Genomic DNA, 57,671 nt, shown 5'->3' with positions numbered 1-57,671 from the left:
CAGCACCCTTAGCCCCGATAAAACAACAGGTTATAATAAATCAGCGTCCTCCAGGGTAATAACAGAAAGCGCATATCTACCCTCTGCTTCGTCATCATCTACTAAAACTCAGCAAGTAAAATTACCGACTGTTCTATCAGTCAGTGGTGCAGAAAGCTTTGTAGCAGCCGCACGTCTTGGATTGGGTATTATTCAAGTGCCTCGTTACCATATCGAATCTGACTTAATCGCTGGCACCTTGGTTGAGATACTACCAAAATACGCACCACCCCCGATGCCAGTCTCGTTCCTGTATCCTCACAACCGCCAGCTTTCCCCTCGAGTACGTATTTTCAGTGACTGGTTGAGCCAGTTATTTCTTGCCACCGAGATAAAGTGATAATACGCCGGTACGCCTATCCTGAATCAATGTTGCCACGATAGGCAGCCGCACCAACCGGCACAGCCGCCACTCATTATTGTGCTTTTTCAACCGATTGACAGATATCGATATCAAAATAACCATCAGTTATGCCGTCATTGAGGTAAACCTCATAACACGCACCTTCTACCGAACGATAACCACTTTGTGGCAGATGCTGGTTATACAACTCGCTCCAGGCTTTGGCATAATCATCATCCGTTACCCTGGTGTGATACACCGCATACAACCCCCCGGGAATCACTTGTAGTTGTAGTTGATCACTGAGTTCTGCGGGCAACACATAATCGTCAGCCACAGACAAGGATATGTCAGCCCGTAGCTCAGCAGGAGGATTAGTCTCAGGATTGTCCCAGTAAAGAGCCAACCACTCTTTCCCAGGGATTTGGTACTGAGTATAGAGTGAAGAAAGTTGGTTAAAGCCTTGCGGGATAGTCTCGTGATAAGGGCCGACCAGCCGAATACTGACTATTTGCTGCGGTTGCTTTTCTACTATCTTAAATGTCATATCGCTACCTCGACTTAATGGTTTCAAGAAAGATGAAGTGACCAAAAATGCGACTTTATGCCACAACTGTACATTCATACAGTATAGCGAGATTTTATGACACTCGGTTAATTTTCAACCTTGACTTGTGAAGAGCTTCGCAAAAAATCATCCGCCTGTTTAAGCTGATGATGGCTGAAAACGGTTATTCCGTGGCGGCGCAATAACGCCGTGGTGACTCCCTGTCCTGTGCGCTGGGTGCCGCTAAAATGACCATCATAGATGCGGCTGCTCCCACAAGATGGACTCCCTTCGGTCAAAATTGCTACTGTGCAGCAGTGCTTTTGCGCCAACTCCAGAGCCTGATAAGCCCCTTGCAAAAACTCCCGGCTAACATCATTGCCCCACTGCTCGGTCACCCGCGCCAGCCCTTGCAACACCGCCTCGCCGTTACCTTGCTGAATTTCGGCAGGCGGACGCGGTACCGGCATACCTGCGGATAATTCAGGGCAAATAAGGACCAGTCGCCCCTCATCCTGCCAGCGTTGAATAATTTCATCGCTAACAGACAGGGCACTGCCGTTATAACGTACCGGTTTTCCCATTAAACAGGCACTGATCAGAATGCGCGCAGGTTTTGGTTCCACGTAATTATCAACCTTAATATTATGCAGCGAATAAAAAATGATGATTATGCTGATAATAACCAATTAATGGCTGTTGGTCATGAGCGTGCGTTGATAATTGTTGCAGAACAGATAATTTTCATGTCAATAAATGGAATTGTTGCTTATTTTGCATAATTCAATGCCGCTAACACCTGCGGCAACAGTCGCGCCAAACGGCTCGCCCAGAGCGCCTGACCTGCTTGATGCGTAATAAGATCCTGACGAATCTCAATACCCACATAAGGTAACTGCCGCTGTTCTGCGTGGAAGGGTAACGTGAAATCTGTTGCATCCGTCATGGCATAAGGTTCGTTAATCCCGACGTGCAGGTCACCTTCTTGCTGTAACAATGAAACCAGTTGCAAAGCAAACTCAGGATTACGATGAAACAAGGTACCAATCTGCCAGGGGCGCGCGATGTTTTTAAACGACGGTGTAAAACTGTGCATGGAGAGGATCACGCTCATCTGGCCGCTATCACGACGTTGATTCAGCGTTTGTGTAATCAAATCATGATAAGGCTGGAATACCTCAACCCGGCGCGCTTCAGCCTCTGCTACGGTGACACCAATATTGCGCGGGATCCGTGTGTGCTCGGAAATTTCAGGGATCGAACTGGCGATTCCCGGCGTGCGATTGCAATCAATCACCAATCGCGAATACTGCTGATGAATCAAGGTTGCATCCAGATACTGGCTAAGTAACCGCGCCATTGCCAATGAACCTATATCCCAACCGATGTGGCGGTCAATTTCTCCTGAGGGTAACCCCAAATCACCAAGTTGAACCGGTATCCGTTGACCGGCATGGTCGGCCAGTAAGATAAATGGTGATTGGCTGTGCGGGCGCTCGATAACAGCTGACTGAGGATCGCCATCACGTAATAAAGGAGACAAAATGATATTTGACATGGAGTTAGTACCTGGCATGAAGTGGCAATCGTAAGTATCAGTCGTCACAACAGTTAATACTCACAAACAAGGGCTTTCGTAATCAATAAGCTATCATCCTAGCCGCTAATGTTGGGTTCGCCCACCCCGAATTTATACCTAAATTTTCTTGGTTATGCGATTATCGCCACAGTAGGTATCTTTTGATGCCATATTTCAGGCAATCATTATCGGCAAAACTGTCTACAACCAACAGCAGCAGCAGCATAGCGGAGACTTATGGAAACGTTTTTTATTGATCGGATGGCAACTCCACAAGGTGAACTGTTACTGATCGCAGACCAAGAAAACCGGCTACGTGCCATCGATTGGACTGACCACTACGAGCGTCTGATGAAGTTGCTAGGCAACCATTACGGCCAGGGCGCGTTTACATTGGTTGAAGAACGCAATCCCGGTGGGCTAAGTGACAGTATGCAACGCTATTTTGCTGGTGACCTGAGCATTATTGATAATTTACCAGTTAAAACCGCTGGGACTGATTTTCAGCGTCAAGTCTGGCAAGAGCTGCGAAAAATCCCCTGTGGCGAAACGATTACTTATGGCGAGTTAGCAAAACGAATCAACCGCCCTACCGCTTCGCGGGCTGTCGGGATGGCGAATGGATTGAACCCTATTTCAATTGTTGTCCCTTGTCATCGGGTCATTGGGCAACAAGGTGCATTGACAGGATATGCCGGTGGAGTGGAGAGAAAACGCTGGTTATTAATGCATGAGGGTTATCTTTTAGCACGCTAACTATTGTTGCTCTTATCAGACGCAAGAAAAGATGTTAAAATTGACGCATATCAATATTAATGGGAATACCCTATGATCCCGGAAAAACGCGTAATCCGACGTATCCAGTCTGGTGGTTGTGCAATTCACTGTCAGGATTGCAGTATTAGCCAGCTCTGTATTCCGTTTACCTTAAATGAAAACGAGCTGGATCAGCTCGACAATATCATTGAAAGGAAGAAACCTATTCAGAAAGGACAGGCGCTGTTTAAAGCGGGTGATGAACTCAAATCCCTGTATGCCATCCGTTCCGGGACCATTAAAAGCTACACCATTACCGAAGAAGGTGATGAGCAAATCACCGGTTTCCATCTGGCGGGTGATTTAGTCGGTTTTGACGCTATCAGCAATTTGCAGCATCCGAGCTTCGCACAAGCTCTGGAAACATCCATGGTTTGTGAAATCCCGTTTGATACGTTGGACGATTTATCCGGCAAAATGCCAAATCTGCGCCAGCAGATGATGCGCCTGATGAGTGGTGAGATCAAAGGTGACCAAGATATGATTTTGCTACTTTCCAAAAAGAATGCAGAAGAGCGTCTGGCGGCCTTTATCTATAATCTGTCTCGCCGTTTTGCTCAACGTGGTTTCTCTCCACGTGAGTTCCGCCTGACGATGACCCGTGGTGATATTGGTAACTATTTAGGTCTGACGGTAGAAACCATCAGCCGTTTACTGGGCCGTTTCCAGAAAAGCGATATTCTGAGTGTGAAAGGTAAGTACATTACTATCGAGAATACCGAAGCTCTGGCCAAACTGGCGGGTAATCCAAGACCAAGTCTGTAACCTGATCAAAACCAGAATAATAAATACCCGATAGATTTCAAGTTGCAGGAAGGCGGTAAGTAACGGCCTCGTAGAGAGCAGGTCTGAGGATCGACCGAGTAACACAAGCCGTCAGCAAATCTGCAACTTGAAAATTTATTGGTCTGCTTCTCCCAGCCACCTATCCTGTTTCCCTTTCATGGTTTACTCTTTAACTAACATACTGTTAATTCACGTTTGTAAGGAGACTCTATGGCAAAGTATCAGAATATTCTGGTTGCTATTGACCCCAATCAGGATGATCAACCTGCACTAAGACGTGCAGTTTACCTTGTGCAGCGCAATGGCGGCACAATCAAAGCATTTTTGGCTATTTATGATCTGTCATATGATATGACCACCCTGCTGTCGCCTGATGAGCGTACCGCAATGCGTAAAGGGGTTATCAGCCAACGTTCCGCATGGATAAGCGAGCAATGCCGCTTTTATCTTGATGCCGGTATTCCAATTGAAATCAAAGTGGTATGGCATAATCGGCCCTATGAGGCCATTATTCAGGAAATCCTGAACGCCAAGCACGATTTGTTGTTAAAAATGGCGCATCAACACGACCGCCTGGAGTCGATTATCTTTACCCCAACCGACTGGCATTTATTGCGTAAGTGCCCATGCCCAGTCTGGATGGTGAAAGACCAACCTTGGCCGGAAGGCGCCACAGCGCTGGTGGCCGTTAACCTCTCAAGTGAAGATCCACTCCATGACCCACTAAATCTCCGTTTGGTCAAAGAGACCAGAGAGTTAGCCGAACATGTCAATCAAACGCCAGTGCATCTGATCAGCGCCTACCCGGTAACCCCGATTAATATCGCCATTGAATTGCCTGATTTTGACCCGAGCGTCTATAACGATGCCATTCGTGGTCAGCATTTGGTTGCGATGAAAGCATTACGCCAGCAATTTGGCATTGATGAAAAATTCACCCATGTTGAAAAAGGTCTCCCTGAAGAGGTTATCCCTGATTTGGCTGAACACTTGCGGGCTGGGGTGGTTGTTCTGGGTACCTTGGGGCGTACTGGGCTATCTGCCGCCTTTATTGGGAATACTACCGAACATGTGATCGACCATCTTAAGTGTGACTTACTGGCAATTAAACCCGAAGGATTTACCTGTCCGATAGAAGGCCATGAAGATCTGGAAGAGATTGAATAACCCTTGTCTGACATCACCCATTGATTAAATCAAAAAGAAGGGCCACCGAATAGGTGGCCCTTGATCTGCGATTCGTAATAACGAATTACAATGCGCGTAAAATTGCTTCTACGCTGTCTTTAGCATCGCCAAACAACATTTGGGTATTTTCTTTAAAGAACAATGGGTTTTGCACGCCAGCATAACCGGTATTCATTGAACGTTTAAAGGCAATAACACTTTGCGCTTTCCATACTTCCAACACCGGCATGCCGGCAATCGGACTACGCGGGTCTTCCAGTGCTGCTGGGTTAACCGTATCGTTGGCACCAATCACCAACACGACATCAGTACTTGGGAAATCATCATTGATTTCATCCATTTCCAGCACTACGTCATAAGGGACCTTGGCTTCAGCCAATAACACGTTCATATGACCTGGCAAACGCCCAGCTACCGGGTGAATACCAAAGCGGACTTTGATGCCCCGCGCTTGTAGTTTTGCAGTAATCTCAGCGACGGGGTATTGTGCCTGTGCCACTGCCATGCCATAACCCGGAGTGATGATAACTGAGCTAGCATTTTTCAGCAGGTCAGCCACTTCTTCAGCCGTGGTTTCACGGTATTCACCCATTTCTTCAGCATTACCGGTTGAAGAACCATCAGTACCAAAGCCACCGGCGATCACACTGATAAATGAGCGATTCATCGCTTTACACATGATGTAAGACAGAATAGCACCGGAAGAACCGACCAAGGCACCCGTTACAATCAACAGGTCATTGCTCAACATGAAACCTGCCGCAGCCGCAGCCCAACCGGAGTAGGAGTTCAGCATTGAGACCACAACCGGCATGTCAGCACCACCGATAGATGCCACCAAGTGCCAGCCAAAGCCCAAAGCAATCACCGTCATCAATAACAACGCGACCACTTGTAAGCTAACGCTGTCGGTTTTGACGAACAGAATCATCAGCAGGAATGACACAACCAGTGCCACCAGATTCAACTTATGGCGTTGTGGCAACATCAGTGGTTTGGATGAGATAATCCCGCGTAACTTACCAAAGGCAACAATAGAACCGGTGAATGTTACTGCCCCGATAAAAATACCTAAGAAGACTTCAGTCAGATGGATATTAACCATCACCGCGTCCATCACCACCGGGCCGTGATCCAGATAGCTGTTAAAGCCAACCAGAACGGCTGCCAGACCGACGAAACTGTGCAAAATGGCAACCAGTTCTGGCATTTCAGTCATTTCGACTTTCTTCGCCAGATAGATACCAATTGCGCCACCAATCACCATGGCAATGATGATCCAGGCAACATTACCTGAATCCGGCCCAAGGATGGTGGCGATAAGCGCGATGGCCATACCGGTCACACCGAAAGTGTTACCTTGTTTGGATGTTTCGTGGCGCGACAGCCCAGCCAAACTGAAAATAAATAAAATCGCAGCAACTATGTACGCAGCTGTAACGAGACCACTAGACATCAGTTACCCCTATATTTTTGTGTGACATTATTTTTATACCCACCGAGTTTTATACCACTCAGTTTTTACGGAACATTTTCAGCATGCGCTGGGTGACCGTAAAGCCACCAAAAATGTTGATACTGGCAATCAGTACGGCAATAAAGGATAAGAAGCTTACCCAACCGCCATGGCCAATCTGCAATAATGCACCGACGACAATAATGCCTGAAATGGCGTTAGTGACTGACATTAAAGGTGTATGTAGTGCATGGCTGACGTTCCACACCACGTAATAACCCACTACGCACGCCAGTGCAAAGACCGTAAAGTGAGATAAAAACTCTTTCGGAGCAACATTTGCTAACCAGCCAAACAACACAACGACCAGTGCCATAATGATGTATTTCGGCCATGGCGAGCTAGGCTTGGCGTCTTCTTTCACAATAGGTTCAGCTTTAGCCGCCTGAGGCTGTGCTGATACCTGAATAGGCGGCGCTGGCCACGTTATTTCACCGGTTTTGACCACGGTTACACCGCGAATCACGGTATCTTCGAAATCAATATCTATCTCACCATTTTTCTCTTTACAGAGTAGTTTCAGCAAGTTAACCAAGTTGGTTCCGTAAAGTTGCGATGACTGTGTGGGTAAACGGCTGGGTAGATCGGTATAGCCGATAATTTTTACGCCATTGTCTGTCACTGTCACTTTATCGGCGACGGTCAGTTCACAGTTACCACCGGTTTGCGCGGCCAGGTCAACAATCACACTGCCCGACTTCATGGATGCCACCATCTCTTTGGTGATCAACCGAGGAGCAGGTTTACCCGGAATCAGTGCAGTGGTAACAATGATGTCCACTTCAGCAGCTTGAGCGGCAAACAGTGCCATCTCGGCTTTGATAAAAGCGTCAGACATCACTTTGGCGTAACCATCACCACTGCCCGCTTCTTCCTCAAAGTCCAGCTCAAGGAATTCAGCACCCATACTCTGAACTTGTTCTTTTACTTCTGGGCGGGTGTCGAATGCACGCACGATAGCACCCATACTCCCTGCCGCCCCGATGGCTGCCAAACCTGCAACCCCAGCCCCGATAATTACCACTTTCGCCGGTGGAACTTTACCCGCGGCCGTAATTTGCCCAGTGAAGAAGCGACCAAATTCATGGGCAGCTTCAACAATGGCACGATAGCCGGCTATATTGGCCATTGAACTGAGCGCATCCATCGATTGCGCGCGAGATATGCGCGGCACTGAATCCATGGCCAATACGGTTACCTGACGCTCCGCTAACTTTTGCAGTAATTCCGGGTTTTGAGCTGGCCAGATAAAACTGGCTAACGTACTCCCAGCACGCATCAGGCTAATTTCTTCCTCAAGGGGCGCATTCACTTTGAGGATAAGGTCGGATTGCCACACATCGGTGGTATCCGTAATGGTGGCACCCGCTTCCTGGTACGCCGCATCGTCGAAGCTGGCTAAGTGACCAGCTCCACTTTCAATCGCCACGGTGAAGCCTAATTTCAGCAGTTGTTCCACCGTTTTCGGCGTTGCTGCAACACGGGCTTCATTGGCCAACCGCTCTTTTGGTACACCAATACGCATAATGTTCCCTTTTTACCTGTCTTTGATGATGAGTATTGCCATATCCATCTTACTCGGCGTTGCTGGGACGTTAGCGACTTACACTCACCCGAACCACTGACGTGAGATTCGTTTGCTTGCAGCCTACCGGCAACACCCACTAATTTGGGTATGCTTCAGTTCTATTTGGTTACTGATAAACCTGCTTTGCTACAGCTCCCTATAACCTACTGAAAATGTGACTGATGATCCATATCTGTGTGTGCTTCTGGTGCAGTTTTTGCACTAAAACTGGCAGGCGGAAAGAACTCTCTATAATTCACTACAAAAATAATATTTACTAGCGGCTTGTCCTGCAACTTTGCACCAAAATAACAAGCCGGACAATAATGAGGCAGCCCAGTAATGGCGCGGCATCAGGTTAGCAAAATGTAAATAATCAGCACTTATGACGTTAAAGCAATTATTCGTAAAGCTTATCCCTATTATTGCTGTAAAGTACCGGCGGGCTAATCTTCAGAATTGATATACTAAGTCATATAAATTGCTGAGACACCCGCCATTATTACATGTAATAATCATCTGCTATTCTGTTACACATCAATTGTTCCGCACGTATCAACGTTAATGCGCAAGGCGAAAGGATTTTTTATGAAGCTGAAATACACGATCATCGCATCGGCATTGCTATCACTCACCGCGCTTTCTGCTGCACAAGCGGCAAAAGAACTCGCGCCTGAGCAAGCAGCAGCCATTAAGCCATTTGATCGCATTACTATTACTGGCCGATTTAATGCAATAAATGAAGCAGCGGATGCGGTATCCCGCCGTGCTGACAAATTGGGTGCAGACTCCTTCTATATTCAGGATATCAACAGCAACAATAATGGCGGCAACTGGCGTGTAACGGCCGATGTTTATCATAACGATGCCGCGGAAGTGAGCAAAGAAACCCAGTATCGCGTCTTTAATGATGTGAAAGAATTGCCAAAAGCAGAAGCCTACGCGCTTCAGCCTTATGATACCGTTTCTGTTAGTGGCTTCTTCCGCAGCCAGCCTGATATCAACGATGCCATTTCAAAAGCGGCAAAAGAGAAAGGGGCTTACTCCTTCTTTATCGTACGTCAGGTTGATGCAAACCAAGGCGGCAACCAGTTTGTTACGGCATATGTTTATAAAGCAGATGCGGCAAAACGTGTTGTCCAGAGCCCGGATGTTATTCCTGCCGATTCTGATGCTGGTCGTGCGGCACTGGCTGCCGGTGGCGCAGCTGCTGCCAACGTTGAAATCCCAGGTGTTGCCTCTTCAGGTACGCCAAGTGCTGATGTGGGCCGTTTCTTCGAAACGCAATCATCAACCGGTAAACGTTACACTGTCACCCTGAATGATGGTACTCAAATTCAGGAGCTGAATAACACGACAGCCGCACAGATGGTGCCGTTTGATTCTATTACCTTTAGCGGTCACTACAACAGCATGACTGACGTATCTCATGAAGTGGCTAAACGTGCTGCGGCAAAAGGTGCGAAGTATTACCATGTGACTCGCCAGTGGCAGAACCAAAGTGGTGGTAACCTGAGTGTTAGCGCTGACTTGTTCAAATAAGTTTGCTTAAATCGTTACTGTAAGGGCAGCTCCGTGCTGCCTTTTTTTATGTGTCTGCTGTTGTCCTGCTTCTTATTGGTACGGACTGAATAATTTTTTGCCCAAATCGCATAACCAATCATTGCATGATCGCGTTCCACTCCGTAAAATCTCCCCAAAAATTTGGGGCTATTATCTGTCAATTATCGATAATCTTTCCTCATATAATGCTGCTTACAAGTCAGTAACCATTCATTAATACTTTCAAAACCAGGATCCATAATTGGAAAAAAAACTCGGCCTGACTGCGTTAACCGCGCTGGTCCTTAGCTCAATGCTGGGAGCGGGTGTCTTCAGCTTACCGCAAAATATGGCAGAAGTTGCCAGCCCTGCGGCACTGCTTATCGGCTGGAGTATTACCGGCGTGGGGATCATCTTCCTGGCGTTTGCCATGCTGTTACTGACGCGTTTGCGCCCTGATCTCGATGGCGGAATATTCACCTATGCCAAAGAAGGCTTTGGTGATCTTATCGGTTTTTTCTCAGCCTGGGGTTACTGGCTATGCGCCGTTATTGCTAATGTCTCTTACTTAGTAATTGTTTTTGCTGCATTAAGCTTCTTTACTGATAAATCGGGTCACATTATCTTCGGTGAAGGGAATACTTGGCAGGCATTGCTGGGAGCCTCCTTCCTGCTATGGTTGGTGCATGCACTGGTTCTGCGCGGTGTCCAAACCGCCGCCAGTATTAACCTGGCCGCCACCTTGGCAAAACTGCTGCCTATCGGTGGTTTTATTGTGTTGGCGGGACTTGCATTCAGCCTTGATACTTTCAGTTTTGATTTTAGTGGTGTCGCGCTGCATACCCCGGTCTGGCAGCAGGTTAAGGACACCATGCTAATAACGCTCTGGGTCTTTATTGGTGTGGAAGGCGCAGTCGTTGTTTCGGCCCGCGCACGCAATAAAAAAGATGTGGGTCGGGCAACCATGTTAGCCGTACTTTCTGCCCTGTGCGTTTATTTGCTCATTACCCTATTGTCTCTTGGCGTAGTGCCGCGGGCTGAGTTAGCAGGCATGCGTAATCCGTCGATGGCTGGAATTATGGTCGAGATGATTGGCCCTTGGGGGGAAGTCATCATTGCCACTGGGCTCATTATTTCTGTGTGTGGCGCTTATCTTAGCTGGACCATTATGGCTGCTGAAGTGCCGATGGTTGCAGCTAAGCACGGGGCTTTTCCCAAAATGTTCCGCCATCAGAATAAAAACAATGCACCGGCACAATCTTTGTGGTTAACCAACTGCGCAGTACAGGTGGCTCTGATTCTGATTTGGCTGACGGGTAGCAACTACAATACCTTACTAACAATTGCGTCAGAAATGATTCTGGTACCCTATTTCCTCGTGGGAGCCTTCTTATTTAAAGTCGCCTTAAAGCGTCATGACTGGCGTTTGATTGTTGCTGCCAGTGGCGCGTGCTTGTATGGTTTGTGGTTAATTTATGCTGCCGGATTAGTGTACCTGCTGTTGTCCGTTCTGTTATATGCCCCAGGATTATTGGTATTTATTTATGCGCGCAAAGGGCATGAAGGGCTGAAATTACTCAATACCGTGGAGCGAGCGGCTATCTGCCTGGTGTTGATTGCAACTATTCCAGCAACCTGGCTCGCGATGCATTAAGCCCGAATAAAAGCGGCGAAAAATAAGATCTCAAATGGGCTGACCGCGTTACCTCAGTTTGCCCGTTTGAGTATCGTCTGTTAACTAATGATTAGCTGCTCCCGCCAAATCCACCGATAAACACTCCCCCTGCTGGTTTAATTTTATCGATTCCGGCAATTTTTGTTTAATCTCACCGAGTTGATCAGTATCCAAAGGGTAAGGCAACTGGATATCCAACACCGTAATGCCCTGTTGTTCGGCTAGCCGAATCAAGCGAACAATATTGGTTTGGTCATTAAGCTGGGTAGATAATACCTGTAAGGCCAATGCTTTAAGCCGCTCTTGCGGTGTTTTTTCCGATTCAGTCTGCGATTTTACTACCATGCCAAATATCGGCATAACACCATAAATCGCATCGATAAAACTCCACCGTTTTTTGCATGATGCGGCTAAAAATTCCGTGTAATTGAAACAAACCTTTTCACTGTGCGCTGGCGCACCAATGTGTTCGCCACTCATCCCTCAGTCCTCAGCTGATCGATACAGCTATTCATTAATCGTAAGTATTGATATATAAACGATAGGCGCAACAAAATAGAGATGACGATATAATCACTTTTATTAATATAATGAAATGATTTACCTGTTGTCTAGCAATCACTCATCAGCATTAATGATAAGCGGAATAAATAACATGCATAGTATTGCTGTCAACTGCGCGCTATGCTGAATTCTGGCACCTTTATAAACTGAAAAACATGACCAAAATTGTTTTTGTGGAAGACGACCCGGAAGTCGGAAAATTGATTGCTGCCTATCTGGGTAAGCATGACATTGATGTGTTTGTAGAACCCCGTGGCGATACGGCCCAGGCGGTGATTGAACAACAACAACCGGACTTGGTATTGCTTGATATCATGTTGCCAGGAAAAGATGGCATGACGCTGTGTCGTGATTTGCGGCCGGTTTATGAGGGGCCGATTGTGCTACTGACCTCGCTTGACAGTGATATGAACCATATTCTGTCGCTTGAAATGGGCGCAAATGACTATATTCTCAAAACCACACCACCCGCAGTACTGCTAGCACGCCTACGGCTACATCTTCGCCAGCATAATCAGCAACAAAGCAAAGAGATCATTAGTCCGCCATTTACCGGTCATAATGCGATTCATTTCGGCTTACTCTGTATCGATCCGGTAAACCGCCAAGTTAATCTTAATGATGAAGAGATAACATTATCCACGTCTGATTTTGATTTGTTATGGGAGTTAGCTACCCATGCAGGAATAATAATGGACCGTGAAGCGCTACTGAAAAATTTACGCGGCGTCAGCTACGACGGCATGGACCGCAGTATAGACGTTGCCATCTCGCGTTTGCGGCGCAAACTCTATGACAATGCTTTCGAGCCATTTCGCATCAAAACCGTGCGTAATAAAGGCTATTTATTCGCCCCCAATGCCTGGGAGTCCGTGCAACAATGAGGAAGCTATTTATTCAGTTTTTCTTATTGCTGTTCGTCTGTTTTATGGTGATGGCGATGCTGGTTGGCTTGGTTTACAAAGTCACCGCAGAGCGTGCTGGCAGGCAGTCATTAGATGACCTGATGAAAAGTTCACTTTCGTTGATGCGCAGTGAATTGCGGGAAATTCCCCTGAAGGATTGGAATAAAACCATTGCTACACTGGACTTAAATCTTTCCTTTCAGTTGCATATAGAACCTCTCGATAAACGGGATCTCGGCGAGCGTTTGAATAAACGCCTGCGCGCCGGTGAAATTATTGCGTTAGATGATGAATATACTTTCCTGCAACGTATCCCACGCAGTCACTACGTTCTTGCTGTCGGCCCAGTCCCCTATTTATTTTATTTGCATCAAATGCGCCTGCTCGACTTGGCCTTATTAATCCTGATTGGTATGTCCTTAGCGCTGCCAGTATTCTTGTGGATGCGCCCGCACTGGAAAGACCTACTGAAACTGGAGAATGCGGCTCAGCGACTGGGGGCTGGCTATCTTGACGAGCGAACCCATTTTGATCCTACGTCCAGTTTAAACCGCTTAGGCGTAGCGTTTAATCAAATGGCTGACAATATCAATACTCTGATTGTTAGCAAGAAATTACTCATTGATGGTATTGCTCATGAACTCCGCACACCGCTCGTGCGTTTACGCTATCGTTTAGCGATGAGTGACAACCTGACAGAAAGTGAACAATTGGCTTTAAATCATGATATTGGCCAGTTAGAAGCACTGATTGATGAGTTACTGACCTACGCTCGATTGGACCGCCCGCAGGTTTCCCTTAATCTGGAACCCATCGACCTACCCGCTTGGTTAACAGCAAAAGTCGTGGATATGCGCTTAATCCATAGTGATCGGGAAATCGAACTCGATATCCCCCATCGCGGTGACTTTGGTGCTGTTGACCTGCGTCTGATGGAGCGCGTATTAGATAATCTGGTTAATAACGCGCTACGCTATTCCACTCAACGACTGCGTATCGGATTATGGTTTGATGGTGACAACGCCTGCTTGCAAGTTGAAGATGATGGGCCTGGTATCCCTTTGGAAGAGCGCGCACGCGTTTTTGAGCCTTTTGTTCGCCTCGATCCCAGCCGCGACCGGGCAACGGGAGGCTGTGGCTTGGGCTTGGCGATTGTTCACTCCATCGCACTGGCTTATCAAGGCAGTATCTCCGTCGATGCCAGTTCATTAGGCGGTGCCAGTTTCCGTTTCTGTTGGCCGGTAAAAAGCCTTTACTCACTGTCCGTTGCTCAAGATTAAGCACTAACTTTTACTTTGGAGTGTTTTATGACCACTGCTTACCACCACCTGCGTACAACCTTTACCCGGCTTGCACGTTTCGAACACCTGTCGGCTATTGCCGGATGGGATATGCAGACTATGATGCCAGTGAAAGGTAACCTTGCCCGTTCAGAAGCGATGGCGGAGCTGAATGTCTTACAACACCAGATATTAACGGCCAACCAGGTTGGTGAATGGTTAAAACAAGCTGAGCAAGAAACACTTGATGATATTGAGCAGGCAAATTTATGCGAAATGCGTCGCCATTATGACAATGCAGTCCTGCTGCCAGAAGCACTGGTAGAAGCTAAATCACTGGCAGGGGCGCGATGTGAGCATGCATGGCGGCAACAGCGTATCGCTAATGATTGGCATGGTTTTGCAAAGAACTTGCGGGAAGTGGTCAAACTCAGCCGTGAAGAAGCCTCGATACGTTCTCAGGCGGCTGGTATATCGGGTTATGACGCATTACTTAATCTCTATGAACCAGGGACTAACAGTGCCGATTTAGACCGTATATTTGGTGATCTTAAGCAATGGCTACCTGACCTATTACAAAAAGTGACGGCTAAACAAGCCAATGAAAACTGCCTGATACCACAGGGCACTTTTGACGTGGAAAAACAGCGTCAGCTTGGGTTACAAGTGATGAAAGTACTCGGTTTTGACTTTGACGGCGGGCGGGTCGATGTCAGTGTACATCCGTTCTGCGGTGGTGTTCCTCAAGACGTACGCATTACAACTCGTTATAACGAACAAGAATTTCTCAGTTCATTAATGGGTATTGTGCATGAAACAGGCCATGCCCGTTATGAGCAAAATCTACCACGTGAATGGTTAGGGCAACCCATTTCCCATGCACGGTCAACCGCCATCCATGAGTCCCAAAGCTTACTGTTTGAGATGCAATTAGCACGCAGTAATGAATTCTTACAAGTGATCCGCCCACTGGTAGCAAACCAATTTGGGGATCAACCCGCTTTTGCGCAACAGAACTTCATAGCTCTCAATCAACGGGTTAAAACGGGTTTTATTCGAGTTGATGCCGATGAAGTGAGCTATCCTGCCCATGTTATATTGCGGTATGAAATCGAAAAAGCGTTGATCAGTGGTGAAATCGAAGTAGATGATATCCCTATGCTGTGGAATGAGAAAATGCAGCAATACCTCGGTATTAATACTGAGGGTAATTACCGTAACGGATGTATGCAAGATATCCATTGGACCGATGGTGCTTTTGGCTATTTCCCAACGTATACATTGGGTGCAATGTATGCAGCGCAACTGTTCCAAACTGCCCGTGATGCTATGCCGGGGCTGGATAAAAGTATCGCTAGTGGCGATCTCAGCGCCCTATTCACCTGGTTACAACAGAATATCTGGCAGCATGGCAGTCGTTACTCAACCGCAGAATTAATTACCAAGGCTACCGGTGAAACACTTAACCCTCGCTATTTCCGCCAACATTTAGAGCGGCGCTATTTGTAATTTATTGCGTGTTAGTCTGCGCCTAACCTCTCATTAGGGTTGGGTGCCTTCTCCCTGCATAACTCAAATTACATCCCCACTATCAAGCGACGTTGATGTTACATAAGACGATAAGTTTATTAAAAGGCTATATGTATGTTGTAACTAAAATAAGTGATTTAGTCGGTTATTTATCTGGTTTATTGCCGTTGTACAATCGGTTACAAGCCGAAACCAATGACTCACGGAAGCCAGTATATATTTCCTCTACTCTCTTTATAACGACCCAACGGGGCCGATATACAAACAGAACACTGAGGAATAAATTATGAAAACAGTATTAGCTCTGATTGTTGCTGCAACCTTGGGTGTATCATCTATAGCAATAGCCGCCGACACCGTTGCACCACCGGCAGCACCCGTTGTTACAGCACCTGTAGCTCATAGTGCACCGGCTAAAACCATGCACCACAAGAAAGCTAAAAAATCTGATTCGATGAAAAAAATGGATAAAGCAGCCCCGGTGCAAAAAGCACAGGCAGCCAAAAAACACCATAAAAAAGCGACACACAGTAAGTCAGCTCCAACCGCAGTGCCAGTGACCAAATAGCGGCAGCATTTAACTTGTGAAAGCTACAACAGGCTCTCACGATTGACCTGCAACAGCGATTCACTCGACACCCGGTTTACCGGGTGTTTTTTATTAGGAGTGCTGATAATGCTGCGCCATTATTTATTTGAAATCACTTTAGCCATATTAGTTATTTGCGGTCTGATCACATTATTCTTTTATTTATAGTACCAACAGCCGATAGCGCTCTAAAATTATCGAAAAATCAATTACTGACAACATATGACACAACTTATTATGTCTATAGTTAGCGCTAGTAGAGCCGTGATTGGTCGTCTAATCAGCAGGTCTCAGGTGTGTTAATGGATAACCTTTGGTCAGTAAATAAAGGCAAGGCTAATTATTTATGCGTTTATCTTCATTATTACTATTGAGTCTGTTGCCACTTTCCATCTCTATGGCTTTAGCCCTTCCCCCCACTGACAAGCCGAATGATGAAAGCAGCATTGCGGATCAAACCACGTTGTTCTTCGGGAAAGATGACCGTACAGCGATAACAAATAGTACGGAGTGGCCGTGGCAAGCCATTGGGCAAGTTGAAACAACCAGTGGCAACCTTTGCACAGCAACGTTAATCTCCCCTCGTCTGGCGCTCACCGCAGGCCATTGCGTTCTTACCCCACCGGGGAAAATTGATCGCGCTGTTGCCTTACGTTTTATTTCTCATGATGGTCATTGGAAGTACCAGATTACCCGACTGGAAACGCTGGTTGATGCCAAATTAGGTAAAAAACTTAAACCTGATGGCGATGGTTGGATAGTTCCACCCGCCGCCGCCGCTTATGATTTTGCACTTATTCGGTTAACTAACACAAAGCCTATCCCGATTAAGCCGTTACCGCTTTGGGATGGAACCTCAAGTGAGCTGACACAAGCGCTTAAATTGGTTAATCGTAAAATAACTCAAGCGGGTTATCCCCTTGATCATCTTGAAACTTTATACAGCCATGAAGACTGTCTGGTTACCGGGTGGGCACAACAGGGCGTACTTTCACACCAATGCGATACCTTGCCAGGTGACAGTGGTTCCCCACTATTACTAAAAAATGGCGACGCGTGGTCTTTAATTGCGATTCAAAGTTCTGCACCGGCCGCCAAAGACCGCTATCTTGCGGATAACCGCGCCCTAGCGGTAACGGCGATTAGAGAACGGTTAAAAACGCTCGCTAAAAATGCAGCAAAGTGACCACTTTATTCAGTGATACACAGAGTGAGGGATATCCCCTATTTCTTACTGACACAATGGGGCTTTTGGTTGAATTTGAAAACAAAAGTCCCACCTAATGCTGCTGCGTAACGGCTCAACGTGGTGAGGTTGGGAGAAATGATACCTTTCTCCATACGGCTGATATTTTGTTTTTTCAGCCCTGCTCGTTGCGCCACTTCCTCTTGTGTTAAATTACATTGCTGACGGGCAGCTTTCAGCTCAGTCATCATGGCGTCGCGAATCTGCAAGTCTGTGTAAGCTTCTTTGACCTGAGGATGATTTAAAGCATCTGTTTTAACCTCAGCAAAAGAAATAATGTCAAAGTCATCTTGTTTTTTCATGGTTGCAATCTCCGTTTGATTTCCTTCATCCGCTGATAAGCCAACATCAGTGTTCGCCTTGGGGTCTTTTGCGTCTTCTTTTGTAAGATATGAATGATGTAAACCTGCCAACCCAGGTGGTAAAAGAAAAAACCACGCCCGCCCCCCTCTCTAGCACTAACCCGCAATTCCTTTAGCCCGCGCCCAATATCCCGCACCTCTGGCTCCCGCAACTCATGACCATAAGCCTCTAACTCATCCATAGCTTTAATCAGAGCCGCCTGAATGCCTACAGGTAATTTAAACAACTCGCGCTGTGCCAACCTCAACAAACTAATTTGATACATAAGCAATCCCTGCACTGGAAAAACTCTATCAAACTCACCATAGGTAATCAAATATGGTGACCCTAAATCAGACAAACTTTAACCCAATGGTCTGATTTATCAGTACCCATATAGCGGGAGTTCAAGATAGGAGGCAATAATGCCGCGGCCATGCAGCCCAGTTAATTTACAATTCTCGAGAGGCTTCGCATCAACATCAGCAAGTTTCATCTATTACATAGTTGACATGCAGATAAAAATAGACGAATCATAAAGATAGTGAATTTTATAGCGGTATATTAGGAAGGAATTTAGTCAGTAAGAGACTCCGCGTCTAAATCAATGATACTTAGAACGCGGAGTGATATTAATCGCTAATCAGGCAGAAAGCTGTTCGATAGTTTGTAGAATACGCTTGTCAGAAATAGGGTAAGCTGTCCCCAATTGCTGGGCAAATAAGCTCACACGCAGTTCTTCAATCATCCAGCGAACTTCTTTAACATCTTCATCTTGCTGGCGTTTTGGCGGCAATTTATGCAGCCATTGCTGCCACATCTGTTGCACATGTTCTACGCGTAGCATTTGGGCACGATCACGATGAGGGTCCATAGCCAGCTTTTCCAATCGGCGCTCAATTGCTTGCAGATAACGCAGTGTATCCGGCAGACGTTTCCAACCATTATTGGTCACGAAACCACGATAAATAAGCCCCCCTAGCTGGGCTTTGATATCAGAGAGAGCCAATGCCATTGAGATATCTATCCGGCCTTTCAGTCGCTTATTAATACTGAATACCGTCGTCAGAATTTGTTCAACTTGCTTGGCAATCTCAACCACCGTGTCATTCAGCTCAGCACGAACCTTTTCCTGTAGTCGAGCGAACTCCGCCTCTTGCCATGCGGGGCCACCATGCTGCGCAACTAACTTATCCACACCACAAGCAATGCAGTCATCAATCAGGTCCAACACTTTGCCATAAGGATTAAAATAGAGCCCGAGCTTGGATTTGTTCGGCAATTTCTCATGTAAATACTTTATAGGGGATGGGATATTCAATAATAGTAAACGTCTTGTCCCCTGCCACATAGCTTGTTGTTGCTGAGATTCTGTATCAAACAAGCGAATAGCGACACTGTCTTTTTCATCCACCAGTGCCGGGTATGCCTTGACTTCATAGCCACCACGACGCTGCTCATAGCACAGCGGTAGATCACCGAAACTCCAGATATGTAAGTCAGTTTGTTCAATACCATCGTCGGCAACGGCGGACAATGTTTCCTGCACTTTCTCTTGTAACTGTAGCTTCAAGGCAGCAAGGTCTTTACCTTCACGCAAAATACGATTTTTATCATCGAGCACACGGAAGGTTATTTTAAGATGATCTGGAACTTGGTCCCATTGCCAACTATCACGTGACACTGTCACACCAGTCATGCGCCGCAGTTCACGCTCTAATGCATCGAGCAGCCCCACCTCCATCGGGGTAACGCGGGCCAGAAACGCCTCAGCATAATTGGGCGCGGGGACAAAATTGCGCCGCACCGGTTTAGGCAAAGACTTGATCAGTGCAATCACTAATTCACGCCGAATCCCCGGTATCTGCCAATCAAAACCCTGCTCTTGGATCTGATTAAGGATGGGCAACGGAATATGTACGGTTACCCCATCAGCGTCAGTACCGGGTTCAAATTGGTAGGAAAGCCGTAACTTAAGCGACCCCTGATACCAAAAATTGGGATAGTCGAGCGGGTTAACTTTGTTCGCGCCATCTTTGATAAGCATGGTTTTTTCAAAGTTCAATAACTCTGGCTGTGTCTGGCTGGTTTTCTTCCACCAGCTATCAAAATGACGGGCTGAAATAACCTCGCGACCAATTCGCTGGTCATAGAAGTTAAACAGTGTCTCATCATCCACCAGAATATCGCGCCGACGTGATTTGTGTTCCAACTCTTCAACTTCAGCCAATAGTTTGAGATTGGCGCGGAAAAAAGCGTGACGCGTTTGCCAATCCCCCTCCACCAAGCCATGACGAATAAACAACTCACGGCATAGCGGTGGGTCAATCGGGCCATAATTGATTTTGCGCTCAGCAACTATGGGTAAACCGAATAGGGTGACTTTCTCACTGGCCATCACCGCACCCTGTGCTTTCTCCCAATGCGGATCACTATAATGATGTTTCACCAAATGCTGCGCCAAAGGTTCGATCCATTCCGGCTCGATGCGGGCAGCAATGCGGCCCCATAAGCGACTGGTTTCGACCAGCTCAGCCACCATGCTCCATTTCGGCGGTTTTTTAAATAAACCGGAACCGGGGAAGATAGCAAACCTTGCGTTACGAGCACCGGTATACTCTTGCTTTTCAACATCTTTTTGGCCGATATGAGATAACAAACCGGTCAATATCGCGGTATGCACGCTACGGTAGTCGGCTGCAACACTATTCACCGGAATACCCAGTTCTTTCACCACCTGGCGCAGTTGCGTGTAGATATCCTGCCATTCGCGCACCCGCAGATAGTTGAGAAAGTCACTACGGCACAGTTTACGGAACTGCGCTGATGACAACTCTTTTTGCTGCTCTTTCAGGTAATCCCATAAGTTAACAAACGCCAGGAAATCAGAATCCTTATCCGCAAAGCGACGATGTTTTTCATCAGAAGCCTGCTGCTTATCCATTGGCCGTTCACGCGGGTCCTGAATCGACAACGCCGAGGTAATGATCATCAGTTCACGGACACTGCCACTTTTCTGTGCTTCCAGCACCATCCGTGCCAGACGAGGGTCGACGGGCAATTGCGCTAATTGTCGCCCCAGCGGGGTCAGTTGTTGATGACCATTATCAGCGGTTTGTATCGCACCCAGCTCTTCCAGTAACCGAACACCATCTTGGATATTGCGTTTATCGGGGGCTTCCACAAACGGGAATGCCGCAATATCACCCAGACCGAGTGACGTCATTTGCAAAATGACGGAGGCCAGGTTGGTTCGTAGAATTTCCGGGTCGGTAAACTCTGGGCGAGAGAGGAAGTCCTGCTCAGAATAAAGACGGATACAGATACCGTCTGACACACGGCCACAGCGGCCTTTACGCTGATTAGCTGACGCCTGAGACACCGGCTCGATAGGCAACCGCTGCACCTTAGTACGGAAGCTATAACGGCTGATGCGAGCTGTACCGGGGTCAATCACGTACTTAATCCCAGGTACGGTGAGCGAGGTTTCAGCCACGTTGGTCGCCAATACAATTCGCCGCCCATGATGCGACTGGAACACCCGATTCTGCTCACTGTTTGATAAGCGGGCATAGAGTGGTAGTACTTCCGTATGGGGCAGATTTTGCTTCATCAATGCATCAGCGGTATCACGAATCTCACGCTCACCACTCATAAAGATCAGAATATCGCCGGGACTTTCATGGCCTAACTCATCAACCGCATCAAAAATAGCCTGTAGTTGGTCACGTTCAACATCATCGGCATCATCCACAATGGGGCGATAACGTACTTCGACCGGATAGGTGCGGCCAGAAACCTCGATAATAGGGGCATTATTGAAATGCTGGGAGAAACGCTGCGGATCAATGGTCGCCGAAGTGATAATTACTTTTAGATCTGGGCGTTTGGGTAATAATTCACGCAAATAGCCCAAGATGAAATCAATGTTCAGGCTACGTTCATGGGCTTCATCGATAATCAACGTATCATATTGCATCAACAGACGATCTTGCTGAATTTCAGCCAACAAAATCCCGTCGGTCATCAACTTAACCAGCGTGTTTTCACCCACTTGATCGTTAAAACGCACTTTATAACCGACACAACCGCCAAGGGAGGTATCCAGTTCATCCGCAATACGGTTTGCGACGGTGCGCGCAGCCAGACGACGTGGTTGAGTATGGCCGATCACCCCTTGCACGCCCCGCCCCAATTCCAGGCAAATTTTCGGCAACTGGGTGGTTTTACCGGAACCGGTTTCACCGGCGACGATCACCACCTGATGGTCACGAATAGCATGGTAGATATCTTGCTTTTTCTGGCTGACCGGCAAGTTTTCAGGATAAGTTATCGCCGGACAAGCAGCTCGACGACGAATAACCCGCTGCATGGCGGTTGCTATATCAGCCTCAAGCTCGAGGGTAATCGCCTCTACGGCCTGTGGATTATTAATTTTTCGTGCGCCTTGCAGCCGACGCCGCAGGCGTTGTTGGTCACGGAGCATCAACTCACCGAGTTGGGTGGATAATGCTGCGAGCGAAGATTTCACGTTCTGTGTTCCTTGTTACGATGCGGCTGCAACCTACGGTATCAGCCCAATGATTTTATGCTATGAGTTTGATTGGCAGATATTTTTTATTAATCGGTATCAATTTTTAACCTGCCAATACCCCCATTTTCGACGCCAAATAGATGAGTGACCCATAGCTTTTATTAGATAAACCCTTACCTGATATGGTAACACAGCCTCGGATTACGCTGTAACCCGGCGGAGATTTCCTATCTGATTATCATCGTTCAATTAAATCGAACAAAGAACGCAAAATATTGCGCTATCACTAATAGAAAAATATTAATAAAGTGTATCTCATTGAAAGGGCGAACCGCCTAAGTCTCTGTTACCTGTTAAGGAATTACGATGAGCAAAGTACTGGTCCTGAAATCAAGCATTCTGGCAACTTATTCACAGTCCAACCAATTAGCTGACTTTTTTGTCGAACAATGGCAAGCAGCCCATGCTGACGACGAAATCACCGTACGTGACTTGGCCGCTCAACCGGTTCCGGTGTTAGATGGTGAACTGGTGGGTGCTCTGCGCCCTTCAGATGCCGCGCTAACACCGCGCCAACAAGAGGCTTTGGCACTGTCTGATGAGCTGATTGCGGAACTGCAAGCCAATGACGTGATAGTTATGGCAGCACCAATGTACAACTTCAATATCCCGACGCAGTTGAAAAACTATTTTGACCTGATTGCACGTGCTGGCGTGACTTTCCGCTACACAGAAAAAGGTCCAGAAGGTTTGGTAACCGGTAAACGTGCCATTATTCTGACCAGCCGTGGGGGCATTCATAAAGACACCCCAACTGATCTGGTGGTGCCTTACCTGCGTCTGTTCCTGGGCTTTATCGGCATTACCGATGTTGAATTTGTGTTTGCAGAAGGCATTGCTTATGGTCCTGAAGTGGCGACCAAAGCACAAGCTGATGCCAAACAGTTACTGGCTCAGGTTGTCAGTGCTTAATTGATAACTTTCGCGCAGAAGTGGGTGTCTCCGTCAATGCGCGACTGAAAATGACCTTGTATTACCCTCGTGTTACCCAGTAGTGTCATTGGTTAATTGCGCGCCTTTCGGCGCGCTTTTTTCTCTGTGATTATGCCAGTAACGCCATCGCACTCTCTTCATCCGTAACCAAACCATTCACCCAATGCCCCCTGAGCGCCGCTTTAATAGCCTGATGTTTCTCCTTACCACCTGCGATAGCAATCACCGGTTTTTCTGGCTGAATACGTAAGCTGGCACTGGTTAAACGCTGATCCAATTCATAGGCGACGCGCTGACCATCGATATCAATGAAATTACCCAGCATTTCTGCCACAACATTCGCGGCCATGAGCACATCGACATCTTGTGCAGAAATAAAGCCATCTTTATGCAATGGACAATGATACCCCATTGAGCCAATACCGATAAACGTAACATCAGCCTGAGCTGCTTTCTCAGTGACAGTGCGGTAAATCCGGTGATTACACCACAGGTCACGATCCGCCGCGCTGTCAGCAAACAAAGGCGCGGGCAAAATAAAGTAGCGTCCTTGTGTTTTCTCGGCCATCCACAGCGGGACATCATAGCGTGTACAGGAACCATCAGCAGCAATAGCGCCGATAAGTGAGACACAACTGTGCTGAGGACGTTCGAAATCAGGTAACTCATCAATGGCGGCTTTCAAACTGCGACCAGAGCCGACACCAATGACCAGTGGCTGTTCTTGACGCAGAAATTGCGACATCACTTCAGCCCCCACCACAGCAATGGCTCGTTGGATACCCGCGCTGTCCATCCCCAAGCTGGGGACCACCTGACACTGATGCAAGCCATACTGCTTTTGCACCTGTTCGGCCAGCGCCATACAGCGGCCAACCGGGTGAGCAATGCTGACACTGACCAGCCCGTTATCAATAGCACACGCCACCAGCCGCTGGGCCACCTGACGCGAAACCCCCAGGGCATCAGCAATTTCATGTTGCGTCTGCCCGGCAACGTAATACATCCAGGCCGCTCTGGCCGCTTGATCCAGCTTCTTATCACTCTTCTGCATGAGTTATCTGCGCAATATTATTTGAAATAGAGATAGGGGGTGAAACCACAATGGTCATCATCTTACGCCTCTATTTGACAGATTTTTATCTCTACTTACGGTTATGTGAGCCAAAGCCCACCTTTCGGGCAAAAGTTACATTACCCTAACGCCATTAGAGCAAATGCCCTACATTAGAGCTTATGCTCAAATTATAACGCCAACACTTACCGTGATTGTGGAGATAATTTATGAACAGTTTTCTGAATACCACCCATGCAGTGTGGTTGCACATTGGTGCAGGCTCCTTCCACCGTGCTCACCAAGCCTGGTATCTACACCGGTTACGGGCCATAGGCGATAATCGTTGGTCTATTGCTCTGGCTAATATTCGGGATGACGCGACCCCGTTGCTCAATGCATTACAAGCCCAAAACGGCGAATACACCTTGGAAACCGTGACACCAGGGGGGGAGCGTCAATATGAAAAAATCACATCAATCCGCAAAATTATCCCTTGGGATAAAGAACTGAGCCAATTGGTAGCACAAGGTAGTCTGCCAGAAACGCGCGTTATCTCCTTTACCGTGACCGAGGGCGGTTACTACCTGGATAACCAATTTAACCTGCAACAGGATAATGCGGATATCCAGGCTGACCTCAAAGGTGATTGCCGCACAATATACGGTGCTATCAGCCGTATCTTGCTGCAACGCCAACAGATGCAGAGCGGGCCAGTGACCTTGCTGAACTGCGATAATTTGCGTCATAACGGTGAGCGTTTCCGCCATTGCCTGCTTGAGTTCCTCGCACTTCGCGACCAGCAAAGCTTGCTCAGTTGGGTGACAAGTCAAACCCGTAGTCCCAATACCATGGTTGACCGCATTACCCCGCGCCCCGCTGATGACATCGCACCACGGGTGCTGGAACAAACCGGTTTCGCTGATCTGGCACCGGTTATGGGGGAATCATTCATCCAGTGGGTTATTGAGGACGATTTTATTGCCGGACGCCCAGCATTGGAGAATGTGGGTGTAGAGATGGTGGAATCAGTTCTGCCGTATGAAGAGGCAAAAATCCGCATCCTCAATGCCAGTCACAGTTGTATTGCCTGGGCTGGCACCTTGCTTGGGCAAAGTTACATTCATGAAAGTACCCAGACTGACGCTATTCGCCAGATGGCCTATGACTATGTGACTCAGGATGTCATCCCATCACTGTCGCCAAGCCCACTGGATCTTGCCAATTACCGTGATGTGGTGCTGGACCGTTTCAGTAATCCGTATATTCGTGACACCAACCAACGGGTGGCGGCAGATGGCTTTTCCAAAATTCCCGGATTTATTACACCCACATTGATGGAGTGCTACCAACGAGGTGATACCCCAGCAGCAACCGCGATACTACCCGCATTATTCTTCGTATTTATGGAAAGTTGGCATCAGGGCATCCTGCCGTATGAATACCAGGACGGAATACTGGACGCCGCGGCCGTCCATGCCATGTTCCAATCAACTGACCCGGTAGGTCTGTTCGCTCGCGACAGCAAGCTATTTGGGCCACTAGCCAGTGACAACCAGTTTGAACAGCTGCTGCGCCAATCGATTGACCGGGTAAATACCTGGCTCGTTGCTAACCGTTAATCATCGACAAGGAATTGCTATGTATCTTGGACTTGATTTAGGGACGTCAGAAATTAAAGCCGTGGTGATTGATGACCGGGGCCAGATTCTGGCCAGTGAAGGCGAACCCTTGACCGTGCAGCGCCCGCATCCTTTATGGTCGGAGCAAAATCCCACTGACTGGTGGCAGGCGACACAACGGGTTATTGGCCGCCTGCGCCATAAAATACCCCAGCGCTGGGGTGAGATCCTCGCGATTGGTCTTTCGGGTCAAATGCATGGCGCGGTGCTGTTGAGCCGCGAGGATCGTATCTTGCGACCGGCTATTTTGTGGAATGATGCGCGCTGTGCCGAAGAGTGTGATGAGTTGACCCGCAATGCCCCACAGTTGCATCAGATTGCCGGAAATCTGGCGATGCCAGGCTTTACTGCACCGAAACTGCTGTGGGTTGCTCGCCATGAGCCGGAGGTGTTCGCACAACTGGCGACGGTACTGCTACCTAAAGATTATCTGCGCTGGATGATGAGTGGCGATAAGGTCAGTGATATGTCTGATGCCGCCGGAACGTTATGGTTGGATGTCGCCAGGCGCGACTGGTCGGACTCTCTCCTGGCTGCCTGCGGATTATCCCGCGATATGATGCCGCGCTTGATTGAAGGTAATGAACCCAGTGGTTACCTGAAAACAGATATTGCGCGCGAGTGGGGCTTAGCCGATAAAGTGATTATTGCTGGCGGTGGTGGCGATAACGCAGCCAGTGCTGTTGGGATTGGTGCCATCAATCCTGGTGATGGCTTCATCTCTCTGGGCACGTCCGGTGTATTGTTTGCCGTTAATGATTGCTACCGGCCCAATCCACAATCTGCCGTTCATGCCTTTTGCCATGCTTTGCCGCATCGCTGGCATCAGATGAGTGTCATGCTGACCGCAGCCAGCGCCCTGCGCTGGTTGTGCCAATTGCTGGGAACCAATGAAACCACCCTTCTATCCGAGGTTGCGCAACTCAGTCGCTCAAAGCAGCGGCTGGCACCAATTTTCCTGCCTTACCTTTCAGGCGAACGCACCCCCCATAACGATCCGCTGGCAACCGGTGCGTTTCATGGCATGACTCATGCGACAGACCGTGCGGCGCTGGGATATGCCGTGCTGGAGGGGGTGACTTTCGGTATTGCTGATGGCCTGGCGGTGTTACAGCAGGCCGGTACCCAACTGAGCCAATCATCGTTGATTGGTGGTGGTGCACGCAGTGTGTGGTGGGGGCAATTGATGGCTGACACCCTTAACCTGCCAATTGTCACCCACAGCGGTGGGGAGGCTGGTGGGGCTTTAGGTGCCGCACGTTTAGGGTGGCTTGCCAGCGGCGGTGATGAGCAGGAGGTGTGCAGCAAACCACAAATCGACCAACGCTTCATCCCCGATGTTAACCGGCAAGATGCCTTGTTTGCGCGCCTTGAACGCTATCGACTGCTCTATCAACAGCAGCGGCAGTTACGCCAACAACAGCCGCAATAACCATCTAAAAAATAAAGATATAACAAGCCCGGGCGAGCCTATCGCCCTTTTCTCTGTCCCTATAACCGTTGCTCCTACCAGCAACTCAACCAGCCGGCGCTCAAGCGCCAGAGGAACTTACTATGCAAAAAAAACCTACCCACTGGTTTGGTTTGCCAATGAATTTGTTCTGGGGTTACATTGCCATTGCCATTTTTATGAGCGGCGATGGATTTGAAATGGCCTTCTTATCCAAACATATTACTGATATGGGCTTTTCTCCGGCACAATCAGCCTTTGTGTTTACACTCTATGGCTTAGCTGCTGCCATTGCCGCCTGGAGCTCTGGTGTGGTTGCAGAGATCATCACGCCACAACGCGCCATGCGGATTGGTTTTGTGCTGTGGGTGGTCATGCACTGCTTATTTATGGTATTCGGTTTAGGCATTAAAAGTTATCCACTAATGTTGCTGTTCTATGGTATTCGTGGGTTGGCCTATCCGTTATTTATCTATTCATTTGTTATGTTAATTGTTCAAAATGTCCCTAAACAGCAACTCTCTTCTGCCATGGGTTGGTTTTGGGCGATGTATTCCGTCGGTATCGGTGTCATAGGGAGCTATTTGCCCAGTTTCACCATTCCGGTGATTGGTGAAACCGGTACGTTGTGGTTTGCCATTGTCTGGGTCATGGCCGGCGGTATGATGGCGTTGATATTACTGCGCAATGTTGGCACTGCCAGCCCTAAAGCATCACTCTCAAATAAAGAAAAAATCAAAGAGTTGTCACGGGCCGTCACTATTCTGTTTACCAATAAAAACATCTTCTTATCCTGTTTAATCCGCATCATCAACACCCTGTCATTATTTGGTTTTGCCGTTATTATGCCGCTCCTGTTCGTTGGCCGACTTGGTTTTACCATGTCTGAATGGCTGCAAATCTGGGCGGTGTTCTTCTTCGTGACAATTTTCACCAATATTATGTGGGGGATCTTGGGCGAAAAAATTGGTTGGATGCGGCAGGTGCGTTGGTTTGGCTGTATCGGTTGTGCCCTTTCTAGTCTGGCGTTCTACTATATTCCGGTTCATTTCGGGCATAATTTCTGGGCGGCCCTGATCCCGGCAGTAATGTTGGGGATAACCGTAGCCGCTTTCGTTCCGATGACCGCAGTATTCCCGGTATTGGAACCGGAACACAAAGGTGCAGCCATCTCGATTTATAACTTGTCTGCGGGTCTGAGTAACTTTGTTGCCCCGGCGATTGCCTCGCTGGTGTTACCTTTCTTCGATATTGTTGGCGTGGTGTGGGTTTATACTGCGCTGTATCTGATTGCTGCTGTGCTGACCCTGATTGTTAAAGTTGAGCAACCAGGGCATGCAGATACCTATTATCGCAAAGAATCACTCGATAGCCTCGCTGGGCATCCTGCTACGGCCAGTTTACACCCTGAGCGCTAGCGGGTTATTTTTTAAGCTAAGGCCAATACCGTCGAAATCAATATTTCAGCAACCCGAAGTTTAGACATAAAAAACGCCCGTGCTGAGACGGGCGTTTTCCATAGCGTCATTGATACCATCATCGCAACAATTAGCGCTGCATCCACTGGCCATTAATACCGCGCACATATTCACCGGCAGCCGCACGGTTAACTAACTTTTGCCCTGCCAGCTTGGCAACATCTTCAGTTGAAATATGGTTTTTCTGCGCCACTTCCTGATATTTCTCTGTTCTGGCAATATTGATTTGCTCTACCAACGCCAGTGTCTCAGGATCTTTTTTGACCGGAGCCAAATAACCACTCAGGGTTTCGCCAACCCGCCCTTGCTGCTTTGCCTGTTCCACGGTCAGGGCGAAAGCCATGGCGCTGAACAGCAAACTGCCACTCAATATCGTCCACCCCAACATCACTCGAATCAGCCTTAGCCTGCCACCAATCCAGCCTGAATTTTGCTTTTTCATCGTGGCTCCTTAAAATAGATTGGATTGATTTTTAAGCAAGTTTTCCACATCTTTATCAACTTTTATCTGGATTTCATGCTCAATCTTGACGTTCATATTGATAGTGATCGGTTTTTCCGGTGTCGCTACCTCAAGGCGTAAACAGCCACTGAGCATCAAAACACCCAAAGCTATTGCCACATGTTCCCCTGTCAAGATCTTCATTCCTTCGTCCTCGCCGGTATCACTGTTGGTTGTAAAGAAAGCGTCTGTTGTAGCCACTCTTGTAAATTGTCACCAAAACGCAGGCTACGCCAGAGTTGGAACACATTTTCCTGATGCTGATAATTCAATACTATCTCACGCTTTGAGTTTTTTTGCGTATTCACACCATGAATCTTCGAGCGTAATGTCAATTGCCCCAAATTATCCAGATCCACTTTGGCATAAGATTGATAAATCTCCATATAGCGTAACCAATCAATCGCAGCACCGGCGACAAAGTTACTATCACCGATTGAATTGGCCAGATCTTGATCGAGGCGCAATGTCACCCTGCCATCGTTAGCAATCCAACCATTACGCACCAACCACTGTGGGTTATTGAGATAAAGAGGCAATTCCCCGTTGACCTTCCCCGACATCGCAAACTGTTTCGGTTGTAGCACGGTAAATAGCTCACTCAAGTCAATGGCGGTTAATTTCAGCACGGCGGCGTCGTGTTGCGGTAAGCGTAACGCGGACAAACTCAGATGGCCGTTAAGAATGTCCATACCGACGTTACTCAAAGTTAACGGTGCATCATCAGAATAGGGATAAGTACCTTGTAAATCAGCAGTTATATTCTGCATTTCAAACAAGTTGCTTATTGAGGCGATACGCAACATCACCGGGTCTTTCGCGCCCAACTGCCAGTGGTGATTCTGCAAGCGATACGACATGACAAAATCTAACCCGCTCATTTCTCCGTCTTTCAGCCACATCCCGCCATTCTTCACCACCCAGTGACCACCGGCGGTAAAGCCTTGTTCTCGGGCTGCCGAAAAGGCCGCCTGAGCATACAGCTCTCCATCACGCAGTTTGATGCCTAACTCGGATGCGATAAGCGGCTGGAATACGGTTAACGATTGTTTCGGCCACCAGCCCTCACCCCGTAACCGCTCGCCATCCCAGCGGCCGCGCAGTGGGATCGGCCCGATAGGCTGCGCCTGCAATTGCCCCTGCCACAGAAAGCTGTTTGGTTCCCGACCATTGAGTTGCAAAGATAATTCAGCGGGAGGTAGATAACCGCCCCCGTCGCTGAACGACACTTTTTTCGCCCCTAACGCAAAACCGGCAATAAAGGCTGGGTGATGGTTATCGCGCTGCCAGGTGAGTGGTTTCACCAATGTCAGTCTTGGCGCCTCAACCTTAACCAGGCCATATTGCAACCGATCAAAACCGGTCGAGAGCTGGTCAACGGTGATTAATGTATCGCGCCAACTCCCCTTGCCCGCCATATCCCAGCGAGCAGCCAGTGGCGGCAGGTGACCATTGCCCCAGTAACGCCACTGCCAATAACCTTTATCCGGCCAAAACTCTTGCGCCTGACCATCCAAATGCAGGTTGAAATTACCCCAATAGCTGTCTTGTGCATCAACGATGGCTTGTAGACGCCCGCTAACCCCGGCAGCCGTGACCTTGACACCAGCCAATGGCCAGCGAGCATCTCTTATCCGCAATTCAGGCGTCACATTGCCATGCGCGCGCAGTAACGCCCCCGGGTGCAGCACCCACGTTGGGTTCAACACCGAACCACTGAGCAGCCCTGGAATGGTGGCATTAAGCACCATTTTCTCCAGATTAGCCTGACCACTGAGTTGGAATTTTAAATCGCTGTTTATCATGCTCAGATTACCCGGCCCGAGGGTCAATACGGCATTACCCTTACCACTCTGCCCAGAGGTAATCACATTAATTCGCGCGTCAACTGAGGTCTGATCCAACCCTTGGTCCCAGTCATGTAACGTCAGGTTAATACCGCCACTTAATGGTTGCTGCGCGTATGGCCATTGCCACTGTCCGTTAACTAGCTGAATTTGGTTTACCGCAACACGCCATGGCAACCGTGCGAGCGGCACATCATCGCCACGCTCAGTGAGCGTCAGCACACCTTGCTGCTGTTGCCAGCTCAAGTTTAGAAGCAGTGGTTTAGACAGATAACCGGTGGTTAGCATCCCCTGTAATTCACCCTGTTCCGGCCAATCATCCAGTGACAAAGGAATCTTTATTTTTCCACTGAGTTCGAAAGGCTGCGGGGTACCAGGAACCGCAATAGAGAATTGATGCAAACTCAGTTGTTGATCCTGATCAAGGGTCGCGGCAAAGCTCAGTTGCGGCCCCTGATAACGTAACTCTTGAATCAATTTAAGCTTATCGGGCGAGGTGAGGGTCAGTTTACCGGCATATTGCTGCCAGGGCGTAATCTGCAAATTGCTGATATCCAGATCCAATACCGATAACTGCTGTTGCCAGTAAGCTAAATTCAGTGGTGCGCTGTCGCCATTAGTCGGTAATTTACTCAAACAAGCAGTATCCAACGCAACATTACCGGCCGCAAGTTGCCAGCGCCCCTGATGGTAGCCGACACTCAATTGATTCATATTTGCGAGGGTGCAGTCTTGTATCGAATAGCGCAATTGCTTGATACGCAGTGCGCCGTCACGCCATACCGGTGGCGTAGCCAGCGTTATCTGACTCCCCACGGGTAACCAATAATGTGCCACTTTGGGTAACCACTGTGGCAGGGTTTTCCATAATGCCATCAGAGAAATTGCGCTGATTAATAACAACCAACCCACTATTTTTGCGCATTTAGCCATGACTCGCCTTGTTTTATCCCCAACCAGACTTACGGTGTGCTTTAATCAAATCACTGCAAGATACCATAATAGATAACGCTACCCTTGCAACTCAGACAAAACTGTTGCCATTGAAAGTTGGAATAAAAACCTTATCTCTTTGGCATGAAAAAGTTACAAGTGCTCTATTTAACTTATTATTGTGGCAAATTGTATGATTTATTCAAATCTGTTAGATTGATCACAATATTTTAGCGGAGATATCGCGATGAAATTAGCCGTTTACAGTACTAAACAGTATGACCGTAAATACCTCGAATTGGTCAACAAAGATTTTGGCTTTGAATTAGAGTTTTTCGATTTTCTGTTAACGCCAAAAACAGCAAAAATGGCTGCTGGCTGTGATGCGGTCTGTCTTTTCGTCAACGATGATGGTTGTCGTGCGACATTGGAAGAACTGAAAAGTGTCGGCGTCGAGATTCTAGCGTTGCGTTGCGCTGGTTTCAATAATGTGGATCTGGAAGCCGCGAAAGAACTGGGAATTCAGGTAGTTCGTGTCCCTGCCTATTCACCTGAGGCGGTCGCTGAACATGCTGTGGGTATGATGATGAGCCTTAACCGCCGAATTCATCGTGCTTATCAGCGCACCCGTGATGCCAACTTCTCGCTGGAAGGACTGATCGGCTTCAATATGCATAACCGCACTGCCGGGATTATCGGTACCGGTAAAATTGGTGTGGCAACCATGCGCATTCTGAAGGGTTTTGGTATGCGTCTGCTCGCTTTTGACCCCTATCCAAGTGCGCAAGCTCTGGAACTGGGTGCTGAATATGTCGATCTCAAAACGCTATATGCTGAATCTGATGTTATTTCCTTGCATTGCCCGATGACACCGGAAAACCATCATCTGCTTAATAAACAATCATTTGATCAAATGAAAAACGGTGTAATGATCATCAACACCAGTAGAGGTGGTCTGATTGACTCTACCGCAGCCATTGATGCCCTAAAACAGCAAAAAATAGGTTCGCTCGGCATGGATGTGTATGAAAATGAACGTGACCTGTTCTTTGAAGACAAATCCAACGATGTGATTCAGGATGATGTTTTCCGCCGTTTATCTTCTTGTCATAACGTGTTATTTACCGGGCATCAGGCGTTTCTGACCGAAGAGGCGCTGACCAGTATTTCGGCCACCACAATGCAGAATATTGCCCAGTTGAAAAAGGGTGAACCCTGCCCGAATATTATTACCGCCTGATTATTTATACGTTATAACAAGCGGCAGCATGGGATACCCAATAGATTTCGAGCACAGGCAGGCGGCAAACAGAAGTAGCCAATACACCTGAGACTTGAAAGATGGCGGGTATCAACGTGCCGGACAAGCGCCGCGCATTAACGCCCATTCTTCACAACGTTTACCATCGGGTAACTGACACATCCCTACGCTGCCACCATTGAGTTGTTTGGCAATGGTTAATACACCACCGGCATTGGCACAGTTGACTGCCGCCGGATTGGCCATATTAATATTATGGTGGACACTGGCGCTGGTGGCTTGTTGCACGGGTTCATAGGCATCAACATTATTTAAAGCTGTATCCGTTGGGTCATTGCTGCTACAGGCGGCTAAAAAGAACACAGCGCCACCCACAAACATTGATAATACTTTCATTCTTCTGCTCCGGCATGAGAAAGGCATAAATCTATTGTTTAATGCAATTTCGTCTACGCTAATTGGCTTATATAATATCTGTTATAATTAAAACACAACATAAATAAGCGCAAATTCGATAATTAAACTTAACCTGTAACAAGGTGAATAGCCGAATTATCAAGGTAGTTTGCTGTTAAAAATTTGGCGAAATAACCAAACCGAGACTAATTAGATAGAGAATCAGTTACCTACGATTTGGATAAAAATAAAACGGGAATAACTATGATCACTGATTTACTGCTACGAATAGCCCTTGCCGGATTGCTGGGTGGGTTAATAGGTATTGAACGTCAATTGCGGTCAAAAGAAGCAGGATTGCGTACTCATATCCTGGTTGGCATCGGCAGTGCCATGTTTATGATTGTTTCAAAATACGGTTTCGAGGACTTACTGACACTGGAACACGTCAGTTTTGACCCTAGTCGAGTCGCAGCACAGGTTGTCAGCGGCATGGGGTTCCTGGGAGCCGGGACGATTATGATTCAAAAGCAGATGGTTAAAGGCCTAACAACCGCAGCCGGTATGTGGGTAACAGCGGCTATCGGCCTGGTGATTGGTAGCGGCCTGTATGAAATTGGCATCTATGGCACGCTAATGACACTGGTGGTACTGGAGATCTTCCGCCAATTGAGTAATCGCCTGCTTGGCCAGCACCATTATGTCTCGATCAAACTGTTACCCGAGAGTGTACCGCTTATTCTGGTCGCGCTGCAAAAACTGCGACTGCGACCAATTAACCTGTCAGTGGTACAAAAACGTGAAGAGAAGGATACCGATTGTGAACTGACCATGGAAGTGACTTTGTCACCTAGAAAAAGTCTCGATCAGTTTTATGAGACGTTATTGTCTATTGATGGCATACATCAATTAGACATTAAATAGTTGAAAAGGACGTTGTCCTACCTTTCAGTGACACCGACCATCACTCATTAGCGTGTTATCCCGCCCCACCACGATAACGCGCTAATAGATGAGTTCCGCCTGTATCCTACAGGCGTGATTAATGCATGGGTGTCTTAGACAGCAGATTAATCACCATAACCCCCGCAATGATTAGCGTCATCCCGGCAATGGCTGCCCAATCAAGCTTTTGTTGGTACATAAAGGTAGCGGCGATCGACACCAAAACAATACCCAACCCTGACCAGATGGCATAAGCGATACCTAATGGCATGGTTTTAACCACCTGCGAAAGCCCCCAAAATGCAATGCCGTAGCCAATAACCACCACAATTGAGGGTACCAATCGGGTAAACCCATCAGATGCTTTCAGCATCGTAGTAGCCACCACTTCGGCAACAATTGCCATCATTAAATACATGAAACCGCTCATCATCATTTTCTCATTTCAGTATTGGGTCAACATTATGCCCGTCCCATATTAAATGTTCATTAAATCTAATTCAGTTTCACAATTATTTTACAAAAGCACCCATAGGTATTGCTTCACCAAGCGATATCTGAGCAGTGCAATAAATAGTTTTCTAATTGTAATAATTATTATCCGAATAACATCTATATAAGCTTTGCCTGCGCTACTGGCTTATTTTCTGCATTTTAACTGAAAGCATTTAGCCCCCCAGCCACACAAACTCGATAACTGACAAAAATGCACTCTGCTAGAATTTCAGTATTAGTTCAAATAATTCGTTAACCGTCAGAGGCACCCATTACTACTTTGGTCTCTGCGTGACAAGCAATGTGAAGGTATAAATTAATGATTACTACTGACGGTAACAGTGCAGTAGCTTCTGTGGCCTATCGCGCCAGCGAAGTTATTGCTATCTACCCTATTACACCCAGTTCTACCATGGCAGAGCTTGCTGATGCATGGTCAGGTGATGGTAAAGTCAATATTTGGGGAGACGTTCCCCGCGTGGTTGAAATGCAGTCAGAAGGCGGCGCCATTGCCACTGTGCATGGCGCACTACAAACTGGCGCACTGTCGACCTCCTTTACCTCTTCGCAGGGATTGCTGTTGATGATCCCCACGTTGTATAAGTTAGCGGGTGAACTGACCCCTTTCGTACTGCATGTTGCAGCCCGAACCATTGCGACTCATGCCTTATCCATCTTTGGTGATCACTCCGATGTTATGGCTGTGCGCCAGACCGGTTGTGCCATGCTGTGCGCCAGCAGCGTGCAAGAAGCGCAGGATTTCGCCCTGATTTCACAGGTAGCGACGCTCAATAGTCGCATTCCATTTATTCATTTCTTTGATGGTTTCCGCACCTCACATGAAATCAATAAAATTGTGCCACTCGATGATGACACGCTACGCCAATTATTGCCGCAAAAAGGGATAGATGGCCACCGCAGCCGAGCGCTGTCACCGGAGAGTCCGGTTGTGCGCGGTACCTCTGCCAACCCTGATACCTATTTCCAGTCGCGTGAAGCGACCAACCCTTGGTATAACAACACCTATCAGCATGTTGCTGATGCCATGGCCGCTTTTGCCGAGGCCACTGGGCGCGAATATAAACCATTTGAATATTACGGCCACCCACAGGCGGAGCGTGTCATTATCTTAATGGGTTCCGCTATCGGCACCTGCGAAGAAGTGATCGATACTTTGTTGACGCGCGGCGAAAAAGTCGGCGTGCTTAAAGTGCGTCTATTCCGCCCTTTCTCTGCGGCGCAGCTGTTGAGTGTCTTACCCCAATCAGTAATAAAAGTGGCCGTGTTGGATCGCACCAAAGAACCGGGTGCACTGGCCGAGCCACTCTATCTTGATGTGATGACCGCATTGGCTGAAGCCTATAGCCGTGGCGAACGCGCCACATTACCGAAAGTGATTGGTGGTCGTTATGGTTTGTCTTCCAAGGAGTTTGGCCCTGATTGTGCTCTCGCCATTTTCAAAGAGTTGACATTGGATTTGCCTCGTCCACGTTTCACCGTAGGGATTTTTGATGATGTTACTGGTCTGTCATTGCCATTGACTGACGAAAAGATAGAACAACGCGCCACACTGGAGGCGCTGTTCTATGGCCTGGGCAGTGATGGTTCGGTCTCTGCCACTAAAAACAACATCAAGATAATCGGCAACAGTACCTCACTGTATGCACAGGGTTATTTTGTTTATGACTCGAAAAAAGCGGGTGGCCTGACGGTCTCGCACTTGCGCGTCAGTGAAACTCCGATCAATTCCGCCTATTTGGTCAGCCACGCCGATTTTGTCGGTTGCCACCAGTTGCAGTTTATTGATATCTACCAAATGGCCGAACGGCTGAAACCGGGTGGTATCTTCCTGATTAATACCCCATTCAGTGCAGACGAAATGTGGTCTCGCCTACCACAAGAAGTGCAGGCCGTATTGCACCAGCGCAATGCACGGCTGTTTGTGATCAATGCAGCCAAAATTGCCCGTGAATGCAAACTGGGCGCTCGTATTAATACCGTGATGCAGATGGCGTTCTTCCATCTGACACAGATTTTACCCACTGCGATGGCGCAACAGCAGTTGCGGGCCGCAATTGATCGTAGCTACAGTAATAAAGGGCCAGAAATTGTCACGCGCAACTGGCAGGCACTGGATGCGACCCTTGATGCACTGATTGAAATCCCGCTACAACCGATTAATGAAAATAGCCCGATGCGGCCACCGATCGTCTCCGATCAAGCACCTGATTTCGTCAAAACAGTTACCGCAACCATGTTGGCTGGTTTGGGGGACGCACTGCCAGTATCAGCCTTCCCGCCTGATGGAACCTGGCCGGTGGGTACGACCCAGTGGGAAAAACGCAATATTGCAGAAAATATTCCTATCTGGCAGCCCGACCTCTGTACCCAGTGCAACCACTGCGTTGCCGCCTGCCCACACTCAGCAATCCGTGCCAAAGTGGTACCGCCAGAGGCTATGTCTGGTGCACCTGACAGCTTGCAGTCACTCGATGTCAAAGCCCGTGATATGCGTGGGCAGAAGTATGTGTTACAAGTTGCGCCGGAAGATTGCACCGGATGTAACCTGTGCTATGAAGTCTGTCCGGCCAAAGATCGCCAGAATCCTGAAATCAAAGCCATCAACATGCAACCACGGCTGGAGCACCTGGTGGAAGAAAAAACACACTATGACTTCTTCCTCAAATTGCCGGAAATCGATAAAACCCAAATTGAACGTATTGATATCCGTACGTCACAATTGATTTCCCCGCTGTTTGAATACTCTGGAGCCTGTTCGGGTTGTGGCGAAACACCGTATATTAAGCTGTTGACCCAGTTATATGGCGATCGTCTGTTAATTGCCAACGCCACCGGTTGCTCATCAATCTATGGCGGCAATCTACCTACCACGCCTTATACCACCAACGCCGATGGTCGTGGTCCGGCATGGGCTAACTCACTGTTCGAAGATAATGCCGAGTTCGGTCTGGGCTTCCGCCTCACCGTCGATCAGCATCGTCAGCGGGTAACTCGCCTAATCAACCAACTGGCACCACAGTTACCGCAAGAGCTGGTCGATCAGTTAATTCTTCAGGATGCCACGCCAGAAGTACGCCGTGAGCAAGTCTCTCAATTGCGTCAGCTATTGCGTGACATCCCAGGCAATGATGCTCAACAATTGGCAACCGATGCGGATTATTTAGTCGATAAATCCATCTGGTTGATTGGTGGCGATGGCTGGGCATATGACATTGGTTTTGGTGGACTTGACCATGTATTGAGCCTAACAGAAAACGTCAATGTGCTGGTGCTCGATACCCAGTGTTACTCCAACACCGGCGGCCAGCAATCTAAAGCGACCCCGCTCGGGGCGGTCACTAAATTTGGTGAGCATGGCAAACGTAAGGCGCGCAAAGACTTAGGCGTCAGTATGATGATGTATGGCCATGTCTATGTTGCCCAGATTTCGCTGGGAGCGCAGCTCAATCAGACGGTAAAAGCCATTCAAGAAGCGGAAGCTTATCCTGGCCCATCGCTGATTATCGCTTACAGTCCGTGTGAGGAGCATGGTTATGATTTGGCCTACAGCCATGATCAGATGAAGCAATTAACCGCCACCGGTTTCTGGCCGCTATACCGCTTTGACCCACGCCGCACTGACGAAGGCAAAGCGGCCTTGGCATTGGACTCCCGCCCACCAAGCAGTGACCTGACCACCACACTGCTGAATGAGCAACGTTTCCGCCGACTCAATACCCAAGAGCCGGAGGTGGCGGCACAGTTGTACGCGGCGGCGGAGAAAGACTTGAAAAAACGCTACGACTTCCTGAGCTTACTGGCAGGGAAAACAGAAAAAACCGCCTCTGAGGGATAAGTCCACTCAGTATCAACATCGTTTATCAGCAGGATAACAACGCCTCATTCGGGGCGTTGTACTGCGGGTTTTGATTCTGGGGGCACCCTATTCTATTGTTTTTCTCGTACTGAGTATTCCCCCATAAATCAATGGGGGAATAGCAGAATGGGTCAAAGGTGATATTACCGCGTTAACTTAATAGATAAATAAAATCAGAGATTGGTTACATCTATATACAGGGCGTTATTGATATTGGTAGAAGAAACCGTTGCTTCACTAAACGCGTACTCTTCCCTATCCCCGTCACGATCTAACGGCAGGTTGACGAAATCAAAAAGGTTACGGTCAGCTAACTGGCTTGGGCTTACGTTTTGTATTGACTTAAATACACTCTCAACCCGTCCCGGATCTTTTTTATCCCATTCGCCTAGCATGGTTTTAATCGCCTGGCGTTGCAAATTCTCCTGCGAACCACACAGGTTACATGGAATTATTGGAAAAGTTTTATACTCAGAATACTTAATCAGGTCTTTCTCGCGGCAATATGCCAGCGGCCTGATAACAATATTACGTCCATCGTCAGAACGTAATTTTGGCGGCATCGCTTTCATGCGTGCACCATGGAAAATATTCAAAAATAGCGTTTCAACAATGTCATCCATATGGTGACCGAGCGCGATTTTTGTAGCGCCAATCTTCTCCGCAAATGAATACAATGTTCCTCTGCGTAGACGAGAACATAGCCCGCAGGTTGTTTTACCTTCAGGTATTTTCTCTTTAACAACCGAATAAGTATCTTTATCCACAATATAATAAGGGATATTAAGGCTTTCAAGATACTCAGGCAGAATATGCTCAGGAAAACCGGGCTGTTTTTGGTCTAAATTTACCGCAATAACATCGAACTTGATCGGCGCAACCTTTTGTAGGCCGAGCAGGATGTCCAACATTGCAAACGAGTCCTTCCCACCACTCATGCATGCCATTACAACGTCATTATCTTCGATCATGTTGTAATCGGTGATAGCGTTGCCGACATTTCTCCGAATGCGCTTCTGGAGTTTATTGAACTCAAGGGTTTCTTTTCTTGTATCTTCTTGATTCATAAATACTTATCAGGTCTCTAATAACGTTCAGAGCGACTAATTCCGAGTGAAAAAGTAAAGCGTTATTATACGTAAGTTTATGCATCCATGAAACAGTAGAAATTGCAGCAACCCTGAGCAGGTTGAAAGGAATTAAATATCTTGCTAAAAATGCATAAAAAAAATGCCGATGTTGAGACAACATCGGCATCGTAACAATTATGTGCTATGCAGTAATTCAAAATAAAAGTATTACAAATATGGAGCGCAACGCCCATCGCTTGACGTTGCATTCACCTGCACAGTGATAATGCCTGAGTCATTACCATCAAATCTTGATGTGGCTCAATTTTGCAGTGATTAACCCTATCTCTGGCACACTCTTTTACGCGCCTACCGCTTCATTATTAGAGCCATTTACTGCGCTTTAACCACCAGGCAACACCTAACACCAAAGCCACCAACATCATGCAAAAAGTCGCAAAACCAAAAGAGTCGGTATTACCGGGGATCCCACCAAGGTTGACCCCAAACAAACCGGTCAAAAAGGTCGTCGGTAAAAAGACCATTGCCAAAAGCGACATGGTATAGGTCCGCCGGTTCATCGCATCAGCCATTAATGAACTAATTTCATCAGACAGCACTGCCGTGCGGGCGATGCTTGAATCTAAATCCTCTAATCCACGGCCCAGCCGTTCTGAGATTTCCTGCATTCGACGCCGATCATCATCATTCATCCAGGGCAAACGCTCGCTGGCCAATCGAGAAAATACATCGCGTTGTGGTGCCATATAGCGGCGTAACACAATTAGCTGCTTGCGTAATAATGCCATTTGCCCACGCTGGGGGATTTTTTGCTCCAGTAAATCATCTTCAAGATCGATAATTTTGTCGTGTAAGTCTTCGATAAACTCACTGGTATGGTCGGTCAGGCCATCGACAATCTCCACCAGCCAATTACCACTGTCTGTCGGGCCAGTGCCGCTTTGCAGGTCATTTAGTACATCATCGATGGAGTAAACCTTACGATGGCGAGTTGAGACGATCAATTTGTCTGTGATATAGACCCTAATCGTCACTAACTGATCGGGACGGGCATCGGTGTTAAAGTTAATACCACGCAAGGTTATCATCGTGCCATCACCCAGCCGGGTGACCTTAGGACGCACACTCTCCCCCGCCAGACCATCACGCACCACCTCTGGCAGTAAGGGTGTATTTTGCAACCAGGCTGCACTTTGCGGATAGGTATAATCCAGATGCAACCAGCAAGGCTGCTCCGCTGTGGCGACCGCATCAACACTTATTGACGTCACCCCCCCTTTACCATCGAGTTGATAGGCATAAACCGCATCAGAGACTTGAAGTGCTTTCCCTTCGACTACATCCACAACAACATCCTCTATTTCGGAATTTATCATGCAATTAGCTCAGTGTAGCGCTAGCCACCCGATCTTTAAAGGTGATGAACCAGGATAGCTCGCCGCAGCCATAACAGAACCGTCTGACACTAAGAAAACGCAATGTTAAATGTAGTAAAATGATCTAAACATAAAGTGACCAGATAGATTTAATTATCTCATCACCACTGAGAGAAAATTAAAAAAATAGAAAAAGCCGCCAATTAATACTGGCGGCCTAACTGTCAGAAACACACCAGCTTTAGTGCTTGATGATATACATCGTCTGACTGTATGCCACATCCTCAGGGTTAGTGATTGGATAACCTTTCACCCACGGCTTAATTAAACGGCCATTGGTAAATTGATATATAGGTGCGATAGGTACTTGCTCGGCAATAATCTGTTCAGCTTTATTATAATCATCACTCAGTGCTTTAGCATTGGTCTGTTTACCCGCTTCATTGAGTAACTTATCATAATCTACACTATTAAATTTCGCGATATTTCCGCTGTGTGTGGATGTCAGCAGTGACAGGAAGGTAGACGGCTCATTATAGTCACCGACCCATGACGCACGAACCACATCAAAATTACCGGTGTTACGGCTGTCAATATATGTCTTCCATTCCTGGTTAATCATTTTGACATCCACACCCAATGTTTTCTTCCACATAGAAGCAATGGCAATGGCTAATTTCTGATTATTATCAGAGGTATTATACAAGAGGGATAATGTTAACGGCTTATCAGGGCCATAGCCCGCAGCATGCAGCAATGCTTTGGCTTGTGCGTTCAATTCATCCTGATCTTGCTGCTGCAATAAATTTGCAACCGGATGGTAGCCAGCAGTAACATCAGGCGTAAAGTGATAAGCTGGCTTCTCTCCAGTACCTAATACTTTTTCAGCAATGATTTTACGATCTATCGCATAAGATAATGCTTTACGTACGCGAATATCATTGGTTGGTGCACGTTGCGTATTAAAGGCGTAATAATAGGTTCCTAGCTGATCAGGCGTATAAACCTGGTCAGGAATATCTTTTAGCAACTTCTGATATAAATTTTTCGGGAATGATTCTGTAATATCAATATCACCCGCACGATAACGTTTAGTGGCATTTGCTTCCTGATTAATTGGAATAAACGTTACTTTGGTCAGCACCGTATGCGCATGGTCCCAATAATGTTCATTCGGTACTAAGACCAATTTCTCATTGACGACTCTATCTTGTAATTTAAATGCGCCATTGCCTACCAGATTACCGACTTTGGTCCAATCATTACCATATTGTTCAACAACAGACTGGGGTACCGGGAATAAACTGAAATTTGCTGTCAGACTTGGGAAATAAGGTACTGGTTTACTGAGTTTGACTTTTAAGGTGTGATTATTAATAGCACTCACCCCTAGCGTGTCGGGTGACATTTTCCCTGAAATAATTTGCTGTGCATTCTCCATCCCCGCTAATTCAGCGAACCAGGCAAAAGGAGATAAACTTTTAGGGTCAACTAATCGACGCCAGCTGTAAACAAAGTCCTGTGCAGTGACCGGTGAGCCGTTAGACCATTTAGCGTCTTTACGTAAAGTAAATATATAGGTTTGGTTATCTGTTGTTTGCCAGCTTAATGCCACTCCGGGAATTATTTGGCCCTGAGCATCCTGATTCACTAAGCCTTCAAACAGGTCACGCGCGACCTGAGCCTCGATGAGCCCCACGGCTTTCATCGGATCAAGGGAGGCTGGCTCATCTTTAATATGACGAACGATTTCTTGTTTTTCTGCCAATACGGTACCCGCAGGAACATCAGCAGCATTTGCTGCGCCCAACGCGGTGCCCACTAATGCGGCACACAATGCATAACGGAAATAGCGCATAATCGATAACCTTATCGTTGTTGTCCATGTCAGCGAAAGCAGCCCCTGACTGCTCATAACGTTAACTACTCACAGCGCGTACCAACATATTCTATGTAGGTAATATTCAGCCATGACCTTGGGGTTACTGTGTGTGTAAATTTAACGCATCATTATTTCTAGATCTATTTATTTAAAGTAAATCAAACAGTAAAGCTTCAACATCAACTCAACACGTTGTCGATATAAACTAGCAGATTAAACCCTATACTGACGATGATAAAATATAGCTCACCACGGCAACATCAAAAGTAAACTGCATTCAACAATACAATCAGCGACTGACGTTAGCCTTTATGGTTCTCTGAACCATTGCCATCAGCATCAAAAATAACTTATTGATTCAAAGAAATAATATTAAATGCTATGTTGAAAGTATTATAAATATGTTCAGGATAACAGAGAACATTATGACTCAATATCGACCTCGTTCAGCACGAGGAAATTTGTTCACCTTAGGCCAACACTACGGCCAATCGCTGCTGGGGGCACCGCTGCTTTACTTCCCTGCCCCCACGTCATCTGTGAACACCGGGTTGATTATCGCCGGCACCCATGGCGATGAAAGTGCGGCCATTGTTGCCCTTTCCTGCGCGTTACGCACTATTGCCCCGGAACAACAGCGCCATCATGTGGTATTAGCAGTGAACCCGGATGGTTGCCAATTAGGGTTACGTGCTAATGCCAATGGTGTTGATCTTAATCGCAATTTCCCGGCAAAAAACTGGCAACCAGGCGAGACGGTTTATCGCTGGAACAGTGCCGCTGATGCACGTGATGTCCGGTTATTGACGGGCGAACACGCAGGTTCAGAGCCAGAAACACAAGCTTTATGCGCCTTGATTGAGCAACTTGCTCCCCGCTGGGTCGTCTCATTCCATGAGCCGTTGGCCTGCATTGAAGACCCTGATAGCTCTGTGCTAGGGGCTCGGTTGGCAGCCAATTTCGCATTACCGCTCGTTAACAGTGTCGGTTACGCCACACCGGGGTCATTTGGTAGCTGGTGCGCTGATCGCAATTTGCCGTGTATCACCGCAGAATTACCGCCAATTTCCGCCGATGCGGCCAGTGAATGTTATCTGGCTGCATTGGTGGATTTACTCACGTTGGCGGATTAAACCGACAAATCGATCGCCCCTGTTGAGAAGTGCAACCCACCCTCAATGTCCTGTTCCAACCATGTCGGGCCGTCGAGATCAACAAACCGCGCGCCCGGTGCCAGTGGCAAGGCCGCTCGTATGGCGCGGGAAGTACACAACATGCAACCGAGCATAATGGCAAATCCCTGTGATTTTGCCTGCTCGGCTAGCAATAACGCTTCGGTTAACCCGCCACTTTTGTCCAGTTTAATGTTTACCATGTCATAGCGGCCAACCAGTCCGGCTAAATCCGCCCGCGTATGGCAGCTTTCGTCAGCACAAATCGGCAACGGATGAATAAAATTCTGCAAGCTATCATCTTCACCGGCCGGTAGCGGCTGTTCCAGCATCGCCACACCTAAATCTGCCAGTAACTGGCAACGGGCAACCAGCCCTTCGGTTTGCCAGGATTCATTGGCATCCACGATTAAGGTCACTTCTGGCGCAGCACTGCGGATCGCCACTAAACGCTCAGCAATAAGATGGTCATCAAGTTTTATTTTCAACAATCTGGCGCCAAGATGTGCCAATGCACTGGCACTGTACGCCATCGCTTCTGGCGTGCCGATACTGACTGTTTGAGCCATTGAAATATGGGGAATAGCCGTGGTCTGGCTCATATGCCACAAACTTTGCTGGCTCTGTAAACATTCCAACTGCCACAGTGCACAATCCACCGCATTCCTGGCGGCCCCTGCGGATAATAGCGGCTGTAAATCCTGCCGTGAAATGCCACCTTCTATGGCATTAACAACCAAGGCGAGCTGTGCCATGACCGATGATTCACTTTCACCATAATGTGGATATGGCGTACATTCGCCGCAAGCCAGGATGCCGTCCTCTTCAATCTCGACGACCACCACTTTGGCTTCGGTGCGGCTACCACGGGAAATAACAAACGCAGAATGTAAAGGCCATGCCTCAGGGTAGAAACGCATTGTTCTCAATTATGGCTCCTTGGCAAAATTCGGGTTTGAGTATCAGACGTTAGAACCTAACGTAAGCGAAATCTCAATTATTTAGCAAATTTCTCATATCCAAGCCGCCATTGTTACCTTAAACTGAACTTCGTGTTACACATCTGTAAAAGGGATCAAATAATGACACAGACCGTACATTTTCAAGGCAATCCAGTGACTGTTGCAGGTCAACTGCCACAAGCTGGCGATAAAGCAAAAGACTTTACTTTGGTTGCGAAAGATTTATCTGATGTTGCCCTGAGCAGCTTCATTGGCAAACGTAAAGTCCTGAATATCTTCCCAAGTATTGATACCGGCGTTTGTGCGGCATCGGTACGTAAATTCAATCAATTGGCTGGCGAACTTGAGAACACTGTCGTTCTTTGTATCTCCTCTGACCTGCCATTCGCTCAATCACGCTTTTGCGGTGCTGAAGGCCTGAGCAACGTAACGACCTTATCAACGCTGCGTGGCGCCGATTTCAAACAAGCTTATGGTGTGGCCATTACCGAAGGCCCATTGGCTGGTTTGACTGCGCGTGCTGTGGTGGTTCTGGATGGGCAAGATAACGTTATCTACAGTGAACTGGTTAACGAAATCACCACTGAACCAAACTATGATGCCGCCCTGGCAGCATTGAAGTAACTGGTTAACTTGGGTTTAACTAATCCGGAGCATTAACTCAAAACGGCTGGCCCATCTGGGTACAGCCGTTTTTTAATACAATCCGTTTTTAATACAATCCATTTATAGCAACGTATTGCTCTGTTGCTTACTCTTCTTCGCTGTTATCACTGACTGGCCGCTTACTGCTTAAACCATATTCGCGCAACTTGTTGGCAATCGCGGTATGCGAGACGCCAAGGCGCTTGGCCAATTTACGTGTACTGGGATAATTACGATAAAGACGGGTCAGCACTGAGCGTTCAAAGCGTTTGCTGATGTCATCAAGCGAACCATCAAGCACTTCGTCCCCCAGTACGGCTTCAACTTCGAACTCCGGCAAGATAATGTCCTGGGGCCGTAGTTCGAAACCGTCCAATTGGGTCAGAGCGCGATAAATGGCATTTTTCAACTGCCGTACATTGCCGGGCCAACCATAATTAGTCAGAAAACTGCTCAGTTCAGGAGCCAACTTCGGCCGTGGCACGCCTTGTTCGTCCGAAAAGCGGGCAACGAACAATTCGGTCAGTGGCATGATATCAGCCTGACGCTCACGCAATGGTGGCAAGGTGATAGTCAGCACATTAAGGCGATAATAGAGATCTTCACGAAACTCACCACGCTGAACCAACTCCACCAGGTTCTTTTGCGTGGCGCAAATAACCCGAACATCGACATGCACTTCATGTTCTTCCCCGACACGGCGGAAGGTACCATCGTTTAGGAATCGCAACAGTTTGATTTGCATGCGTGGCGACATTTCGCCGATTTCATCCAGTAGCACCGAGCCACCATTCGCCTGCTCAAAGAAGCCTTTTTTACCTTCGATGGCATTCGGGTAAGCCCCGGCTGCATAGCCGAATAGCTCGCTTTCTACCACATCGTCCGGCATTGAAGCACAATTAAGGCCAAGGAAAGGCATTTTCCCGCGCGGGCTACGCAAGTGACAGGCGTGAGCCAAGAGATCTTTACCAGTACCGGTATCACCGACCAATAGCAAGGGGGCATCCAGCATCGCCAATTTACGGGCTTGCTCAAGCACTTGGCGCATCTTAACGCTGGTGGCAACAATCTGTTTAAATTCAGTATCATCGTTAACTGATAAGATTTGTAACTGTTTACCCATGCGCGCCGTGGATTTTAACATCACCACTGCACCCACTGTTTGGTTCTGCTGATGCTCGTCTTCAAGCTCGATGGGGGTTATCTCCATCAGGTAATCCTGATTGTTGATCAACACCCGTTCGGTATGAGGCGCGGTTTCCCCCCCTTCAAACCAACGGGCAAAGTTATATCCCCCGAGCAGGCTGCCGGCAGTTTTGTGGCGAATACGCTCCTCATGAAGGGAGAAAAGCTCACGGGCCGCAGGGTTCGCTAACTCAAGATTACCTCTTAAATCAATGGAGAATACCGGTTCTGGCATCGATTCAAGTAACGCTCGCAGCGCGCGGTGTTCACGTTCTGATGGCATAAAGGAGACGGTTCGAACGTCTGTTACCCCCTCGATACGTCGAATATCCATCATTAAAGCACTGAATACACTGAAATCCAGTTGAGAAAAGTTCAGGTAAATACGCCCTATCGGATCAATTTCGATCCCCCGTAAATCAATGCTGCGTAAAACCAAGAGATCAAGTAACTCTCTGGTGAGACCGAGTCGGTCTTCACAAAAAACTTCCAAGCGCATCAGTATCGACCTTATATAGTGCAGGTGCGGAGTCTCTGCTTATGATAATACCCTGTCCCCCCTTGCTGATGAAGCAGTCTGTCAGCAAAAGTTGACAGGAATCGGGTTTTTGCTGATTTTTTCCCCGACCAATACTAGCAAGGTAAGATTTTCAGCGCCTGTGCGCTATACATCTAGCGAGTTATTAGTTTTTATAAGAATAATTCAGAATAATATAATGCCTGACTGTATCAGTCCCTTCGTCAAGGTGAGGTGACACTTTGCATTCCATCGGCCAACTGGCTATAGTAGAGGTAGCCATATGACCGAGGAGGTTACATGAGAGCTTATCAGCCTACCCCCACAACCAAGGCAGGGGCGCTCTGGCGTGAAATTGGTTTGCCGGCCAGTCGTGGCACGGTATTGGTGGATAGCATCAAATTGGGTTTTTCTGTCGATGTCATCGATAGCATCCATCTCTGGGCGTCCATACCTAAATCTGAAGTATTGCGTGCTACCGGTATTCCCAGCCGTAGTCTAACCCGCAGACGCACCCATGATGGCCGTTTCACACCGGAAGAAAGCGAGCGAATTGCGCGTTTCGTGCGAGTAATGGATGCCGCCGTTGATCTATTTGGTGGTGATAAAGGCAAAGCCATCGTCTGGATGTCGACGCCAATTAAGGGGCTTGGGCATCGCAGCCCTGACTCACTGCTGGAGACCGAAACCGGCGCACTAGAAATCTGTGATTTAATTGGCCGGCTGGAACACGGTGTATTTTCATAGCTGAGTGCCAGGAAGGATAAAAGTTCTATAGGGAAGATGACATGGATAAGTTCACAATTACTAGCAACCCGACGGGGCAATACTTATGATGCTCTATCGCATTGTGATGCGCCGTTATCTTGCTTCAACCTGGACCGGCTATGGCGCTGAAATCTATGGCGGCCGCTGGAATCATAAAGGCCACGCTGCCATCTATTTAGCCAGTAGTGTGTCACTGGCAATGCTGGAAACACTGGTGCATATTCAAGACAGCTCAACACTCAGTGAGTTTGAATTATTTCAAATTGAGATTGATGATAGCAATATCATGCTGTTACAGCCACAGGATTGGCCCATTGACTGGCGTAACGACCCCGCACCTGTCGCTACGATGGATATCGGCACCGAGTGGTTGGCATCAGAATCATCAATTGGATTACTGGTCCCGTCCACACTGGTGCCATCAGAACACAATATGCTGGTCAACCCACGCCACAAAGATTTTCAGACCTGTTTGAGTACCGCTAAAACACTCTCCTTCGCCTTCGATCCGCGATTGAAATAGCCAACCGGCTATGGCTTAGCTTGGTCTTTTTTCGGCAGCGTATTTTTCAATTGGCTAATCAACTGGCGGCGAAAATCTCCCAGTTTAGGTTTATCACCATCCAGCCATGGCAACGGGCGACATAGCTCCATCGCTTTGATACCCAGTCGGGCGGTCAGTAGCCCCGCCCCGATCCCTTGCGCCGCACGAGCCGATAAACGCGCGGCCAAATCCTGTGACAACCAGTCCATACCCACTTCTCGTACCAATTCGGAAGCCCCGGCAAAAGCAATGTTCAGTAACACTAAGCGGAATAACCGAATTCGGCTGAAATATCCCAATTCGATACCATACAAAGCAGCAATACGATTAATCAGACGAATATTACGCCAGGCGATAAAGGCCATATCCACCAACGCCAGAGGACTGACCGCAATCATTAATGCTGATTCAGCAGCGTAGCGGCTAATTTCTGCCCGTGCCTGATTATCCAGTGCTGGCTGTACCAGTTTGGCATATAACTCAACCACTTCTCGATCGTTATGCGTCTCATGCAAGGACGCCTGCCAACGTTGCAGTGCCGGATGCCCTTGATCCAGTCCGGCCTGACGCGCCAGTTTTTCACAAAAGGTGCGCCCTTGCCCGATACCGTGACTCACCAAGAGTTCACGGGCGATATCTCGCTCTTGTGCCCGCTGGCGTAAACGGTATAAGCGCCGCCACTCGGTCAACACCGAACCAACTCCGGCCACCACAATCAGCCCACCGGCAGTCGTTGCCCCCAGTGCTATCCAATCCTGCTGCTGCCAAGCCTGATTAACCCATTGCACTGACTGGGCAATTACACTGACACCAAAGAGTGCCAGTCCGGCCGTCACCATTTTGCGCCACAGACTGCGTTTGGGTTTCAGCGCAGCATTCACCAACCCTTCCACCCGCCCTTCTTCATCTTCAGCGTCTAGTTCAGGTGCCGCAGGGTAGAAGTTCTCCGCGGTTTGTTGATCAAAAGCCTGTGCTGCTTTTAATACTGGCTCATCAAGAGGCTGCAAAGGCTGTTCAAAATCTATCCGTGGTTTCAACGGCTCACTCATCGCAACTTATCTCCCAATAAGAACTCCATCACTGCATCCAGCCGAATATGGGGCAATGGGCTATCAACATTCACCGCTTGTGGACGAAATTCATCAAAATGAAAACCCTGTTGCTGCCAGAATGCCGGACCAGGCAAACGCGCCGGGACATCCCCCGGGAATACCGTCAGCGGTACACCATCCAGTAGGCGATGGCCACGCAATGCAGGGATTTTTTGCCCCTGATGTTCAACTATGCCACTTTCTGTCGCCTGTACCGATGCTAGCCCAACACAATCCATACTGATCCCTTCGAAAGCAGCATTTTGCCAGGCTTCCTGCACCAATTGCTGGAGTAACGATACTAGATTCGCGTGTTGATCCGCCGTCACGTGATCCGCTTTAGTCGCCGCAAACATCAGCTTATCGATACACGGCGAGAATAAGCGACGGAATAACGTTCGTTTTCCGTAATGGAAACTCTGCATTAATTGTGTCAGAGCCAGGCGCATATCGTTGAATGCCTGCGGCCCGCTGTTCAAGGGTTGCAAACAATCCACCAGCACAATTTGTCGATCAAATCGGACAAAATGTTCTTTATAAAAACCTTTCACCACCGAGTTGCAGTAATAGCTAAAACGGGTGCGTAACATACCCAAATTGGAATGTTTATCCGCCTGCGCCAGCCGTGATTCACTCAGTTCATTCACCTCCGGCCACGGGAAAAACTGTAGTGCAGGCGCACCAGCCATATCACCAGGCAGGACAAACCGCCCGGGTTGAATGAAATGCAGGCCTTCATTCTTGCAGCGAATAAGATAATCGGTATAGGCCTGTGCAATGGCCGCTAGCTGGTTTTCGTCTGCCGGTGCTAACGGATCACACTGCTGACACAATGTTAGCCAAGGTTTGGCCCACTGTGCGCGATCCCCTTGTAGTAGACCAGCCATCTGGCGGGACCAGCTTAAATAGTCCTGTTCCAACATAGGCAGGTCCAGTAACCATTCACCGGGGTAATCGACAATCTCCAAATAAAGTGTCGATGTCTCTTTAAAGTGGCGCAAAAGCGAATCACCAGAACGAAAGCGCAATGCTAAGCGAATTTCACTGACGCCACGGGTTGGGGTTGGCCAGTTTGGCGGTGTGCCATATAAAGACGCCAATCCTTCATCATAGGTAAAACGTTGAATACCCAAATCACGCTGCGGTACCCGTTTTACACCCAGTAGCCGCTCTTCGCGCACAGCCGAAAACAGCGGTAAACGTGCACCGCTGTGGACATGAAGTAATTGATTCACTAACGAAGTAATAAAGGCAGTTTTCCCGCTGCGGCTCAAGCCGGTTACCGCTAATCGCAGATGGCGATCCATCCCACGATTAACCAAAGACGTAATCTCATTTTGCAGTCGTTTCATGCTTCTCCTTGGCAAATTGGCCAGCAGCTGCCTGCATTGCGCGTTTTAACATTGGCTCGAGCAGCATCAGCAGCAACCAACGCAGGGGCTTGCGGCTCACACTCTTTACTATCAAGCCAGCCGCACTGGCTGGGCCATAGGCCAATGCAACAGTAAAGATAATTTTAACCAGTGACGTTAATACTACACCTGCACGTGAACGGGCGGGATTATTGTTCATCTTTTGCCCTCCGGCAGGCTGTATGGATAGGTAAGTAACATCTATGGGCAACATTCCCGGCTGCAATAATTGGTAACACTACAACTGGCGAAAACGGCTCTGGACACCAAAAGTCTCAGAGGTGACATAGCGCTCTACCTGGCGCAAACGCTGTTCCCCGGCGCCCAACTCAAACTCTAGTTGATCCAGCAGCTGACGAGGCGTTGCTTCATGCTGCCCATTAAAACTGGCTGCGGGGACCGGTTCCAGTATAAAAGTCAGTACGATATAGGCCGCGATAGTGAAAACAAACAAACCAAAGAACAGGGATAACACCACCATCACCCGAATCAATCGTACTGGAATATCAAAATAGTGGGCCAGACCAGCACACACCCCTTTGATCATGCCCTCTTCTGGCACCCGGTACAGTTTTTTGCCACTTAACATATTATTTTTAAAAACATCGCCCATTATGACTGCCTCCAGTTCGGATGTTGCGCATCAAGAATTTCTTCTAATGTTTGAATCCGTTCCCGCATCCGGCGAGCATCATCAGTTAACTGTGATAGGCGCTGCATATCCTGATGACTAAGCTGAGCGCCACTTTGCTGGCGATTGCTGTAATGCAGCCATAACCAAATAGGTGCGACAAACAGCACAAAAATGGTCAGTGGTATGGCAAGAAACAGGATACTCATTCGTTCCCCTTAATCATCTGGCGCGGGTATCCGCATTTTAATTATGGCAGGCCGCTTTATTGCTTACGGCCCGCCCGATATATTTTCGCCCCTAAAGCGATAAAACAGAGCAAAAGATAGGGCTTACGCAAATGGGTCAAGACCATTACTCAGCCGAATTCATTTTCGCTTTCAGTGCGGCCAACTGGTTACTGATTTCATCATCTGCTTTCAGTTCAGCAAACTGGCTTTCCAGCGACTTTTGTTTGCCGACCCCCACAGTTTCAGCCTCAGCTTCCATATGGTCAATACGCCGCTCGAATTGCTCAAAACGTGCCATAGCTTCGTCGAGTTTCCCACTATCGAGCTGGCGGCGCACATCGCGAGATGACGCAGCAGCCTGATGGCGCAGGGTCAGCGCCTGTTGTCTGGCGCGGGTTTCAGTTAGCTTACTTTCCAACTCGCTAATTTCATGTTTCATGCGGCTCAGTGTTTCTTCTACTGTGGCCACTTCACGGGTCAGTGTATCAATCAATGCAGCAACTTTTTGTTTTTCAATCAGTGCCGCGCGGGCTAAATCTTCTTTATCTTTACGCAGAGCCAGCTCGGCTTTTTCCTGCCACTCTTGCTGCTGACTTTCGCTGTGATCGATGCGACGCAACAACTGTTTTTTCTCAGCTAATGCGCGGGCAGATGTTGAACGAATTTCGACTAGTGTATCTTCCATTTCCTGAATCATCAGGCGTACTAACTTTTGTGGATCTTCCGCTTTATCTAGCAATGTATTGATGTTGGCATTCACGATATCGGCAAAGCGTGAAAAAATACCCATAATGTATGTCCTCTTTGACTTAATGGCTTTCTGAAATAGCGGCGTCTGGTTGCATCCATTCGCCTAACTCTTGTGGAATAACTATTATCAAGAGTCGTGCCAACTTTTCATTAGTTTTAATAAGTTGAAAAATAACAAAAAAATATTTTCTGCTTAAATTAAGATAGAATGTAAAGTGAGTGTTTTAACTAACTATTGGCGAATTTCATCATGAGCGAGCAATTAGAAAACCTGTTAGGCGAAGCAAACTCTTTTGTTGAAGTGCTGGAGCAAGTTTCCGGGCTGGCAAAGTTGAATAAGCCGGTGTTGGTGATTGGTGAACGAGGCACCGGTAAAGAGCTGATTGCGCACCGGTTACATTATTTATCAAACCGTTGGCAGGGGCCATTCATCTCACTTAACTGTGCCGCATTGAATGAAAACTTACTTGACTCAGAATTATTTGGTCATGAAGCGGGGGCGTTTACCGGTGCGCAGAAGCGCCATCTGGGGCGTTTTGAACGAGCAGATGGGGGTACGCTCTTTTTAGATGAACTGGCAACAGCGCCTATGTTAGTGCAGGAAAAATTACTGCGTGTGATTGAGTATGGTCATCTGGAGCGCGTTGGCGGCAGTCAGCCGTTGCAAGTGGATGTCCGGCTGGTTTGTGCTACCAATGACAATTTACCCGCTTTAGCGCAGGCAGGTAAATTCCGCGCCGACCTGCTGGACCGGCTCGCCTTTGATGTAGTGCAACTACCACCGTTACGTGAACGTCAGCAAGATATCATGTTACTCGCTGAACACTTTGCCATCCAGATGTGTAGAGAGTTAGGTCTGCCGCTATTTCCCGGTTTTACGCCACAAGCTAAACAGCAACTACTGGATTATGACTGGCCGGGTAATGTGCGGGAGTTGAAAAATGTGGTGGAACGTTCAGTTTATCGCCACGGGAATAGTGACCAATCACTGGATAATATCATTATTAATCCTTTCGCACCCCGACAGCCTCGTGAAAACAAAGCGCCGCAAATGGCAGACGTTCACGTTTCTGAACTTTCTCAATTGCCTCTCGACCTAAAGCAGTGGTTGCAAAACAGTGAACAACAAATGTTGAAACACGCTTTGGAACAGGCGCGGTTCAATCAACGCAAAGCGGCGAGTTTACTCGGGCTAACCTACCATCAGTTACGTGGCATGTTAAAGAAACATGCTATTTTAAGCGGTGATATCGGTCAGTAGAAAAGAATTAGCTTCTCATTTCGTTCAGTGCAGAGGATAATAACCGGCTGATCTGAGCGAAAAGCTAATGAACCCCCTCCAGCCCCCGTAGATATTTACCTTTAACACAGACATCGACAGGGAGATTAATTAAGTAAGCGGCTTGTGCAAAACTGGATAGCCCTTTCGCTCCATTACCATTAACTTTATCTTCTGCTATAGTTCCATACCATTTATCATCTATTTTAATATTAATCGCATTAAGCGACATATCATCCGGTCGCCACATAATAGTCGCATTATATTTTTTAATTATCTGATTATAAATCATCATGCTGTTATCAGCATCACATTGTGATTTTAAATCTCCAGGTTTAGTCGCCAATACCGAACTACAAAATAACACAATGGCCCCATAAATAACCACCTTCATAATATAACCTCTACATATTAGGAATATTAACTTTATAAAATAGCGATTAACTTAAACATTCTGCCATGACCTCGATAAATTGAATCTATACCCCGCTTGTGGTTCGTTGACTTCATACTGCCAAAACACGCCCTGACCATCGGTCTTATTCCCATTCTTAACATCCAGACTCGCATTATATTCAGAGTCGACGGTATTATTAAAGCATTGCGATAAGGATTCGCACTGGCACTCGATCGTGTTTGCCGATACAAAGGGTTAGGCATAAACTCATTAGCGATAACTTTGCCCTGACGCAACAGGTATGAAGTTGCTGACATAATTTGTTCTCCTAAAATTCTGCTATGCGCCATCCATTCCGATAAGAACGGCGAATAGCGAAAAATATGGTGAAGCTCCTGTTGCATACCACTCGCCCCCACGCGTAATATAAAATTCAATGTATAATCTGCGCTATACATATTACTATCAGCCCTTATCTGATAAAGATAAACCAGTGCATCACTGCCTATTGTCGTTTGTGTTTTTTTCAAAACTCTCTCTAAATAATTATAAGCAAATATTTTATCGGCTGTAGTGGAAATAAATATACTATCCGCTGATGTGGCATGGTCACCACGGCAACTTCTGCCACTAAGGTGTTCTACTACAGAATCATTATCACCTAAAGAGTGAAAACCCTGACTGAATATCTCTTGATAATCGCGGGTATCAACACGCCAAACAATATCCGGCGGTTTAGCCCAACCACTCATACTTATTATATAAGAAATAAACAATAAAACCATTAATTGACATCGTTTCATAACGCCACCAGACTATATAAATACAGTTTCAGCACTAATATTTTTCATTTATTAATATAGCAATGGATGTATTGATTTCATAATACAAAAAAACTGAGTGCACACAGGATAAATATCATTATCATTTATAATTAAATCGTGATCGAACGTCAGTACACATAACATATGAAAGGACCAGGCGACGCCAGGCAAAAAAAAAGCCAGCACCCGAGCTGGCTTAAAAAACACTGGAAGCAATGTGAGCAATGTCGTGCTTTCCTGTCTAAAACCAGAAGCTACTGGCCTTATCTCGAAGAGCAAAATGATGATAATGGTTATCAATAGCACTTGCAAACACTTTGTTGAGAATTTTTCTCATTCCCGCACTGATTATGATGGAATTATACTCAATTACAGCATCGAACACCGCCGCCGCCGCCCATTGCTCTCACTACATCCTCGCGTATAAACAACAATTTGCTGTTTATTCACCTCGATTGCTGCAACAACCAGCAGACAGTGCAGTTGTTTTACTCAATGGATTGGGGGGAGTGTCAGATTACGGTACACTAAGAGTATTGCTTACTTACTGCGAAGCGTTTATGCGTGCTTTACTTATTTGCTTGCTGTCGTTGTCTTGCCTTGCGACATCAGCGCTGGCGCAACCCGCCCCGGCCCCTCAACCCGCTCAACCGCTGCCGGATATCCGCCAACGTGGCTTCGTCTATTGTGTCAGCGGGATACTCAATACCTTTAATCCGCAGATGGCCAGTAGCGGATTGACCATCGATACCCTGGCAGCACAACTTTACGACCGCCTGCTGGACGTTGACCCGTATACCTACCGTTTAATCCCTGAACTAGCTGAAAGTTGGCAAGTGCTGGATAACGGCGCGACATATCGTTTTCATTTACGTAAAGACGTCTCCTTCCAGACCACCGATTGGTTTACCCCAACCCGGATGATGAACGCAGATGATGTGATATTCAGCTTTCAGCGGGTATTTGACTCACAACACCCCTACCACCATGTCAATGGTGGCGAGTATCCTTACTTCGACAGTTTACAATTTGCCGACGCAGTGCAAAGTGTCAAAAAACTGGATGATTATACGGTTGAATTTAAGCTGAAGGCTCCAGATGCCTCCTTCCTTTGGCATCTGGCTACCCATTATGCACCAGTACTCTCTGCCGAGTACGCCGACGTGTTGACCCAAAAAGGCCGACAAGAGCAGATCGATCGTGAGCCTGTGGGGACCGGTCCCTTCTTGTTGAACGAATATCGCTCCGGGCAATACATTCGTCTGTTCCGTAACAGTGATTATTGGAAAGGTTTACCGCGCATGCCGCAGGTGGTTATCGATCTGGGTGCGGGTGGTACTGGCCGCTTATCCAAACTACTGACCGGCGAGTGTGATGTGTTGGCCTATCCAGCAGCCAGCCAATTATCCATTTT

At 47.6% G+C, this 57,671-nt stretch carries 54 protein-coding genes and 1 pseudogene (2 of these 55 running past the window's edge); 26 read left to right on the top strand and 29 right to left on the bottom strand.

The window, feature by feature from the left end; all coding sequences use genetic code 11:
• Nucleotides 1-379, top strand: the final stretch of a protein-coding gene (locus A6J66_005325; protein ID PNM23668.1) for a LysR family transcriptional regulator. It extends 617 nt beyond the left edge of the window; the window shows 379 of its 996 coding nt (coding positions 618-996); its start codon lies off the left edge, out of view; the stop codon is at nt 377-379.
• Between the two features lie 76 nt (nt 380-455).
• On the opposite strand, the gene A6J66_005320 is transcribed toward A6J66_005325, so the two are convergent.
• The 3 genes from A6J66_005320 to A6J66_005310 all read right to left on the bottom strand — a co-directional run bounded on the left by A6J66_005320 (nt 456) and on the right by A6J66_005310 (nt 2,487).
• Nucleotides 456-929, bottom strand: coding sequence for a DNA gyrase inhibitor SbmC (locus tag A6J66_005320; protein PNM23667.1), 474 nt, complete (start codon nt 927-929; stop codon nt 456-458).
• 107 nt (nt 930-1,036) lie between these two features.
• Nucleotides 1,037-1,555, bottom strand: a complete 519-nt coding sequence (locus A6J66_005315; protein PNM23666.1) for a DUF523 domain-containing protein — start codon at nt 1,553-1,555, stop codon at nt 1,037-1,039.
• Nucleotides 1,556-1,698: 143 nt separating this feature from the next.
• The gene (locus A6J66_005310; protein ID PNM23665.1) at nt 1,699-2,487 is read right to left on the bottom strand and encodes an N-formylglutamate amidohydrolase; all 789 of its coding nucleotides are present in this window, start codon (nt 2,485-2,487) and stop codon (nt 1,699-1,701) included.
• A 258-nt stretch (nt 2,488-2,745) separates the two neighbouring features.
• Here A6J66_005310 and A6J66_005305 point away from each other — a divergent pair, with 258 nt between their 5' ends.
• The 3 genes from A6J66_005305 to A6J66_005295 all read left to right on the top strand — a co-directional run bounded on the left by A6J66_005305 (nt 2,746) and on the right by A6J66_005295 (nt 5,277).
• Nucleotides 2,746-3,264: a methylated-DNA--[protein]-cysteine S-methyltransferase gene (locus tag A6J66_005305; GenBank protein PNM23664.1), complete on the top strand. Its 519-nt coding sequence runs from the start codon at nt 2,746-2,748 to the stop codon at nt 3,262-3,264.
• 72 nt (nt 3,265-3,336) lie between these two features.
• A complete protein-coding gene (locus A6J66_005300) occupies nt 3,337-4,089 on the top strand; it encodes a transcriptional regulator FNR (protein PNM23663.1) in 753 nt (250 codons plus the stop codon).
• Between the two features lie 231 nt (nt 4,090-4,320).
• Nucleotides 4,321-5,277, top strand: a complete 957-nt coding sequence (locus tag A6J66_005295; protein PNM23662.1) for a universal stress protein UspE — start codon at nt 4,321-4,323, stop codon at nt 5,275-5,277.
• An 85-nt stretch (nt 5,278-5,362) separates the two neighbouring features.
• Here the strand turns inward: A6J66_005295 and A6J66_005290 are convergent, their stop codons facing one another.
• The 3 genes from A6J66_005290 to A6J66_005280 form a co-directional block, all read right to left on the bottom strand.
• Entirely contained in the window at nt 5,363-6,754 is a 1,392-nt protein-coding gene (locus tag A6J66_005290; GenBank protein PNM23661.1) for an NAD(P)(+) transhydrogenase (Re/Si-specific) subunit beta, read from the bottom strand.
• A 58-nt stretch (nt 6,755-6,812) separates the two neighbouring features.
• Entirely contained in the window at nt 6,813-8,339 is a 1,527-nt protein-coding gene (pntA, locus tag A6J66_005285) for an NAD(P)(+) transhydrogenase (Re/Si-specific) subunit alpha (protein PNM23660.1), read from the bottom strand.
• 206 nt (nt 8,340-8,545) lie between these two features.
• On the bottom strand, nt 8,546-8,725 hold the full coding sequence (locus A6J66_005280; protein ID PNM23659.1) for a hypothetical protein: 180 nt from the start codon (nt 8,723-8,725) through the stop codon (nt 8,546-8,548).
• 244 nt (nt 8,726-8,969) lie between these two features.
• On the opposite strand from A6J66_005280, the gene A6J66_005275 reads away from it, so the two are divergent.
• Both A6J66_005275 and A6J66_005270 read left to right on the top strand, forming a co-directional pair.
• On the top strand, nt 8,970-9,923 hold the full coding sequence (locus A6J66_005275; GenBank protein ID PNM23658.1) for a DUF1471 domain-containing protein: 954 nt from the start codon (nt 8,970-8,972) through the stop codon (nt 9,921-9,923).
• Nucleotides 9,924-10,185: 262 nt separating this feature from the next.
• Nucleotides 10,186-11,577, top strand: coding sequence for an amino acid permease (locus A6J66_005270; protein ID PNM23657.1), 1,392 nt, complete (start codon nt 10,186-10,188; stop codon nt 11,575-11,577).
• Between the two features lie 84 nt (nt 11,578-11,661).
• Here A6J66_005270 and A6J66_005265 read toward each other — a convergent pair whose 3' ends face one another.
• Nucleotides 11,662-12,078, bottom strand: coding sequence for a hypothetical protein (locus A6J66_005265; protein PNM23656.1), 417 nt, complete (start codon nt 12,076-12,078; stop codon nt 11,662-11,664).
• Nucleotides 12,079-12,317: 239 nt separating this feature from the next.
• Here A6J66_005265 and A6J66_005260 point away from each other — a divergent pair, with 239 nt between their 5' ends.
• The 6 genes from A6J66_005260 (at nt 12,318) to A6J66_005235 (ending at nt 17,652) form a co-directional block, all read left to right on the top strand.
• Nucleotides 12,318-13,046 carry a two-component system response regulator RstA gene (locus tag A6J66_005260; GenBank protein ID PNM26902.1) on the top strand — a complete coding sequence of 243 codons (729 nt, stop codon included), beginning with the start codon at nt 12,318-12,320 and terminating at the stop codon, nt 13,044-13,046.
• Nucleotides 13,043-14,347 carry a two-component system sensor histidine kinase RstB gene (locus A6J66_005255; protein ID PNM23655.1) on the top strand — a complete coding sequence of 435 codons (1,305 nt, stop codon included), beginning with the start codon at nt 13,043-13,045 and terminating at the stop codon, nt 14,345-14,347. The genes A6J66_005260 and A6J66_005255 overlap by 4 nt, the downstream gene beginning before the upstream one ends.
• 15 nt (nt 14,348-14,362) lie before the next feature.
• Complete coding sequence (locus A6J66_005250) at nt 14,363-15,856, top strand: carboxypeptidase M32 (GenBank protein ID PNM23654.1); 1,494 nt, start codon at nt 14,363-14,365, stop codon at nt 15,854-15,856.
• 95 nt (nt 15,857-15,951) lie between these two features.
• Nucleotides 15,952-16,167 carry a hypothetical protein gene (locus A6J66_005245; GenBank protein ID PNM23653.1) on the top strand — a complete coding sequence of 72 codons (216 nt, stop codon included), beginning with the start codon at nt 15,952-15,954 and terminating at the stop codon, nt 16,165-16,167.
• Complete coding sequence (locus A6J66_005240; protein ID PNM23652.1) at nt 16,164-16,445, top strand: acid-shock protein; 282 nt, start codon at nt 16,164-16,166, stop codon at nt 16,443-16,445. Before A6J66_005245 ends, A6J66_005240 begins: the two co-directional genes overlap by 4 nt.
• A 367-nt stretch (nt 16,446-16,812) precedes the next feature.
• Complete coding sequence (locus A6J66_005235; GenBank protein PNM23651.1) at nt 16,813-17,652, top strand: serine protease; 840 nt, start codon at nt 16,813-16,815, stop codon at nt 17,650-17,652.
• Between the two features lie 38 nt (nt 17,653-17,690).
• On the opposite strand, the gene A6J66_005230 is transcribed toward A6J66_005235, so the two are convergent.
• The 3 genes from A6J66_005230 to A6J66_005220 all read right to left on the bottom strand — a co-directional run bounded on the left by A6J66_005230 (nt 17,691) and on the right by A6J66_005220 (nt 22,585).
• The gene (locus tag A6J66_005230) at nt 17,691-18,014 is read right to left on the bottom strand and encodes an XRE family transcriptional regulator (protein PNM23650.1); all 324 of its coding nucleotides are present in this window, start codon (nt 18,012-18,014) and stop codon (nt 17,691-17,693) included.
• On the bottom strand, nt 18,011-18,325 hold the full coding sequence (locus tag A6J66_005225; protein PNM26901.1) for a hypothetical protein: 315 nt from the start codon (nt 18,323-18,325) through the stop codon (nt 18,011-18,013). The genes A6J66_005230 and A6J66_005225 overlap by 4 nt, the downstream gene beginning before the upstream one ends.
• Nucleotides 18,326-18,697: 372 nt before the next feature.
• On the bottom strand, nt 18,698-22,585 hold the full coding sequence (locus A6J66_005220) for an ATP-dependent RNA helicase HrpA (GenBank protein ID PNM23649.1): 3,888 nt from the start codon (nt 22,583-22,585) through the stop codon (nt 18,698-18,700).
• Between the two features lie 369 nt (nt 22,586-22,954).
• Here A6J66_005220 and A6J66_005215 point away from each other — a divergent pair, with 369 nt between their 5' ends.
• Nucleotides 22,955-23,560, top strand: a complete 606-nt coding sequence (locus tag A6J66_005215; GenBank protein ID PNM23648.1) for an FMN-dependent NADH-azoreductase — start codon at nt 22,955-22,957, stop codon at nt 23,558-23,560.
• A 130-nt stretch (nt 23,561-23,690) separates the two neighbouring features.
• On the opposite strand, the gene A6J66_005210 is transcribed toward A6J66_005215, so the two are convergent.
• A complete protein-coding gene (locus A6J66_005210) occupies nt 23,691-24,635 on the bottom strand; it encodes a sugar-binding transcriptional regulator (protein PNM23647.1) in 945 nt (314 codons plus the stop codon).
• Nucleotides 24,636-24,865: 230 nt separating this feature from the next.
• Between A6J66_005210 and A6J66_005205 the strand changes: the two genes are divergently transcribed.
• From A6J66_005205 to A6J66_005195, 3 genes are all read left to right on the top strand, one after another.
• The gene (locus tag A6J66_005205; protein PNM23646.1) at nt 24,866-26,257 is read left to right on the top strand and encodes a D-arabinitol 4-dehydrogenase; all 1,392 of its coding nucleotides are present in this window, start codon (nt 24,866-24,868) and stop codon (nt 26,255-26,257) included.
• A 19-nt stretch (nt 26,258-26,276) separates the two neighbouring features.
• A complete protein-coding gene (gene xylB / locus A6J66_005200) occupies nt 26,277-27,749 on the top strand; it encodes a xylulokinase (protein ID PNM23645.1) in 1,473 nt (490 codons plus the stop codon).
• Between the two features lie 122 nt (nt 27,750-27,871).
• Nucleotides 27,872-29,185 (top strand): MFS transporter, encoded by a 1,314-nt coding sequence (locus A6J66_005195; GenBank protein PNM23644.1) that lies wholly within the window; start codon nt 27,872-27,874, stop codon nt 29,183-29,185.
• A 130-nt stretch (nt 29,186-29,315) separates the two neighbouring features.
• Here the strand turns inward: A6J66_005195 and A6J66_005190 are convergent, their stop codons facing one another.
• Genes A6J66_005190 through A6J66_005180 form a run of 3 tightly spaced genes read right to left on the bottom strand, consistent with a single transcriptional unit; the run spans nt 29,316 to nt 32,527 of the window.
• Complete coding sequence (locus A6J66_005190) at nt 29,316-29,687, bottom strand: DUF1318 domain-containing protein (GenBank protein PNM23643.1); 372 nt, start codon at nt 29,685-29,687, stop codon at nt 29,316-29,318.
• Between the two features lie 9 nt (nt 29,688-29,696).
• Complete coding sequence (locus A6J66_005185; protein ID PNM26900.1) at nt 29,697-29,882, bottom strand: YnbE family lipoprotein; 186 nt, start codon at nt 29,880-29,882, stop codon at nt 29,697-29,699.
• Between the two features lie 5 nt (nt 29,883-29,887).
• On the bottom strand, nt 29,888-32,527 hold the full coding sequence (locus tag A6J66_005180) for a YdbH family protein (GenBank protein PNM23642.1): 2,640 nt from the start codon (nt 32,525-32,527) through the stop codon (nt 29,888-29,890).
• A gap of 247 nt (nt 32,528-32,774) precedes the next feature.
• Between A6J66_005180 and A6J66_005175 the strand changes: the two genes are divergently transcribed.
• Nucleotides 32,775-33,767 carry a 2-hydroxyacid dehydrogenase gene (locus tag A6J66_005175; GenBank protein ID PNM23641.1) on the top strand — a complete coding sequence of 331 codons (993 nt, stop codon included), beginning with the start codon at nt 32,775-32,777 and terminating at the stop codon, nt 33,765-33,767.
• A gap of 111 nt (nt 33,768-33,878) precedes the next feature.
• Here A6J66_005175 and A6J66_005170 read toward each other — a convergent pair whose 3' ends face one another.
• On the bottom strand, nt 33,879-34,184 hold the full coding sequence (locus tag A6J66_005170) for a DUF333 domain-containing protein (protein PNM23640.1): 306 nt from the start codon (nt 34,182-34,184) through the stop codon (nt 33,879-33,881).
• Nucleotides 34,185-34,448: 264 nt separating this feature from the next.
• Between A6J66_005170 and A6J66_005165 the strand changes: the two genes are divergently transcribed.
• Nucleotides 34,449-35,108 carry an MgtC/SapB family protein gene (locus A6J66_005165; protein ID PNM23639.1) on the top strand — a complete coding sequence of 220 codons (660 nt, stop codon included), beginning with the start codon at nt 34,449-34,451 and terminating at the stop codon, nt 35,106-35,108.
• 118 nt (nt 35,109-35,226) lie between these two features.
• Here the strand turns inward: A6J66_005165 and A6J66_005160 are convergent, their stop codons facing one another.
• On the bottom strand, nt 35,227-35,559 hold the full coding sequence (locus A6J66_005160) for a QacE family quaternary ammonium compound efflux SMR transporter (protein ID PNM26899.1): 333 nt from the start codon (nt 35,557-35,559) through the stop codon (nt 35,227-35,229).
• A 384-nt stretch (nt 35,560-35,943) separates the two neighbouring features.
• On the opposite strand from A6J66_005160, the gene nifJ reads away from it, so the two are divergent.
• Nucleotides 35,944-39,480, top strand: coding sequence for a pyruvate:ferredoxin (flavodoxin) oxidoreductase (nifJ, locus tag A6J66_005155; GenBank protein PNM23638.1), 3,537 nt, complete (start codon nt 35,944-35,946; stop codon nt 39,478-39,480).
• 194 nt (nt 39,481-39,674) lie between these two features.
• Here the strand turns inward: nifJ and A6J66_005150 are convergent, their stop codons facing one another.
• From A6J66_005150 to A6J66_005140, 3 genes are all read right to left on the bottom strand, one after another.
• Nucleotides 39,675-40,568, bottom strand: coding sequence for a tRNA 2-thiocytidine(32) synthetase TtcA (locus A6J66_005150; GenBank protein ID PNM23637.1), 894 nt, complete (start codon nt 40,566-40,568; stop codon nt 39,675-39,677).
• 386 nt (nt 40,569-40,954) lie between these two features.
• Nucleotides 40,955-41,938, bottom strand: coding sequence for a zinc transporter ZntB (locus A6J66_005145; protein ID PNM23636.1), 984 nt, complete (start codon nt 41,936-41,938; stop codon nt 40,955-40,957).
• 271 nt (nt 41,939-42,209) lie between these two features.
• Nucleotides 42,210-43,826 carry an oligopeptide ABC transporter substrate-binding protein OppA gene (locus A6J66_005140; protein PNM23635.1) on the bottom strand — a complete coding sequence of 539 codons (1,617 nt, stop codon included), beginning with the start codon at nt 43,824-43,826 and terminating at the stop codon, nt 42,210-42,212.
• A gap of 449 nt (nt 43,827-44,275) precedes the next feature.
• Between A6J66_005140 and A6J66_005135 the strand changes: the two genes are divergently transcribed.
• On the top strand, nt 44,276-44,983 hold the full coding sequence (locus tag A6J66_005135) for a murein peptide amidase A (protein ID PNM23634.1): 708 nt from the start codon (nt 44,276-44,278) through the stop codon (nt 44,981-44,983).
• On the opposite strand, the gene A6J66_005130 is transcribed toward A6J66_005135, so the two are convergent.
• Entirely contained in the window at nt 44,980-45,951 is a 972-nt protein-coding gene (locus A6J66_005130) for an L-Ala-D/L-Glu epimerase (GenBank protein PNM23633.1), read from the bottom strand. The genes A6J66_005135 and A6J66_005130 overlap by 4 nt on opposite strands.
• Nucleotides 45,952-46,104: 153 nt before the next feature.
• Here A6J66_005130 and A6J66_005125 point away from each other — a divergent pair, with 153 nt between their 5' ends.
• Entirely contained in the window at nt 46,105-46,608 is a 504-nt protein-coding gene (locus tag A6J66_005125; protein PNM23632.1) for a thiol peroxidase, read from the top strand.
• Nucleotides 46,609-46,735: 127 nt separating this feature from the next.
• On the opposite strand, the gene A6J66_005120 is transcribed toward A6J66_005125, so the two are convergent.
• Nucleotides 46,736-48,313, bottom strand: a complete 1,578-nt coding sequence (locus A6J66_005120) for a transcriptional regulator TyrR (GenBank protein ID PNM23631.1) — start codon at nt 48,311-48,313, stop codon at nt 46,736-46,738.
• 318 nt (nt 48,314-48,631) lie between these two features.
• Between A6J66_005120 and A6J66_005115 the strand changes: the two genes are divergently transcribed.
• Together A6J66_005115 and A6J66_005110 are read left to right on the top strand one after the other, a co-directional pair.
• Nucleotides 48,632-49,078 (top strand): DUF2384 domain-containing protein, encoded by a 447-nt coding sequence (locus tag A6J66_005115; protein ID PNM23630.1) that lies wholly within the window; start codon nt 48,632-48,634, stop codon nt 49,076-49,078.
• 85 nt (nt 49,079-49,163) lie between these two features.
• A complete protein-coding gene (locus tag A6J66_005110) occupies nt 49,164-49,622 on the top strand; it encodes a hypothetical protein (GenBank protein ID PNM23629.1) in 459 nt (152 codons plus the stop codon).
• An 8-nt stretch (nt 49,623-49,630) separates the two neighbouring features.
• Here A6J66_005110 and A6J66_005105 read toward each other — a convergent pair whose 3' ends face one another.
• The 6 genes from A6J66_005105 to A6J66_005080 all read right to left on the bottom strand — a co-directional run bounded on the left by A6J66_005105 (nt 49,631) and on the right by A6J66_005080 (nt 53,797).
• The gene (locus A6J66_005105) at nt 49,631-50,692 is read right to left on the bottom strand and encodes a TIGR01620 family protein (protein ID PNM23628.1); all 1,062 of its coding nucleotides are present in this window, start codon (nt 50,690-50,692) and stop codon (nt 49,631-49,633) included.
• A complete protein-coding gene (locus tag A6J66_005100) occupies nt 50,689-52,086 on the bottom strand; it encodes a hypothetical protein (protein PNM23627.1) in 1,398 nt (465 codons plus the stop codon). Before A6J66_005100 ends, A6J66_005105 begins: the two co-directional genes overlap by 4 nt.
• Nucleotides 52,067-52,306, bottom strand: a complete 240-nt coding sequence (locus tag A6J66_005095) for a phage shock protein D (GenBank protein ID PNM23626.1) — start codon at nt 52,304-52,306, stop codon at nt 52,067-52,069. The genes A6J66_005100 and A6J66_005095 overlap by 20 nt, the downstream gene beginning before the upstream one ends.
• 78 nt (nt 52,307-52,384) lie before the next feature.
• Nucleotides 52,385-52,735, bottom strand: a complete 351-nt coding sequence (locus A6J66_005090) for an envelope stress response membrane protein PspC (GenBank protein ID PNM26898.1) — start codon at nt 52,733-52,735, stop codon at nt 52,385-52,387.
• A 23-nt stretch (nt 52,736-52,758) separates the two neighbouring features.
• Nucleotides 52,759-52,986, bottom strand: coding sequence for an envelope stress response membrane protein PspB (locus tag A6J66_005085; protein PNM23625.1), 228 nt, complete (start codon nt 52,984-52,986; stop codon nt 52,759-52,761).
• 145 nt (nt 52,987-53,131) lie between these two features.
• On the bottom strand, nt 53,132-53,797 hold the full coding sequence (locus A6J66_005080) for a phage shock protein PspA (protein PNM23624.1): 666 nt from the start codon (nt 53,795-53,797) through the stop codon (nt 53,132-53,134).
• Between the two features lie 210 nt (nt 53,798-54,007).
• Here A6J66_005080 and A6J66_005075 point away from each other — a divergent pair, with 210 nt between their 5' ends.
• A complete protein-coding gene (locus A6J66_005075; GenBank protein ID PNM23623.1) occupies nt 54,008-55,018 on the top strand; it encodes a phage shock protein operon transcriptional activator in 1,011 nt (336 codons plus the stop codon).
• 64 nt (nt 55,019-55,082) lie between these two features.
• Here the strand turns inward: A6J66_005075 and A6J66_005070 are convergent, their stop codons facing one another.
• Together A6J66_005070 and A6J66_005065 are read right to left on the bottom strand one after the other, a co-directional pair.
• Nucleotides 55,083-55,430: a hypothetical protein gene (locus A6J66_005070; protein PNM23622.1), complete on the bottom strand. Its 348-nt coding sequence runs from the start codon at nt 55,428-55,430 to the stop codon at nt 55,083-55,085.
• A gap of 32 nt (nt 55,431-55,462) precedes the next feature.
• The gene (locus A6J66_005065; GenBank protein ID PNM23621.1) at nt 55,463-56,236 is read right to left on the bottom strand and encodes an enterotoxin; all 774 of its coding nucleotides are present in this window, start codon (nt 56,234-56,236) and stop codon (nt 55,463-55,465) included.
• Nucleotides 56,237-56,426: 190 nt separating this feature from the next.
• On the opposite strand from A6J66_005065, the pseudogene A6J66_005060 reads away from it, so the two are divergent.
• Together A6J66_005060 and A6J66_005055 are read left to right on the top strand one after the other, a co-directional pair.
• Nucleotides 56,427-56,684 (top strand): annotated as a pseudogene (locus A6J66_005060) (hypothetical protein).
• 133 nt (nt 56,685-56,817) lie between these two features.
• Nucleotides 56,818-57,671: the 5' portion of a peptide ABC transporter substrate-binding protein SapA gene (locus tag A6J66_005055; protein ID PNM23620.1), read on the top strand. It continues 799 nt past the right edge of the window; only the first 854 of its 1,653 coding nucleotides appear in the window; it begins with the start codon at nt 56,818-56,820; its stop codon lies off the right edge, out of view.

This window comes from Yersinia enterocolitica, from assembly GCA_002082245.2.
Lineage (GTDB): Bacteria > Pseudomonadota > Gammaproteobacteria > Enterobacterales > Enterobacteriaceae > Yersinia > Yersinia enterocolitica_E.
This window is presented reverse-complemented; position numbering and strand designations above follow the sequence as displayed.

Bases quoted from the DNA above. Each gene is read 5' to 3' on its own strand.
- A6J66_005070 (PNM23622.1), bottom strand. From the start codon at position 55,430: ATGAAGGTGGTTATTTATGGGGCCATTGTGTTATTTTGTAGTTCGGTA.
- A6J66_005175 (PNM23641.1), top strand. From the start codon at position 32,775: ATGAAATTAGCCGTTTACAGTACTAAACAGTATGACCGTAAATACCTC.
- A6J66_005135 (PNM23634.1), top strand. From the start codon at position 44,276: ATGACTCAATATCGACCTCGTTCAGCACGAGGAAATTTGTTCACCTTA.
- nifJ (PNM23638.1), top strand. From the start codon at position 35,944: ATGATTACTACTGACGGTAACAGTGCAGTAGCTTCTGTGGCCTATCGC.
- A6J66_005075 (PNM23623.1), top strand. From the start codon at position 54,008: ATGAGCGAGCAATTAGAAAACCTGTTAGGCGAAGCAAACTCTTTTGTT.
- A6J66_005140 (PNM23635.1), bottom strand. From the start codon at position 43,826: ATGCGCTATTTCCGTTATGCATTGTGTGCCGCATTAGTGGGCACCGCG.
- A6J66_005230 (PNM23650.1), bottom strand. From the start codon at position 18,014: ATGAAAAAACAAGATGACTTTGACATTATTTCTTTTGCTGAGGTTAAA.
- A6J66_005255 (PNM23655.1), top strand. From the start codon at position 13,043: ATGAGGAAGCTATTTATTCAGTTTTTCTTATTGCTGTTCGTCTGTTTT.
- A6J66_005275 (PNM23658.1), top strand. From the start codon at position 8,970: ATGAAGCTGAAATACACGATCATCGCATCGGCATTGCTATCACTCACC.
- A6J66_005295 (PNM23662.1), top strand. From the start codon at position 4,321: ATGGCAAAGTATCAGAATATTCTGGTTGCTATTGACCCCAATCAGGAT.
- A6J66_005305 (PNM23664.1), top strand. From the start codon at position 2,746: ATGGAAACGTTTTTTATTGATCGGATGGCAACTCCACAAGGTGAACTG.
- A6J66_005085 (PNM23625.1), bottom strand. From the start codon at position 52,986: ATGAGTATCCTGTTTCTTGCCATACCACTGACCATTTTTGTGCTGTTT.
- A6J66_005235 (PNM23651.1), top strand. From the start codon at position 16,813: ATGCGTTTATCTTCATTATTACTATTGAGTCTGTTGCCACTTTCCATC.
- A6J66_005245 (PNM23653.1), top strand. From the start codon at position 15,952: ATGTTACATAAGACGATAAGTTTATTAAAAGGCTATATGTATGTTGTA.
- A6J66_005190 (PNM23643.1), bottom strand. From the start codon at position 29,687: ATGAAAAAGCAAAATTCAGGCTGGATTGGTGGCAGGCTAAGGCTGATT.
- A6J66_005080 (PNM23624.1), bottom strand. From the start codon at position 53,797: ATGGGTATTTTTTCACGCTTTGCCGATATCGTGAATGCCAACATCAAT.
- A6J66_005160 (PNM26899.1), bottom strand. From the start codon at position 35,559: ATGAGCGGTTTCATGTATTTAATGATGGCAATTGTTGCCGAAGTGGTG.
- A6J66_005210 (PNM23647.1), bottom strand. From the start codon at position 24,635: ATGCAGAAGAGTGATAAGAAGCTGGATCAAGCGGCCAGAGCGGCCTGG.
- A6J66_005170 (PNM23640.1), bottom strand. From the start codon at position 34,184: ATGAAAGTATTATCAATGTTTGTGGGTGGCGCTGTGTTCTTTTTAGCC.
- A6J66_005320 (PNM23667.1), bottom strand. From the start codon at position 929: ATGACATTTAAGATAGTAGAAAAGCAACCGCAGCAAATAGTCAGTATT.
- A6J66_005180 (PNM23642.1), bottom strand. From the start codon at position 32,527: ATGGCTAAATGCGCAAAAATAGTGGGTTGGTTGTTATTAATCAGCGCA.
- A6J66_005265 (PNM23656.1), bottom strand. From the start codon at position 12,078: ATGAGTGGCGAACACATTGGTGCGCCAGCGCACAGTGAAAAGGTTTGT.
- A6J66_005100 (PNM23627.1), bottom strand. From the start codon at position 52,086: ATGAAACGACTGCAAAATGAGATTACGTCTTTGGTTAATCGTGGGATG.
- A6J66_005065 (PNM23621.1), bottom strand. From the start codon at position 56,236: ATGAAACGATGTCAATTAATGGTTTTATTGTTTATTTCTTATATAATA.
- A6J66_005110 (PNM23629.1), top strand. From the start codon at position 49,164: ATGATGCTCTATCGCATTGTGATGCGCCGTTATCTTGCTTCAACCTGG.
- A6J66_005105 (PNM23628.1), bottom strand. From the start codon at position 50,692: ATGAGTGAGCCGTTGAAACCACGGATAGATTTTGAACAGCCTTTGCAG.
- A6J66_005260 (PNM26902.1), top strand. From the start codon at position 12,318: ATGACCAAAATTGTTTTTGTGGAAGACGACCCGGAAGTCGGAAAATTG.
- A6J66_005150 (PNM23637.1), bottom strand. From the start codon at position 40,568: ATGAATCAAGAAGATACAAGAAAAGAAACCCTTGAGTTCAATAAACTC.
- A6J66_005290 (PNM23661.1), bottom strand. From the start codon at position 6,754: ATGTCTAGTGGTCTCGTTACAGCTGCGTACATAGTTGCTGCGATTTTA.
- A6J66_005165 (PNM23639.1), top strand. From the start codon at position 34,449: ATGATCACTGATTTACTGCTACGAATAGCCCTTGCCGGATTGCTGGGT.
- A6J66_005125 (PNM23632.1), top strand. From the start codon at position 46,105: ATGACACAGACCGTACATTTTCAAGGCAATCCAGTGACTGTTGCAGGT.
- pntA (PNM23660.1), bottom strand. From the start codon at position 8,339: ATGCGTATTGGTGTACCAAAAGAGCGGTTGGCCAATGAAGCCCGTGTT.
- A6J66_005240 (PNM23652.1), top strand. From the start codon at position 16,164: ATGAAAACAGTATTAGCTCTGATTGTTGCTGCAACCTTGGGTGTATCA.
- A6J66_005095 (PNM23626.1), bottom strand. From the start codon at position 52,306: ATGAACAATAATCCCGCCCGTTCACGTGCAGGTGTAGTATTAACGTCA.
- A6J66_005205 (PNM23646.1), top strand. From the start codon at position 24,866: ATGAACAGTTTTCTGAATACCACCCATGCAGTGTGGTTGCACATTGGT.
- A6J66_005195 (PNM23644.1), top strand. From the start codon at position 27,872: ATGCAAAAAAAACCTACCCACTGGTTTGGTTTGCCAATGAATTTGTTC.
- A6J66_005120 (PNM23631.1), bottom strand. From the start codon at position 48,313: ATGCGCTTGGAAGTTTTTTGTGAAGACCGACTCGGTCTCACCAGAGAG.
- A6J66_005215 (PNM23648.1), top strand. From the start codon at position 22,955: ATGAGCAAAGTACTGGTCCTGAAATCAAGCATTCTGGCAACTTATTCA.
- A6J66_005090 (PNM26898.1), bottom strand. From the start codon at position 52,735: ATGTTAAGTGGCAAAAAACTGTACCGGGTGCCAGAAGAGGGCATGATC.
- A6J66_005115 (PNM23630.1), top strand. From the start codon at position 48,632: ATGAGAGCTTATCAGCCTACCCCCACAACCAAGGCAGGGGCGCTCTGG.
- A6J66_005310 (PNM23665.1), bottom strand. From the start codon at position 2,487: ATGTCAAATATCATTTTGTCTCCTTTATTACGTGATGGCGATCCTCAG.
- A6J66_005300 (PNM23663.1), top strand. From the start codon at position 3,337: ATGATCCCGGAAAAACGCGTAATCCGACGTATCCAGTCTGGTGGTTGT.
- xylB (PNM23645.1), top strand. From the start codon at position 26,277: ATGTATCTTGGACTTGATTTAGGGACGTCAGAAATTAAAGCCGTGGTG.